The sequence below is a fragment of the Streptomyces macrosporus genome, from assembly GCF_039533145.1.
Lineage (GTDB): Bacteria > Actinomycetota > Actinomycetes > Streptomycetales > Streptomycetaceae > Streptomyces > Streptomyces macrosporus.
Map to the genome: position 1 here is coordinate 234,969 of NZ_BAAASZ010000026.1, position 45,058 is coordinate 280,026.

The window sequence follows — 45,058 nt, forward strand, 5'->3', positions numbered from 1 at the left end:
CACCGCGGACGCGGTGGCCGCCTCGCGCCGTCCGGGGCGGACACTCTCCGCGAATGATCGCTCTCCCAGCGTTCACCCCGCTCAAGGTCTTGACGGGAGATAACGCTTCGGGCTGTTCTTAGAGTTCACGTGTTGGAGACAAGCCGCACCCCGTTGGCGTGGTGCGGCCGACGGGCAGGTGGTCGAGCCTCCCGTCGAGGCGGGAGTGGATGGGTCGTGGAGACTCCGGGGTCGCAGTCCTCGCTGCACCGGGCCAATCTGGAACGGGTGGTACGGGCCGTGCGCATGGCGGGCTCGCTCACCCAGGCGGAGATTGCCCGGACCACCGGACTGTCGGCCGCGACGGTCTCCAACATCGTCCGGGAGCTGAAGGACAACGGCACGGTCGAGGTCACCCCGACCTCCGCCGGCGGCCGTCGGGCCCGCAGCGTCTCGCTCTCCGGCGACGCCGGGATCGTCGTCGGCGTCGACTTCGGCCACTCGCACCTGCGCGTGGCCATCGGCAACCTGGCCCACCAGGTGCTCGCCGAGGAGGCCGAGCCGTTCGACGTGGACGTCTCCGCCTCGCAGGGCTTCGACCGGGCCGAACAGCTCGTCGAGCGGCTGATCTCCTCGACCGGCTTCGGCCGCGAGAAGGTCATCGGGATGGGCCTGGGCGTCCCCGGCCCCATCGACGTCGAGACCGGGGCGCTGGGCTCGACGGCCATCCTGCCGGGCTGGGCCGGGGCCAACCCGCGCGAGGAGATGGCCGCCCGGCTCGGCGTGGAGGTCCACGTCGACAACGACGCCAACCTCGGCGCGCTCGGCGAGCTGGTGTGGGGCGGCGGGCGCGGCGCGCGGGACCTGGCGTACATCAAGGTCGCCAGCGGCGTCGGCGCGGGGCTGGTGATCAACGGGCAGATCTACCGCGGCCCCGGCGGCACGGCGGGGGAGATCGGCCACATCACCCTGGACGAGTCCGGCCCGGTGTGCCGCTGCGGCAACCGGGGCTGTCTGGAGACGTTCACCGCGGCCCCCTACGTCCTGCCCCTGCTGCGCCCGAGCCACGGCCCCGAGCTGACCATGGCCGAGATGGTCCGGCTCGCCCGCTCGGGCGACCTGGGCTGCCGCCGGGTGGTGGCCGACGTCGGGCGCCACATCGGCAGCGGCGTCGCCAACCTCTGCAACCTGCTCAACCCCAGCCGGGTGGTGCTCGGCGGCGACCTCGCCGAGGCCGGCGAACTGGTGCTCGACCCGATCCGCGACTCCGTCTCCCGGTACGCCATCCCCAGCGCGGCCCGGCGGCTGAAGGTCGTCCCCGGAGCCCTCGGCGGGCGCGCGGAGGTGCTGGGCGCGCTGGCGCTGGTGCTGAGCGAGATGGGCGACTCGACGCTGCTGGACGGCTCGCTGAACGCCGTGGGCGCCGTGCCGGCGGTCGCCGCGTCCGCCGGGGCCTGAGCCCCCGCGGTCCGGCCCCCTCCCCGCTCCGGGCCCCCGTTCCGGGCGGCCGACGCGCCCCGCGGGGCCCCACCGGCCTTGTCGGGTCCGTCGGAGGCGGCGGACGGGCGGACACCCCTCGAAGGACCGGACGGTCGGACTGGACCGGTTGATCGAGAGAGCGCTCTCATAGCCACTCTGCGTTCACTTTGTTCACGCAAGGCATCGTTGCGTTCTCGTTAAGGATTTACTTCTTGACGGCAGTTGTCCCTCCGAGTTGACTTCCTGCCACCTCGGCCGCAGTGACGCGGCCTCGTCAGGGAGGTTCCTGGATGAACACGCAACTGCGCCGTGCCGCTGTGGCCATGGCCGCGACCGCCATGGCCGTCTCGCTCGCCGCCTGTGGCAGCGCGAAGGAGGCCGGAGACAACGGCTCGGGCGGCGGCGAGAAGAAGAAGGACGGCCCGCTGACCATCGGTCTGCTGCTGCCGGAGGACCAGACGGCCCGTTACGAGAACTTCGACAAGCCCCTGATCGAAGAGAAGATCAAGGAGCTGTGCCCCGACTGCAAGGTCAGCTACGTCAACGCCAAGGAAGACGCGTCGACCCAGCAGCAGCAGATGAACTCGATGGTCACCAAGAAGGTCGACGCGATCATCCTGGACGCCGTGGACGCCAAGTCCATCGCGGGCTCGGTGAAGAAGGCGGCCGACGCCGGCATCCCCGTCGTCGCCTACGACCGCCTCGCCGAGGGCCCGATCGCGGCCTACACCTCCTTCGACAACGAGCAGGTCGGCAAGGTCCAGGGCGAGGCCCTGCTGAAGGAACTGGGCGACAAGGCCAAGGACGGCCAGATCGTCATGATGAACGGGTCGCCGACCGACCCCAACGCCGCCCAGTTCAAGAAGGGCGCCAAGTCGGTCCTCGACGGCAAGGTCAAGGTGGGCAAGTCCTACGACACCACCGGCTGGAAGCCCGAAGAGGCCAACAAGAACATGAGCGGCGCCATCGCCTCCCTGGGCAAGAAGAACATCGTCGGCGTCTACTCCGCCAACGACGGCATGGCGGGCGGCATCATCACCGCGCTCAAGAGCGCCGGCGTCGACCCGCTGCCCCCGGTCACCGGCCAGGACGCCGAGCTCGCGGGTGTCCAGCGCATCGTCGCCGGTGAGCAGTTCATGACGGTCTACAAGCCGTTCAAGCCCGAGGCGTACGCCGCCGCCGAGATGGCCGTGGCCGTCGCCCGCGGCGAGGACCCCAAGACGGAGACCACCGTCGACAGCGCCACCGCCAAGGACGTTCCCGCCACCCTGATCGAGCCGATCGCGGTGACCGTGGAGAACCTCAAGGACACCGTCATCAAGGACGGTCTCTACAAGATCGAGGACATCTGCACGCCGGAGTACGAGAAGGCGTGCGAGAAGGCCGGCCTGAAGTAAGCCGCCCGGACCGTCCCCCGACCCCGTCGGTGCCCGCGCCCCCTCCCACCCCGCCGGGGGCGCGGGCACCGGCCGGTCATCCCCTCGCGCTCTTCTAGGAGTTGGTTCACGTGTCCGCTACGCCTGTACTGGCGTTGCGCGGAATCTCCAAGCGCTTCGGTGCCGTTCAGGCGCTCACCGATGTCGAACTGGAGGTCCACGCCGGCGAGGTCGTCGCTCTTGTGGGCGACAACGGCGCCGGAAAGTCCACCCTCGTCAAGACGATCGCCGGCGTCAGCCCCGCCGACGAGGGTGTCTTCGAATGGCAGGGCAGGCCCGTCGAGGTCAATCGGCCGCACGACGCCCAGGAGTTGGGCATCGCGACCGTCTACCAGGACCTCGCCCTCTGCGACAACCTCGACGTCGTCGGCAACCTGTTCCTCGGCCGCGAGATCAAGCGCGGCGGCGTGCTCGACGAGATCGAGATGGAGCGCCGCAGCCGGGAACTGCTCGACACCCTGTCGATCCGCATCCCCAGCGTCCGCATCCCCATCGCCTCGCTCTCCGGCGGCCAGCGGCAGACCGTCGCGATCGCCCGCTCGATGCTGGGCGAGCCCAAGCTCGTCATCCTCGACGAGCCCACCGCCGCCCTCGGCGTCGAGCAGACCGCCCAGGTGCTGGACCTGGTGGAGAGGCTGCGCGAGCGCGGCCTCGCCGTCATCCTCATCAGCCACAACATGGCGGACGTCAAGGCGGTCGCCGACAAGGTGGCGGTGCTCCGACTCGGCCGCAACAACGGCGTCTTCGACGTCGCGAGCACATCGCAGGAAGAGATCATCTCCGCCATCACCGGCGCCACGGACAACGCCGTGACCCGCCGCAAGGCGCGTACCGCGGGGAGCCGACAGTGACCGAGACCAACCTTTCCAAGACCCCGTCCGAGAGCGCGGCGGACACCGCCCCGGCCACGAACGGCAACGATGTCGCCAAGGGCGCCACCGTCGCCGTCGACCCGCGGCTGCTGGTGCGCGAGCAGGGCTTCGCCGGCTACTGGACCGACTTCAAGCGGAAGATGCGCTCCGGCGAACTGGGCTCCGTCCCGGTCGTGGTCGGCCTGATCATCATCTGGGCCATCTTCCAGTCGATGGACCCGGCCTTCCTCTCCGCGGAGAACCTGTCCAACCTGTCGGTCTACATCGTCGGCACCGGACTGATATCCGTCGGCATCGTCTTCGTGCTGCTGCTCGGCGAGATCGACCTGTCGGTCGGCTCGGTCAGCGGTCTGGCCTCGGCCATCTTCGCCGTACTGGCCGTCAACAACGGCGTCACCGAGTGGGTGGCGGTCCTCGCGGCCCTGCTCACCGGCGCGGTGATCGGCGCGCTCCACGGCTTCTTCTTCGCGAAGATCGGCGTGCCCGCCTTCGTCGTCACCCTCGCCGGTCTGCTCGCCTGGAACGGCCTGATGCTGAAGGTGCTCGGCACCACCGGCACCATCAACCTGCGGGACGACAGCCTCGTCGGCACCCTCTCCAACCACTACTTCGCCGACATCGCCGTCGCCTACGGCACCGCGGCGGTCGCGGTGGGCGTCTTCTTCGTCACCCAGTTCCTCGGCGCCCGGCGCCGCGCGGCGGCCGGCATCCCCTCCCGCCCGGTGAGCGAGATCGCGGTCCGCACCGCGCTGCTGGCCGTGCTCGCCTTCGGCGCCGCCTACATGCTCAACCAGTACAAGGGCATGCCGCTGGCGCTGCTGATCTTCCTGGTCGTGCTGGTGGCGCTGGACTTCCTGCTGCGGCGCACCGCCTACGGCCGCAAGGTCTTCGCGCTGGGCGGCAACACCGAGGCGGCCCGCCGCGCGGGCATCAACGTCGAACTCGTCCGCATCTCGGTGTTCTCCATCGCGGGCACCATGGCCGCCTTCGGCGGACTGATGATCGCCTCCCGCATCCTGGCCGCCAACCAGGGCGCCGGCACCGGCAACCTGCTGATGGAGGCCATCGCCGCGGCGGTCATCGGCGGCACCAGCCTCTTCGGCGGACGCGGCAACGTGTGGTCCGCCCTGCTGGGCATGCTGGTCATCGGCTCGATCGCCAACGGCATGGCCCTGCTGGGCATCGCCGCCGCCGTCCAGTACATGATCACGGGTGCCGTGCTGCTGGCCGCGGTCGTCATCGACTCGGTCTCCCGGCGCACCCAGCGGTCCGCGGGTCGCGGCTGACCCGCCGGTTCCGCACCCACACCGTCCCGTCCGGTGCCGGGCTCCCCACGCGGGGCCCGGCACCGGCCGTGTGCGGGGCCCCGCGTGTGACGGGGATCGCGCCGGCCGCCGTACGCCGTCGCGAGGGGAACACTAGACTCGTCGAACCGGCACAGGCCCGTACGGCTCGACCAGCAAGGAGGCACGGGTGGCTCTGCTGACCCGCATCACGGGACCGCGAGATCTCGACCGGCTCGGCCCCGACCAGCTCGATCAGCTCGCTCGGGAGATCCGGACCTTCCTCGTCGACGCGGTCTCGAAGACCGGCGGCCACCTGGGACCCAACCTGGGCGTGGTGGAGCTGACCATCGCCCTGCACCGGGTCTTCGACTCGCCGCGGGACAAGGTCCTCTTCGACACCGGACACCAGAGCTACGTGCACAAGCTGCTCACCGGACGGCAGGACTTCTCCCGGCTCCGCGCCAAGGGCGGCCTCTCCGGCTACCCCTCACGGGCCGAGTCCGAGCACGACGTCATCGAGAACAGCCACGCCTCGACGGTGCTGGGCTGGGCCGACGGCCTGGCCAAGGCCAATCAGGTGACGGGCCGGAAGGACCACGTCGTCGCGGTCATCGGCGACGGCGCCCTGACCGGCGGCATGGCCTGGGAGGCGCTGAACAACATCGCCGCCGCCAAGGACCGCCCCTTGGTCATCGTGGTCAACGACAACGAGCGGTCCTACGCGCCGACCATCGGCGGTCTGGCCAACCACCTGGCCACGCTCCGCACCACCGACGGCTACGAGCGCTTCCTCGCCCGCAGCAAGGAACTCCTCAACCGCACCCCGGTCGTCGGCAAGCCGCTGTACGAGACGCTGCACGGCGCCAAGAAGGGCATCAAGGACGTCATCGCCCCGCAGGGCATGTTCGAGGACCTGGGCCTGAAGTACGTCGGCCCCATCGACGGCCACGACATAGCGGCCCTGGAATCCGCCCTGACCCGCGCCAAGCGCTTCAACGGCCCGGTCATCGTCCACTGCCTGACGGAGAAGGGCCGCGGCTACCAGCCCGCCGTCCAGGACGAGGCCGACCGCTTCCACGCCGTCGGCGTCATCCACCCCGACACGGGCCTGCCGGTGTCGGCCGCCGGTCTGGACTGGACCTCGGTCTTCGGCGAGGAGATGGTCAAGCTCGGCCACGAGCGCCCCGACATCGTCGCCATCACCGCCGCGATGCTCCAGCCGGTGGGCCTGCAGAAGTTCGCCGAGACCTTCCCCGACCGCGTCTACGACGTGGGCATCGCCGAACAGCACGGCGCCGTCTCGGCGGCCGGCCTCGCCACCGGCGGGCTGCACCCGGTCTTCGCCGTCTACGCCACCTTCCTCAACCGGGCCTTCGACCAGGTGCTGATGGACGTCGCCCTGCACAAGTGCGGGGTGACCTTCGTCCTGGACCGGGCCGGGGTCACCGGCACCGACGGGCCCTCCCACAACGGCATGTGGGACATGTCGATCCTCCAGGTCGTCCCCGGCCTGCGGATCGCCGCGCCGCGCGACGCCGACCAGCTCCGCGCCCAGCTCCGCGAGGCCGTGGACGTCGACGACGCCCCGACCGTCGTCCGCTTCTCCAAGGGCGCGGTCGGACCGGCGGTCGCGGCGGTCGGCACGGTCGGCGGCATGGACGTGCTGCGCGAGCCGGAGCTGGAGGAGGGCGAGCGGCCCGACGTCCTGCTGGTCTCCGTCGGCGCGCTGGCCCCGATGTGCCTGGAGGTCGCCGACCTCCTCGACAAGCAGGGCATCTCCACCACCGTGGTCGACCCGCGCTGGGTCAAGCCGGTCGACGAGGCGCTGCCGCCGCTGGCCGCCCGGCACCGCGTCGTCGTCACCGTGGAGGACAACATCCGGGTGGGCGGCGTCGGTTCGGCGATCGCCCAGACGCTGCGCGACGCGGGCGTGGACGTGCCGCTGCGCGACTTCGGCATCCCGCCGAGGTTCCTGGACCACGCCTCCCGCAACGAGGTGCTGGCCGAGATCGGCCTGACCGCCCCGGACATCGCCCGCCAGGTCACCGGGCTCGTCGCCAAGCTCGACGGTCGCTACGGCGGCGAGTCCGCCGCCGAGCACGCCGCCGAGATCACCCACGACTGACGACGCCCGGTCCCGTCCGGCGCGACGCCCCGGCGCCCCGCGACGCCGCGCCGGACGGGACCGTTCCCGGTCGGGCCGGCCGGACGGTCGGCCCGACCGGACAGGTGGTGCCCATGCCGACAGCCGCCGAGCCGCCGCGCTCCACCGCCGGCGCGCCGGAGCCGACGGACCCGAGGACGCCGGCCCGTCCCGCCGCGGACGCGCGACCGTTCTGGCCCGTCCTGCTGCCCGTGCTCCTGGCGCTGGCCGCGCTCACCCGCGTCCCGTCCTTCCTGCGCCCGGTGTGGAACCCCGACGAGGGCTTCCTCGCCACCCAGGCCCGGATGCTCGCGGACGGCGGTGTGCTCTACGACACCGTCGTCGACCGCAAGCCGCCGCTGCTGCCCTGGCTGTACCAGGGGACGTTCGCCCTCTTCGGCGACGAGTCGCTGTGGCCGCCGAAGGCCGCGGCCGTGTTGGCGGTGGCGACGACGGCCGCCCTGCTGGCCTCCCTCGCCCGCCGCCGTTGGGGCGAGCGGGCCGGATGGACGGCCGGGCTGCTCTACGCGCCGGTCTCGGTCTGCCTCGGCCCCGAGGACGCCCAGGCGGCCAACTTCGAGATCTTCGCGCTGCCGTTCACGGTCGCGGCCGTCTGGTGCGCCGACCGCCGGCGCTGGGGAGCGGCCGGGCTCGCGGTCGCCGGGGCCTTCCTGGTGAAACAGACGGGCGGCGCCGTGCTGCTGCCCGTGGCGTACCTGCTGTGGCGGTCGGTGCCGCGCGGCCGGGAGCGGTGGACGGCGCTCGCCCGGCTCGGCGCCGGCTCCGCGGTACCCGTCGTGGCCGTGGCGCTGGCCACCGGCTGGCGGGGCTTCCTGTTCTGGACGGTCACCGGCTCCGGCTCGTACGCCTCCTTCGCCGGGTCGGAACTGCACGTGCTCGGCCGGGGGCTGGGCAACACCGCCCTCGTGGCCGCCGGGTACGTCGGACTGCTGGTGCCGTTGGCGGCGGCGCTGCGCGGGCGGGTGCCGGGCCGGCGCCGCGTCCTGACGCCCGATCTGTGGGTCTGGCTCGCGGCGTCCGCGATCGCCGTGCTCTCCGGCTTCCACTTCTTCGGGCACTACTACCTCCAGCTCCTGCCGCCGCTGGTCCTGCTGGCCACCGGCGCCCTGCGCCTGCTGCCCGCCGACCGGCTGCGCACCACGGCGCTGTGCTGCGCGCTGTCGTGCTCGGTGTTCCTGGGCTGGACCGCGGTGGCGGACGACACCGAACTGGAGCACGCCCGACGGGTCGCCGCCGCCGTGCGCGAGCACGCCGCGCCGGACGAGAAGGTGCTGATCTGGGGCATGCACCCGGAGGGCTACTGGTTCGCCGACCGCGCCCCGGCCAGCCGCTACCTCACCGCCGGACTGCTCACCAACTTCAGCGGCGGCCGGGACGGGCACCGGGTGGGCGAGCGGTACGGCGTCGAGGGCGGTTGGCGGACCTTCCGCGCCGAACTGACGAAGGATCCGCCGAAGGTGGTCGTCGACGACTCGCGCGGCAAGCCGTACGCCCCCTCCCGGATGCCGACCCTGCGCTCCTTCCTCGCGGCCCACTACGAGCGCGTGGAACGGGTGGACGGCGCGGTGGTGTACGTCCTGCGCGCGGAACGCTGAGCCGCGCCCGGGCGTTCAGCGGACCGAGCGGGGGCCCGCCGGCTCGGCGCCCAACTCCTCCACCCGCGCGCGCAGCTCCCGGTCGGCGGTGACCACCACGCAGCGCCGCCCGGCGCCCTCGGTGGCCACCAGCTCCACGATCCGGTCGTCCCCGCTGCCGGGGGCGGCCACCACCCGTACGCCGGGCACGGAGGCCACCTCGCGCGCCGCGCCCTCCACGACGAGCACGATCTCCTCGTCCCCGCGCTCCGCGCGCTCCGCGAGCCGGTCCCGCAGCCGCTCGGCCGCCCCGTGCCGATCCCGCCACCAGCCGTCGGGCACCGAGCCGACGACGTTGGCGGCGTCCACGACCAGAAGAGTGCGCTCACACATGGCTTCAGGGTGTCACGCGCACACGACGCGAGGGCGCCCGCCCGCACGGGGCGTGCGGGCGGGCGCCCTCGGACGCGGTGCGTCGGCGGTGCGTCGGCGGTGTGCCGCTCAGCGCGGGACGCTCGCGACGCCCGGCTCCAGGAACCGCTTGCCGGTGACGCGCTCGGAGACGCCCTCGCGGTCCAGGTACGGCGTGATGCCGCCCAGGTGGAAGGGCCAGCCGGCGCCGGTGATCAGGCACAGGTCGATGTCCTGCGCCTCGGCGACGACGCCCTCGTCGAGCATCAGCCGGATCTCCTCGGCGATCGCGTCCAGGGCGCGCTCGCGGACCTGCTCCTCCGTCAGGACGGTGTCACCGGTGCGGAAGAGGGCGGCGACCTCCGGGTCCAGCTCCGGCTTGCCGGAGTCGTACACGTACAGGGTGCGCTTGCCCGCCTCGACGACGCGGCCGAGGTTCTCCGAGACGCCGAAGCGGTCGGGGAACGCGGCGTTGAGGGTGCCCGCCACGTGGTGGGCGACCGCCGGGCCGACCAGCTCCAGCAGGACGATCGGCGACATGGGCAGGCCCAGCGGCGCCAGCGCCCGGTCGGCGACCTCCACGGGGGTGCCCTCGTCGATGGAGCGCAGCACCTCGCCCAGGAAGCGGGTCAGGATGCGGTTGACGACGAACGCCGGGGCGTCCTTGACCAGGACGGCCGTCTTCTTCAGCGACTTGGCGACCGCGAAGGCCGTCGCCAGCGAGGCGTCGTCGGTCTGCTCGGCGCGGACGATCTCCAGCAGCGGCAGGACGGCGACCGGGTTGAAGAAGTGGAAGCCCACGACCCGCTCGGGGTGCCTGAGCTTGCTCGCCATCTCGGTGACCGACAGCGAGGAGGTGTTGGTGGCGAGGATGGCGTGCTCGGGCACGACCGCCTCGACCTCGGCGAACACCTGCTGCTTGACGCCCATCTCCTCGAAGACGGCCTCGATGACGAAGTCGGCGTCCGAGAAGGCCTCGGCCTTGTCCAGCGCGCCGGAGACCAGGGCCTTGAGGCGGTTGGCCTTGTCCTGGTTGACGCGGCCCTTCAGCAGGAGCTTGTCGATCTCCTCGTGGACGTAGGCGACGCCCTTGTCGATCCGCTCCTGGTCGATGTCGGTCAGGACGACCGGCACCTCCAGACGGCGGACGAACAGCAGCGCCAGCTGCGAGGCCATCAGACCCGCGCCGACGACGCCGACCTTGGTGACCGGGCGGGCCAGCGACTTGTCGGGGGCGCCGGCCGGCCGCTTGGCGCGCTTGTTCACCAGGTTGAAGGCGTACAGGCCGCTGCGCAGCTCGTCGCTCATGATCAGGTCGGCCAGCGCCTCGTCCTCGGCCGCGAAGCCCTGCCGCAGGTCGCCGTTCTTGGCCGCCGCGATGATGTCCAGCGCGCGGTACGCGGCCGGGGCCGCCCCGTGCACCTTGGCGTCGGCGATGCCGCGCCCGCGGGCGACGGCCTGGTCCCACGCCTCGCCGCGGTCGACGTCCGGACGGTCCACCTCGATCTCGCCGCGGAGCACCGAGGCGGTCCAGATCAGGGACTGCTCCAGGAAGTCGGCGCCGTCGAAGATGGCGTCGGCGATGCCCAGCTCGTAGACCTGCGCGCCCTTGAGCTGCTTGTTCTGGTTGAGCGAGTTCTCGATGATCACCGAGACCGCGCGGTCGGCGCCGATCAGGTTCGGCAGCAGGGTGCAGCCGCCCCAGCCGGGGACCAGACCGAGGAAGACCTCGGGCAGGGAGAAGGCGGGGATGGCCCGGGAGACCGTGCGGTAGCCGCAGTGCAGACCCACCTCGACGCCGCCGCCCATCGCCGCGCCGTTGTAGTACGCGAAGGTGGGCACGGCCAGGGAGGACAGCCGCTTGAAGACGTCGTGGCCGCCCTTGGCGATGGCCAGCGCGTTCTCGCGGCTCTTGACGACCTCGACGCCCTTGAGGTCGGCGCCGACGGCGAAGACGAACGGCTTGCCGGTGATGCCGACGCCGACGATCTCGCCCTTGGCGGCCTCCGCCTCGACCTGGTCGATCGCCTTGTCCAGGTTGGCCAGCGACTGCGGGCCGAGGGTGGTGGGCTTGGTGTGGTCGAACCCGTTGTCCAGGGTGATCAGCGCGAACCGCCCGGCTCCCTGGGGGAGGTCGAGGTGGCGTACCTGCGCGCTGGTGACGACCTCGTCGGGGAACAGGTCGGCCGCGCTCTTCAGCAGATCGGCGGTGGTGCTCACTTGCCCTCCCAGTGGGGGTTCTCCCAGATCACGGTGCCGCCCATGCCGAAACCGACGCACATGGTGGTCAGGCCGTAGCGGACGTGCGGCTGCTCCTCGAACTGCCGCGCGAGCTGCGTCATCAGGCGGACGCCCGACGAGGCCAGCGGGTGCCCGAACGCGATGGCGCCGCCGTACTGGTTGACGCGCGGGTCGTCGTCGGCGATGCCGTAGTGGTCCAGGAAGGCCAGCACCTGGACGGCGAACGCCTCGTTGATCTCGAACAGGCCGATGTCGTCGATCGACAGGCCGGCCTTGGCCAGCGCCTTCTCGGTGGAGGGGATCGGGCCGATGCCCATGACCTCCGGCTCCACACCCGCGAAGGCGTAGGAGACCAGGCGCATCTTGACCGGCAGGCCCAGCTCCCGCGCCACGTCCTCGGCGGCGATCAGGGAGGCGGTGGCACCGTCGTTGAGGCCCGCGGCGTTGCCCGCGGTGACCCGGCCGTGGGTGCGGAAGGGGGTCTTCAGCCCGGCGAGCTGCTCCAGGGTGGTGCCCGGGCGCATCGGCTCGTCGGCCGTGACCAGGCCCCAGCCGGCCTCTCCGCCCGAGTTCTCGGCGACCGCGGCGGTGCGGCGGACGGCGACCGGCACCAGGTCGGCCTGGATCTTGCCGTCGGCGTACGCCTTGGCGGCCTTCTCCTGGCTGCGCACCGCGTACTCGTCGGCGCGCCGCTTGGTGATGTGCGGGAAGCGGTCGTGGAGGTTCTCCGCCGTCATGCCCATGAACAGGGCGGACTGGTCGACCAGCTTCTCGGAGACGAAGCGCGGGTTGGGGTCCACGCCCTCGCCCATCGGGTGGCGACCCATGTGCTCGACACCGCCCGCGACGACGACGTCGTACGCGCCGAAGGCGATCGACCCGGAGGTCGTGGTCACGGCGGTCATGGCACCGGCGCACATGCGGTCGATGGAGTAGCCGGGCACGGTGTTCGGCAGTCCGGCCAGGATGCCGGCGGTGCGGCCGAGGGTGAGGCCCTGGTCGCCGATCTGGGTCGTCGCGGCGATGGCGACCTCGTCGATGCGCTCCGGGGGCAGACTCGGGTTGCGGCGCAGCAGCTCACGGATGCACTTGACGACCAGGTCGTCGGCGCGGGTCTCGTGGTAGATGCCCTTCGGGCCCGCCTTGCCGAACGGGGTGCGAACGCCGTCGACGAAGACGACGTCCCTAGCGGTACGAGGCACGTTGGCTCTCCTCCAGATGCGGCCAGGGGTCCGGGGGTGCGTCCCCCGGGGAAGCAGCGGTCGCCGGAGACGGCGTCCTTCCCGCCATAATGCTACCGGCCGGTAACTGATGGAGTGCAAGGGGCGCCCCGGGGGAGGGGCGCACGTCACACGCGGCCCCTCCCTCGGATGGGGGAGGACGTCCGAGGCGGGCGGACGGTCCGGAGCCCCCGGGAGGCGGGCGCGCCCCGGCGGAACGGTCCGGAGGGGGCGTGTGCCCCCGCCGGACGTCAGATGTCGTACATGCCCTGGAACAGGACGAAGCCGAGGAGCATCCCGCCGATCAGGCCCGCGACGGAGACCCCGATGGCGGTCCCGCCGAGCCGCTCGCCCTTGGAGTTCGCGACCACCCCGCAGATGATCCCCGCGATGCCGAAGAGCGGCGGGCAGAACAGGAAAGCGATGCAGCCGAGCACGATCCCGACCACGCTGAGCGTGTTGGAGGGCTTCGGCGGCTGGGGCTGGTACGGCTGGTGCGGATAGGACATCCTGCATCCCCCCTGAATCGTCGATGGGCGATCACTCTACGTGTCGCCGTCCCGCGGGGGGAAGGTCGGTCCGCGGGGCGCCACGGCGCGACGGGGGCGGGCCGCCGGGCCCCGGTCCTCCTTCCGCGGTGCCGGGAGGGAGCCGGGGCCGACGCGGCGGGGCGCTACGGCCGGTTCTTCGGCGGCTCGGCCGACAGGGCGGCCGTCAGCAGCGCCGCCGTCTGCTCGATCTGCCATTCCCGCGCGCCGTGTGCGCGCAGCGCGTCCGCGACCGCGGACTCGGAGATCTCGTCCGGCGGCTCCCAGCACAGCCGCCGCACGGTGTCGGGCGAGAGCAGGTTCTCCTGGGGGAGGTCCAACTCCTCCGCGCGACCGGTCACCGCGGCGCGCGCGGCCGAGAGCCGGGCGGCCGCGGCCGGGTCCTTGTCGGCCCAGGAGCGGGGCGGCGGAGGACCGCTCGGCGCCAGGGCGGGCGGCGGCAGCGCGCTCTCGGGCAGGGCGCGGGCGCGCTGGATCGCCGCGTACCACTGTTCGAGCTGCTTGCGCCCCATCCGGTGCCCGTACCCCGGCAGCGCGGCCAGCGCCTGCACGGAGGCGGGCATGGCCAGCGCCGCCTCCACGATGGCCGCGTCGGTGAGCACCTTGCCCGGCGAGACGTCGCGCCGCCGCGCCACCTGGTCGCGGGCCGTCCACAGCTCGCGCACGGCCGCCAGCTGCCGGCGCCTGCGGACCTTGTGCATGCCCGAGGTGCGGCGCCAGGGGTCCTTGCGGGGCGCGGGCGGCGGGGCGGCGGCGATGGCGGCGAACTCCTGGCGCGCCCACTCCAGCTTCCCCTGGCGGTCCAGCTCCTTCTCCAGGGCGTCGCGCAGGTCGATCAGCAGCTCCACGTCCAGCGCCGCGTACCGCAGCCAGGGCTCGGGCAGCGGGCGGGTGGACCAGTCCACCGCGGAGTGGCCCTTCTCCAGGGAGTAGCCCAGGACGTTCTCGACCATCGCCCCGAGGCCGACCCGGGCGAAGCCCGCGAGTCTGCCGGCCAGCTCGGTGTCGAACAGCCGCTTCGGTTGCATGCCTATCTCGCGCAGGCAGGGGAGGTCCTGGGTGGCGGCGTGGAGCACCCATTCGGCGTCCTCGATCGCCTCGCCGAGGGGGGTCAGGTTCGGGCAGCCGACCGGGTCGATCAGGGCGGTCCCCGCGCCCGCGCGGCGCAACTGGACGAGGTAGGCACGCTGCCCGTAGCGGTATCCGGACGCCCGCTCGGCGTCGACCGCGACGGGTCCGTGGCCCGCGGCGAAGGCGTCCACGACCTCGGCGAGGGCCTCGGGGGTGGCGGTCACGGACGGAATGCCCTCGCGTGGTTCCAGCAGGGGGACCGGCGCCGGACCCGTGTCCCCGGAGGGAGGCTGAGCCGCGTTGTCTATGGAGGTCTCTCGGGCGTCGGTCACGCGACAAGGGTATCCGTGTGCACGCAATGCGCAGTGCCCGCCGACGGAACGTCACGTCGACGGGCACCGGGCACGGCGGGGCCCGATGGGCCCGAGGGGGTGGGGGAGGGGGAGCGGGGGAATCCGGGCCGACGGGGCCCGGACCGCGGGAGCGGGGGTGCCGGGGAACCGGCCGGTGGAGTCGGTGGACGGTGGACGGTCAGTGGATGATGCCGGTGCGCAGGGCGACCGCGACCATGCCCGCGCGGTCGCCGGTGCCCAGCTTGCGGGCGATCCGGGCGAGGTGGCTCTTGACGGTCAGGGCGGACAGGCCCATGGAGACGCCGATCGCCTTGTTCGACTGGCCCTCCGCCACCAGCCGCAGCACCTCGATCTCCCGGCCGGACAGCTCGCGGTAGCCGCTGGGCTGACCGGGTGCGCCCGGCGGGCGACGGTGCATGCGGGCGGCGGCGGTGGCGCCGATGGGGGTGCCGCCGGGGCGGCCGGGGTGGCCGGGGGTGCCGCGGGTGCCGGTGACGACGTATCCCTTGACACCGCCCGCGAGGGCGTTGCGCACGGCGCCGATGTCGTCGGCGGCGGACAGGGCGAGGCCGTTGGGCCAGCCGGCCGCCCGGGTCTCGGAGAGCAGGGTCAGGCCGGAGCCATCGGGCAGGTGGACCTCGGCCACGCAGATGTCGCGTGGGTTGGCCACTCGGGGGCGGGCCTCCGCGATCGACGACGCCTCGATCACGTCCCTCACCCCGAGCGCCCACAGGTGGCGGGTGACGGTGGAACGGACGCGGGGGTCGGCGACGACGACCATGGCCGTCGGCTTGTTCGGGCGGTAGGCGACCAGGCTTGTGGGGTGCTCAAGAAGAACGGACACCGGGCCTCCTGGGGAGTGGAGAGCGGACGGAAGCCGACTTGGGGGGAGTCGGGATGAGCCCTGTGATGGGGTCACAGAATCCTTCGGCAACTCCGGGGTCCGGCTTTAGGGAATGATCACGAATGAGTGAGTGGCAATTCCGGCAAATCGGACATCAACTCGATCCGGGGAACCATCAGAGTGGCTGCGGGCCGCGGCGTTGCGGCAGTGGTACGACCGCCGCGCCCTCCCCGCTCTCCGGAGGCAGGCCCGCGCACTGGCACAGCAGGTCGCACCAGGCGTGCAGGTGCCCGGCCACCGCGCCCGCCGGCCCCTCCCGCGGGGTCCACGAGGCGCGGATCTCGATCTCCTCCCGCGGCGCGGGCCCGGCCAGCTCCCCGAAGGAGTACGAGCTCGTCCGCGTCACCGTGCCGCCCGGCTCGGCGTACGCCACCGCCCGCGCCTGGAGGGCGCCCGTCAGCCACGACCAGGTGACCTCGGGCAGCAGCGGGTCCGCCGCCATCTCCGGCTCCAGCTCGGCGCGGGCCAGGGTCACCACCCGGAACGTGCCCCGCCAGGCGTCCTGCCCGTCCGGGTCGTGCAGCAGCACGAACCGCCCGTCGGCCAGCTCCTCGCCGTCCACCTCGACCGACGCCTCCAGGGCGTACGCGAACGGCGCCAGCCGCCGGGGCGCCGGCAGCGGACCGAGCCGGACCTCCGGCCGCGGTCGCACCGCCTCCAGGGCCGCCACGGCCTGTCGGAAGGGGCGCGGGGCCTCCCCACCGCCGGGACCCTCCGCGCCGTCCGTCAGGTGTGCTCGCGCCGCTGCCATGGGCGGCAGCGTAGGCGGAACGGGTGTCTCGGGCGGGTAGGGACACGTGCGAGACTTCTGGTTGTGACCGCCGACGACCGTATCCCCGCCCCGACCTCCCCCTCCGCCCCGGAGGCCGCCCGACCCGGCGCCGCCGTCGCCGACTCCGCCTTCCTGCGGGCGTGTCGCCGCGAGCCGGTGCCGTACACCCCGGTGTGGTTCATGCGGCAGGCCGGCCGGTCCCTGCCGGAGTACCGCAGGGTGCGCGAGGGCATCGGGATGCTCGACTCCTGCATGCGCCCCGATCTCGTCGCCGAGATCACCCTCCAGCCCGTCCGCCGGCACAAGGTGGACGCGGCGATCTACTTCAGCGACATCGTCGTCCCCCTCAAGGCCATCGGCATCGACCTGGACATCAAGCCGGGCGTGGGCCCCGTCGTCGACCGGCCCTTCCGCACCCGCGAGGACCTGGAGCGGCTGCGCCCGCTGGACCCGGACGACGTGACGTACGTGACCGAGGCCGTGGGCGCGCTCACCGCCGAACTGGGCGCCACTCCGCTGATCGGCTTCGCCGGGGCCCCCTTCACCCTCGCCAGCTACCTCGTGGAGGGCGGGCCGTCCCGCAACCACGAGCACACCAAGGCGATGATGTACGGCGCCCCGGAGCTCTGGGCCGACCTGCTCGACCGCCTCGCGGACATCACCGCCGCCTTCCTGAAGGTGCAGATCGAGGCGGGCGCGAGCGCCGTCCAGCTCTTCGACTCCTGGGCCGGCGCCCTGGCCCCCGAGGACTACCGCCACTCGGTGCTGCCCGCCTCCGCCAAGGTCTTCGACGCCGTCGCCCCCTACGGCGTCCCCCGCATCCACTTCGGCGTCGGCACCGGCGAGCTGCTGGGAGCGATGGCCGAGGCGGGCGCGGACGTGGTCGGCGTCGACTGGCGGGTGCCGCTGGACGAGGCCGCCCGCCGCATCGGACCGGACAAGGCCGTCCAGGGCAACCTCGACCCGGCCGTGCTCTTCGCGCCGCGCCCGGCCGTCGAGGCCCAGGCGCGGCGCGTGCTGGACGCGGCCCGGGACCTGCCGGGCCACGTGTTCAACCTCGGCCACGGCGTCCTGCCCGACACCGACCCCGACGCGCTCACCCGGCTGGTGGAGTTCGTCCACGAGCAAACCGCCCGCTAGGACACGTCGGCCCGCGCCGCCCCTCCCGGCCCGTCGGTTCCGTCGGTCCCGCCGCCCACCGGCGGCGGAACCGTCACCGGCGCCGGTGGGACGGCGCGGGACGGGCGGCGGAGGCCCTCCGGCAGACGGCGGCGGACCAGCCGCCACACCAGCGCCACCACCAGGGCCGCCGCGGCGAAGGGCAGCACCGCGCCGATCACGACGACGATCCAGCGCAGCGCCGTGACAAAGGCGTCCCAACCGGCCGCCAGGGCCTCGCCGAAGCCGGGCGCGCCGTCCTCCTCCCGCACCGGCGTCCCGTCCGGCTCGTGCAGGGACAGGGTGACCGTGGCCATCCCGGTGCGCTCCTCCAGGGACTCCAGCCGCGCCTGGAGGGCCTCCAGGTCGGCCTGCCGGGCGCTCAGCTCGGACTCCAGGGTCACCACGTCGGACAGCTTCGTCGCCTCGTCCATCAGTTCCCGGACCCGCTCCACGCTGGCCTTCTGCGTCCTGATCCGGCTCTCCACGTCCACGACCCGGTCGGTGACGTCCTTCGCCGAGACCTTCCGCTCGACCAGCTTCCCGAGCCCGGCCAGCTCCTCCAGCACCTCCTCGTACTCCGCGGGCGGGACCCGCAGCGTCACCCGGGAGCGCTCGTGGCCCTCGGAATCCCGATCGGTGGACTCGCCGGCGACGTGGCCGCCCGCGGCCTCCACCGCGTCACGGGCCCGCGCCAGCGCGCCTGGCACGTCCCGCACCGTCACGATCAGCGAGGCGGTGCGGACGACGTGGGTCGCGGCGGGGTCGGGCGCCTCGTCGGCACGGCCCGGCTCCCGGTCGGCCGCCCCCTTCTCCCGTCCGCCGCCCTCCTCGACGGCGCCGGCCTCCTGCCGCGCCGCCTCGGGAGCCGCGAACCCCCGGTCGGCCGAAGCGGACTTCTCGCTGTCGCCGCCCGCCGCCCCGCACCCGGCGACCGCCAACGAGGCGGCCAGAAGGGTGGTGGCGAGGAGACCCGGGCGTGGCCGCCGGGGTCTGCGGGAGACGTCGGTCGGTGTGCCGTGTGCGAACATCGAACCCCCCAACACGTCTGCTGATGTCGGAAGTTGGACGGACGGCCCGACGGGCGGGTTGCCGGTTCCCGGTCGCGATGCGGTCACGGTCCGGACTCGGCCGGGCCACCGCTGCCGGGTGGGGGGAGGTCTGCGAGAGTGGAGACATGCACGTCATCGTCATCGGCGGCGGCATCTCCGGACTCGCCGCCGCCCACCACCTCCTCAAGGGCGGCGCGCGCGTGACCGTCCTGGAAGCCTCGGACCGGCTCGGCGGCAAGCTGTGCGCGGGCCGGATCGCGGACGTCGCCGTGGACCTGGGCGCGGAGTCGATGCTCGCCCGCCGCCCCGAGGCCGTCGAACTGGCCCGGGACGTCGGCCTCGGCGCCGCCCTCCAGCCGCCCGCGACGGCCACCGCGATGGTGTGGACCCGCGGGGAGCTGCGTCCGATGCCCACCGGGCACGTCATGGGCGTGCCCGCCGACCCCGCCGCCCTGGGCGGTGTGATCTCCCCGGAGGGCATCGCCCGCGCCGCCGAGGACGCCGAGCTGCCGCGCACCGGGGTCGGGGAGGACGTGGCCGTCGGCGAGTACGTCGCCGCGCGGCTCGGCCGCGAGGTCGTGGACCGGCTCGTGGAACCGCTGCTGGGCGGGGTGTACGCGGGGGACGCCTACCGGATCTCGATGCGTGCCGCCGTCCCCCGGCTCTACGACGCGGCCCGGCGGGAGCGCTCCCTGCTGGCCGCGGCGCGCGAGATCCAGCGGCGGACCGCCGCGCAGCGGCAGACGGGGCCCATGTTCATGGGCATCGAGGGCGGCGTCGGGCGGCTGCCCGGGGCCGTCGCCGACGCCTGCTGGGCGGCGGGGGCGGAGATCCTCACCGGCGTCGCCGCGACGGAGCTGCGCCGCACCAAGCGGGGCTGGACGGTGGCCACCGAGGGCCGGACGCGGGACGCGGACGCGGTGGTGCTGGCCGTCCCGGCGCCCGCCGCCGCGCGGCTGCTGGCGGACGAGGTCCCGGCCGCCGCGGCCGAGCTGGACGCCGTCGAGTACGCCTCCATGGCCCTGGTCACCCTGGCCTTCCGCCGCCGGAACCTGACGCGGGTCCCGGAGGGCAGCGGCTTCCTGGTGCCGCCCGTGGACGGGCACTCCATCAAGGCGTCCACCTTCTCGTCCAACAAGTGGTCGTGGGTCGCCGCCCAGGACCCCGACCTGTTCGTCCTGCGCACCTCCCTGGGCCGGTACGGGGAGGAGGAGGTCCTGCGGCTCGACGACGCCGAACTGGTGGAGCTCTCCCTGCGGGACCTGAAGTCCGCGATCGGACTCACCGCCCGCCCGGTGGCGCGCGTGGTCACCCGCTGGGAGAACGGGCTGCCGCAGTACCCGGTGGGCCACCTGGACCGCGTCGCCCGCGTCCGCCGGGACCTCGCCGCCCACCCGGGCCTGGCGGTCTGCGGGGCCGCCTACGACGGGGTGGGCATCCCGGCGTGCATCGCGAGCGGCCGCGCCGCCGCCGACACGGCGCTGCGGACCGCGGGGACCCGGTCACCGGCCCCCGGGACGGGCGCGTGAGAATGGCCGTATGACTGCTGAACCCCGCAAGGCGCCCAACGCGGGCAAGAGGGCCAAGGACCTCAACGAGGTCATCCGCTACACCATGTGGTCGGTCTTCCGGCTGCGCGAGGCGCTTCCCGAGGACCGCGCCGGCTACGCCGACGAGGTCCAGGAGCTGTTCGACCAGCTCGCCGCCAAGGACGTCACCGTGCGCGGCACCTACGACGTCTCCGGACTGCGCGCCGACGCCGACGTGATGATCTGGTGGCACGCGGAGACCTCCGAGGCGCTCCAGGAGGCGTACAACCTCTTCCGCCGCACGAGGCTGGGCCGCGCCCTGGAGCCGGTGTGGTCCAACATGGCGCTGCACCGTCCCGCCGAGTTCAACCGGTCGCACATCCCGGCCTTCCTCGCCGAGGAGGAGCCCCGCGCGTACGTGTGCGTCTACCCGTTCGTGCGCTCCTACGAGTGGTACGTGCTGCCCGACGAGGAGCGCCGCGGCATGCTCGCCGAGCACGGCAAGATGGCGCGCGGCTTCCCGGACGTGCGCGCCAACACCGTCGCCTCCTTCGCGCTGGGCGACTACGAGTGGCTGCTGGCCTTCGAGGCCGACGAGCTGCACCGCATCGTCGACCTCATGCGCCACCTGCGCGGCTCCAAGGCCCGCCTCCACGTCCGCGAGGAGGTCCCGTTCTACACCGGCCGCCGCAAGCCGGTGGCGGAGCTGGTGGCCGGCCTGGCCTGACCACCGGCCCGCCGCACCCCCGTACGCCCCGCCCCTTCGCGCCCCCACGCGCCTCCCGCGCCGTGGCGAGCCGGGGCGGGGGAGGGGCGGACGGGAGCGTGAGCGGCCCCGGTCCTCCGGCCCCGACCGATGCCGGCGGTTCCGGCCCGCGATGTGCGGTGGGGGGTCGAGCACGCACATTCCGAGGACCCGACCGTCGCACCTCGTGGTCGATGCGGGACGGACCGTGTGGCGAGCGCGGTCGGCGGATCTCCTAGGTGCCTCCGAACGGCAGCCGCCCTCGCCGGGACGCCGCTGCCGGCTCGTACGGCACGACGTCGGCCACGCGGACGCCCAGCCCGTTGTCGTACCGGTAGACGGAACCGACCAGCCGCACACCGCCGCTCAGACCACCCTCACCTCCGCTCACAAGCCACTCCACTGCTGCCGAGGGCCACACGGTGACCCGTCTGCGAAGTCCCACCCCGGCCGCCTCAAGCCCGACCCCGGCGCCCCCGGCACGTCAACTTCGGTGTGAGTCGAGCAAACGAGCCGAGGGTGCCAGAGGGTCTGTTCAAACCACCGCGCTGTGACGTGCCCCGGCCCTGTGGGGCACGTCGACGCGCCAGGTTCTGTCGGCCGGATCTCGCCGACTCGGTGACCGCACGCGCCCACTCTCCGGTGACGCCTTGGCGAGTATGTGCGTGGTTTGACAGAGTTCACAAACATACCCCAAGCTGTGCATGGCTTCGTCCGTCCGACCCCCGGCGTTCCCGGAGGAGAGTGCGCCCGCCATGCGTATGGAAGTGCTCGCCGGACGCGGGCGAGACCCGCGAGACATCGGGCGGGTTTACCCGCATGGCGACCATGGGATCGGCACGGAAAACCTGGAATGAGAGCAATGTCCTTCGAAGAGGAGCGCCACTCGTGCGCCTGTTAAACGACCTCAAGTTGACGCGGAGCAAGGAAGCGGGCAAGAGGAAGGAGGGCACGACCTGTTCGGGCGAGGCCTCCGCCGCCTACCCCGTGGAATGGAAGTTGGACGTTTCCGGGCAACCCGCGCTGACCATCCACGACAACCACTGGGAGAACGGCGAGCGGGACTTGACGCTCTACCAGCCCACCGTCGTCCCCGAGATGCCCGCGCCCCTCTCCAACCTGCACAACCGGCTGCGTTCCGGGATAGCGGCATCCCCGGGCCGTGCGGAACTGCGCATCATGCTGTATCCCACGTACGTCGATGAGAGGGGGAGGCCGCGGGTCAAGAAGTCCCTCACGACGGCGAGCCTCGCGCACCAGATGGGATTGCGCCACCTTCGGAAGTTGACCGCGCGCAAGGGGGTCACGCTGGGGCCCGCCTTCGACCGATCGGGCCCGCGCGGTGTCGACCTGGACGATCCGCAGGACGAGAGCCCCTTCCAACACGCCCTGTTCTTCCCCGCCGAGGACGACAAGACGCCGGTGGTCGCCTTCGTCCACTTCCGGATCGTGCCCGTCCTGCGCCACATCGGCTGGCTGCCCCGGACGGGAACCGACCCGGGCGGAAGGAGTGACCGTGGCAGGACGGCAGCGTGATGGAAGGGTCCGCAGCCTCAAGGGGCGAACGATCTGCTTCACGGGGCGTGTCCTCGTCGACGGTGTGTGGATGGTCAGGACACGCTGCGCCGAGGAGGCCGAACGGCGCGGCGCGATCTACAGAACCGATTTCTCCCGCGGCGTGACCCTCGTGGTGTACGGCGATCTCGCCGGCAAGGTCGTGACCGACCCCCGTCGGGCCTACAGCAGCACGCTCGTGGACGTCGAGGAGGAGCGTCGCCGGGGGCGGCACGTCTGCGTGGTGGACGGAGACGGGTTCTCGAACCTCCTCCGCCGCCGCTCCGCTCCCTGTCTGGAGCTGCGGCGGACCGGCCAGGGGGTGTTCGCCCTGTGCCGCCTCCCGAGGCCGGGGACGACATCCTCGGCGGATCCCTCCGGGTGCGGCGAGTCGGCCGGCACGCGCCCAAGGCCCTGACCGTGGACCTCGACAAGGCCACGGCGGCACACGAGTCGACGGTGGGCGCGCTCATCGCGCACCTGGGTGGCCGGGGGATCGACGTACGCACGTACGCACGTACGCCCGGAATGCTCCGAGATTTGACGCTGGTTGGTCACGCGGCGCAGAGGTCTTCATCGCCGAGGTCAAGAGCCTGAGCGACGCGAGCGAGGACCAGCAGATTCGTCTGGGTATCGGCCAAGTCCTCGACTACACCCACCAACTTCGGACCGCGCACCCCAACCGCCGCGTGCATCCGGTGCTGGTGCTGGAGAAGCGGCCCACCGATACCCGATGGGCCGCGCTTGCCGAGAATCTTGGCATCCGACTCTCCTGGGCACCCGAGTCCACCGGGATCTGATCCCTGCCGAGCCATGCGCGAACCGCAGAATCAGAAAAGACCCATCCGCGTACGGACGGGTGCCCCACCAGGCTTCGTACATACGTCACGCTGCGTACCTGGACGGCATGCACTCGAAAGGCAACCGGCCGACCTGCCCCGGCCGACCTGCCCCGGTCGGCCGGGCACCGGTGCAGGCACCGTGCACACCCGGAACCCGTAGATGTGCGCGAAGTCCGGCGGGTCCGCCGACTTCCTCAAGTCGAGGGTCACGCCGGTCCGGCGTTTCCCAGCCGTCGGATACCGCCATTCCAGGGCAGCTCGTCCTCGAAGTCGCATGCTGCCACAGCTTGCGCCTTCGCTTCCCACAGAGCCTCGAGGATGCGTGTGACCGTTTCCACCATCGAATCCTCCCCGTGAGGCGCGACCGGCTCGATCTCGACCTGCACGGGCCACAGGACGAAGTCATCCGGGAACTCCGTGCTCTCCTGGTGATCCGGGTTCCGGCGGACCTCCACATCGAGACCGCCCACTGTCATCGTGCGCATCTCGAAGGTGCCTTCGAACAGCCTGCTCAGAAGGGGCCGCACGTCTTCGACCCTCAACCCCTTGACCAGGATCCTGCAGTACGAGTACCTGCTCATGGCGCTCACGGGACCCGGATGAAGGGAGGATTGTCGAACGGGCCTCCCCTGCGAATGACGGACAAGTCGACCTCCATGCCCAGTTGGGCTTCCAGCGCCTTTCTCAGACTTCGCAAACCGGCCTCGCCTGCCTGGATCTTCCCTGTATCCATGGCGTGGAGCATCGTCCTCTCCTTCGCGCTGTCGGGATTGGGGGTGCCGAAGCGCTCTCTGATCAGCTCGTCGAACTTGTCGGAGTCGACACGGATCGCAAAGTCTATGTCGGAGTCCGGGCGTGCGGTTCCGCCGGCGCGGCTGCCCTGTACGACGATGTTGCCGCCCAGAGGTCCTGCCCTTCTCCCAGCAGCCTGCCGGCCGCGTCGAAATCCTCCTGGGAGACGCCCTGTGGTGGGCCGAGCCGGTGAGGGCTGAGGCCGAGGGGTCGGTCCAGGTGTGGGGGTTGTGGACGTAGGTGGCCGGGTTGGGGGCGGGTTCCAGGCCGAGGGGGTCGGGGGTGGTGTAGCGGGCGGTGGCCGGGTCGTAGTAACGGTGCAGGTTGTAGTGGAGGCCGGTTTCGGGGTCGTGGTACTGGCCGGGGAAGCGCAGCGGGGTGTGGGCGGTGGCGTCCCGGTTCCAGGTGGTGGTGCCCCACAGGGTGGTGCGGGTGCGCCAGGCGATGGTGCCGTCCTCGTCGACGAGTTCGGTGGGGGTGCCGACCAGGTCGGTGACGATGGCGAAGAACCGGGCGTCGATCTCGGCCTGGGTGGCGGTGTCGAGGAGGCGTTCGGTCTGGGCGATGGGCTGTAGGCCGTCGTGGTCCCAGGTGAGGGTGACCGGGTGGGGCAGGTCGGGGGCGGTGGTGGTTTGCTCGATCAACACCGGGCCGTCCCAGGTGAAGTCCACCTGTTCCACCACGGTCTCGCCGTCCGGGGCCAGGCGTTGTTTGGCGATGCGGCGGCCCAGCGGGTCGTACCGACAGCGCCACCAAGTGTCGGTTGGCGATGTACAGACCTTGCGGTACATATATGTCGCAAAGCGATCGAGGAATACGCAGAATACCGTTGAGGTGAACTTGCCGGAAAGGCGGTGAACCACAGCGCTATCTGCGAGGCGGCAGCGAACATGGTGTTGACTTCGAAGCGCTGGCCGTTCACCCGGACCGGGGACGCCCGTTAGGTGCTTAGGAGCGGCCGGGCGATGCGGTGACGCGCCAGCAAGTCGGGAAACCAACGCCCAGATAGGGCAAGTCCATCAGCGCGCTGCCCAGCGCCACAGGGGCCACCCGGCCACTGTTCGGGGATCCCTCGACTCCCGGACCCTCGGTCCGTTCAACGGCCGATCGTCCGTGCTCCGGCATCAGGAGACCGTAGACCGACTCGTCGCCACGAATGGCTACGCCGTACTTGCTCAGTCGGGTCCAAGTCGGTGACGGAGGGCCCAACCTGCGAGCCGCCTCAGTCGCCGTCCCGTGTGGGTCCAGGTCATTCCAATCCTGAAAAACCAAACCGCATCTCGCGCTCTGTGCTCGCCGATGAGCCAGGTCTGTCGCGCTCCGTCTGTGGTGCCAGCGCCTCTGCGTAGCCCCTGATCCAGCAGCAACTCGCGGGGAGGGAGCAGCAGTCGGCCCAACCTCCCGGTCCGTCCAGGTATCAAAGCTTCACCCTGCTGCGCATGGATCATTTCGCTGAGAAAACCTCAATAGTGCAGACTTTCCGGGTTGCTTGCCCGGTGGCGGTAGAGGGGGCCGGTGGAGATGGTCGACATGCTGGTCTACAAATCACTGCGGCGGATGACCGATTGTTGAGAGAATCGCGACATGAAACAGTCAAGCATCATTAGCCGCTTTAAGCGTCTCAGTTGCGAGTTTGCGCAAAGTTTCCCATTCTTCTGAGTTCTTCACCTTTTCTCGCTCCCAAACCTCGGCACCTTCACGAGTCATCGCCGACAGTTGTGAGTCGATGCTTTTCAGGCGAGCAAAGAAATCAGCTGAGATCAGTCCTTGAGTGGCCATGGATTCAGCGATCCGGAAGAGGTCGTCGAACTCCAACGCAATTTCGTCCACGTCGACGCCTAGATTGTCTACATAAGCGAACTGCTGCTCAGCGTTCCAGGATAGTTGCCTCAGGGACCTCCTAAGGTCACGCAGAAGTACATCTCGCTTGATTTGTCCACTCACCGAATGATTCCCCCTAGATCTCCCTCGTACCCCTTCACTCGCCAGTAGGCTCCTTCCCCATGATGCCCGCCTCCCGGGTGCCAGCGCAGCATACGACCCGTAGGTTCCCCTCTTTCGTTGTACTCCCGCAAAACCCAACCTTGACCAGCGTGGCTTCCCTTCCCGAGAGTCTCCTCTCTCCAGCCGGTCTCATTTATGAGCGCACCGCGAACATCCTCTGGTTTTACGCCCCCCGCAAGAACCTGCGGATTGTTCATGATGTCATCTATCCCTTGGAGCGACCCGACAGGGCCAGCCTCTTCGCGTAGTTGTTCTCGCAGTCTTTCCCCGTTCGCCGCGTTTGCCGGGCCGTCTGCTCCACGTCGCCAAGTCTTATCGCCACAGCCCTCCTCAGGGGCGAGCCCAAGGGGGTCGGTCCAGGTGTGGGGGTTGTGGACGTAGGTGGCCGGGTTGGGGGCGGGTTCCAGGCCGAGGGGGTCGGGGGTGGTGTAGCGGGCGGTGGCCGGGTCGTAGTAGCGGTGCAGGTTGTAGTGGAGGCCGGTCTCGGGGTCGTGGTATTGGCCGGGGAAGCGCAGGGGCGTATAGGCGGTGGCACCGGTGTTCCAGGTGCGTGGTGCGGGTGCACCAGGCGATGGTGCCGGTCTCGTCGACCAGTTCGGTGGGGGTGCCGACTGGGTCGGCGACGATGGCGAAGAACCGGGCGTCGAGCTCGGCCTGGGTGGCCTTGTCGGCCAAGCGCTCGGTCTGGGTGATGGGCTTCAGGCCGTCGTGGTTCCATCAGAAATGGAACCGTTCCACATGACCGGCGGATAACCTGCAATAATTTTTCCGATCAGCTCAACGCTTTCCGAGCTACCCAAGTCGGGAAATCAAAATATCTCTCATGGAGATGTATCGACTGTCAATTAAATGTAATCATGTCCGTCTCGCGTGAAGGCGAGCAGGAAGCGCGCATCAGCTTCGGCTGAAATCAATCGGACGCCCCGGATCGGAACCGGGTAAATGCAGTTAAACTCTACTTCGAGATCCTAAAGTTATTCAATGCTTTCCGGGAAGGGTTTTTCATGTTTCTAGGAAGGTCCCATCAGGTGGGTGGAATGATTGAGCTTCAAGTGTCTCGTCTCGCGTTTTCCGAGGAATTCAAGCAGCCCGCCTCACGGGTTTATTTGTAGATTGATCGACGATCTATGCGTCTATCCGGCGAAAAGTCACTCTCCTTTCTCCCTTGCCGCCTTTTCAAGTCCTTGGAGAATCAACTCCATGTCCGTGTTTGCCTGAATGCAGAAGTCTTGGTCTTCTTGTGCCACGGAAACTGCGGAATCCACAAAATTGCCACCCTCTCGATCCATTACTTCGATCAATCGACAGGGGACAATGAACCAATTCCTGAAAGATGCCTCAAAGCACCAATCTACAGATTCTGGGCAATCCTCGACGATTCCCCGGAAGAATTTCTTCAGCTTGCTTTCCGGGTTTTCGTAGCGCCATCCAAGGATTGGAGCCTGCCAGCGTTCGAAAACTGCATTAAAGGCTACAGGCGCCCTGATCCACTTCAGCTCTCCAAACGCAGCCAGAGCAGCGCCGAAGCGCCTCCCGTCAAACTCGATTTTCCTCCGAGGGAACTCAGTCACCACAGCGGCCCCTTGTAGGATCCGTCTTTTACTATCAGCTTCTCGCCCTGGTTGGTCAGCCTCAGCGCTCTTTCGTAGTCTCCAGCGGGTATTGGATCTTGACTCAATTCCGGGTCGTAGACATACTTGCCATCAGTGTAGACTTCGTGATACCTGAATTCTGCGATATCGGCACCACCGTTTTGCGGTGTGTTGAGGAATCTGCCCGAGTGGGTTGTAAAGTTTATAACCTTCCCCTCGCCGGCCTGGTTCAGAATGTAATCGGCAATTTCAGAACAGTCAACGCCATTGTCTCTAGGGGCGCTCCTCATTGCATCAACGGCTGCACTGTTCGGCGGATGAGCTGGGTTGGGTGCCCGGAAATCGTACGGACCACGCTTATTACCGCAGCCCTCCTCGGGTGCGAGCCCGAGGGGGTCGGTCCAGGTGTGGGGGTTGTGGACGTAGGTGGCCGGGTTGGGGGCGGGTTCCAGGCCGAGGGGGTCGGGGGTGGCGTAGCGGGCGGTGGCCGGGTCGTAGTAGCGATACAGGTTGTAGTGGAGGCCGGTTTCGGGGTCGTGGTATTGGCCGGGGAAGCGCAGGGGCGTATAGGCGGTGGCACCGGTGTTCCAGGTGGTGGTGCCCCACAGGGTGGTGCGGGTGTGCCAGGCGATCTCGCCCGTCTCGTCGACGAGTTCGGTGGGGGTGCCGACCAGGTCGGTGACGATGGCGAAGAACCGGCGGTCGATCTCGGCTTGGTCGTCGGGGTCAAGGAGGCGTTCGGTCTGGGCGACCGGAGTCAGGCCGTTGTGGTCCCAGGTGAGGGTGACCGGGTGGGGCAGGTCGGGGGCGGTGGTGGTCTGCTCGATGAGGACCGGGCCGTCCCAGGTGAAGTCGATTTGTTCGGCGACCTCACCGGTGTCGGTGAGGCGTTGCTTGGCGATGCGGCGGCCCAGCGGGTCGTACCGGTAGCGCCAGACCGTGCCGTCCGGAGTGGTCACCGAGACCAGGCGGTCCTCGGCGTCCCACTCATAGCGCCAGGTGTCCGGCTTGCGGGAGAGGCGGGTCTTCTGACGCAGGACGGTACGGCCGGCCGCGTCGTACTCGTAGCGGATCGACCCGGCTCGAGTGAGGCGGGTGCCCGTGTAGGCACGCTCGCCGGTGGCCTCGGCGGCGGCATGGGTGGTGGGCCAGGCCGCTTGGGTCTGGTTACCGGCTGCGTCGTAGGCGTAGGACTCGGTCCAGTTCGCGGCGGTGACGGTGGTGACCCGGCCGATGGCATCCAGGGTGAAGGTGCGGGTGCCGTTCAGCAGGTCGTCGATGCCGGTGAGGTAGCCGTCCGGGCGGTAGTGGTAGGTGCGCTGCTGGACCACCGTGGTGTCCGGGCCGGTGAGGGTCTGCCCGGTCAGCCGTCCGGCCGGGTCCCACAGCTGGGACAGGGAAACCTCGCCGACGCGGCGGGTGGTCTCACGTCCGGCGGCGTCATGGGTGAAGTCCAGCGTGCGACCGCAGGTGGTGAGGGTGGTGCGGTTGCCGGCCGCGTCGTAGGTGAAGGACGACACCGCGCCGGTGGGTGTGACACGTCGGGTGCGCCGTCCCAGGGCGTCATAGGAGAACGACAGCGCGCGGCCGTTGACCAACTCGGTCTTGACCCGGCCCAGCCGGTCGCGGTGGTAGATCAGCTCCGCATCGGGGCCGGCTATGCGGACCGGACGGCCGACGAGGTCGCGCTCGTACACGGTGACGGTGCCGTCGGCGTCCTTGCGGACCAAGTGGCCCAGCTCGTCGTAGGTGTAGGAGATGGTCTGACCGAGTGGGGTGGTGCGGGCGGTCAACTGCCCGACCGGGTCGTGGGTGTAGGCGACGGTGCGGTCGTCGAAGTCGATTTCGGATATCAGGCGTCCGGCCGGGTCGTACTCATACGACCAGGTCAGGCCCTGCGGGTTGGTGACCTTCGTCAGGCGCAGTTCGGTGTCGTGCTCGAAGGTGTAGCGCACTCCGTCCGGGCCGGTTTTCGCGGCGAGCAGGTCGAAGTGGGTGTACTCGTAGGTGGTGACGCCGCCGGCCGCGTCGGTGTGGCGGACGCAGTTGCCCTCTCCGTCGTACTCCCAGCGCTCCTCGGCACCGTCGGGGTTCACGCGACGGGCCAATTTGCCCTCCACCGTCCACTCCAGGCGGGTGACCGCGCCCAGCGGATCGGTGATGGCGGTTGGGCGGCCGAAGGCGTCGCGGGTGTAGCGGGTGACCGCCCCGAGGGGATCGGTGATCTCGACGGGCAGTCCGGCGGCGTCGCAGCGGACGGAGGTGGTCTCGCCCAGGGGGTTGGTGACCGCGGCCAGGTGGCCGCGGTTGTCGTAGGCGTAGTGGGTGGTGGCGCCCGTGGGGTCGGTGGTGGCGGTGCGGTTGCCGTGCTCGTCGTAGGTGTGCCGCCACACCGATCCGTCCACCTCGCGGATCTCGGTGGGTAGGCCGAGGTCGTTGCGGGTGACGGTGATCTCCCGGCCGTCCGGGCGGGTGAGGCCGATCAGGCGGCCGTGTTCGTCGTAGGCGAAGCGGGTGGTGCGGCCCAGTGGGTCGGTGACCTCCAGCGGGCGCCCGTGATCGTCGCGGAGGGTGCGGGTGGTGTGGCCCAGCGGGTCGATGGTGGCGACGACCCGGTAGTGGTCGTCGATCAGGTGGCGGGTGGCGTGCCCGGCGGCGGTGGTCAGCGTGGTGACCTTGTATCCGGTGGCCGGGTCGATGTCGTCGTAGGTGATGCGGACCTGCATGTGGCCCTCGGTGCCGCCCTCGGCGATGCACCGGTGCAGGTTGTCGTAGACGTAGTCGTAGCGCCGGTCGTTGGAGTCGACCCAGGCGACCACCCGGGCCTCGTCGTCGTACTCGAAGCGCAGCGGCCGACCGCAGGAATCGGCCACCTCGGTGAGGTGGCCGTCGGTGTAGCCGTAGCGCTTGACCACCTGATCGCCCAGGTGCAGGGCGGTGACCCGGCCGTCGGCGACGGTGAGACGCAGGGTGTAGCCGCCGCTGTGCTCGATGCGGACCGGGGCGCCGGTGGTCTCGTCGTAGACGAAGTCGATCTGGTGCCCGTTGCGGTCGGTGATCTGCTCGATCAGGGCGATCCCGTTCACCCCGTCGGCGGGCGGGGAGAAGTGCCGCACCCGGCCGGTCTCCGGGTCGGTGAGGGTGTAGCCGCCGTCCGGGGTCCTCTCCAGCGGCATCCGCGCCGATCCGGCCGAGGGCAGGGTCGGCACCCCCGGGGCGGGGTGGGGGTAGGCCAGCAGCCGCCCGTCCTCGGCGACGAAGACCACGCCTTCGGCGTCCACCTCCAGCCTTTGGTCCACCGTCGAGGCCCATGAGGGCCCGAACCAGCGGCCGGCGGTGTAACCGGACTCCACATACCGGGTGAAGACCAGCGGCAGGGCGCCCGGCAGGGAGAGGTCCGTCTGCGGCAGGAACATCTTTCCCGTGGCCAGGTCCACCGGGTCGGTGCCGCCGTCTTCCTTGTTCTTCGGCTCGTTGCCGTGCTGGTCCGCGCCGTCCTTGTTGACGGTGTTGCGGCCGGGCCCGTCGGACAGGTTCTCGGCCCGGTTGGCGTTCTTGGCCAGGTCCGCGGCCTCCGCGGCGAGCCGGACGCCCTTGACGCCCGCCCCGGCGCCGCCGGTCGCGGCGGTCAGCAGCGCGTCCGGGGCCAGCCGGCCCAGCCCCTCGGAGGGGTCCTTCATGAACTGGTCGAGCATCTGCTTGCCCGCGCCCCACGGGTCGTTGGCGACTTGGACCAGCCCGGCGACCGTGCTGTTGAGGTTGGTCAGATACTCGGCCGGGTGGGTGAGGTTGTACGGGTCGGTGGGGTTGATGCTGCGGGCGAAGGAGACGATCCCGGCCGTGCCCTTGATCACCCCGCTGTAGAAGTGCGAGGCGTGCAGCCCCACTCCGATCACGCCCTGTTGGACCTGCTCCCCGTAGGACGGCTTGTCCGGCGCCGCGTCCCGCGCCGCCTGCACCGCCGAACGCGCCTTGTCCGCGGCGGTGTTGCGCTGCTTGCGGGCCTCGGCCAGGATCTCCTCGGCCTTCTCGGCCAGCGCCGGGCCCGGGTCCTTGAACTCGCCGGGCGGCTGCGGCTTCGCCCCCGGATCCTGGCCGGCCTTCACCTTGGCGTTGTAGGCGTCGGCCGCCTTGTTGTACGTGTCGACCTTCTCGTTGTGCGCCGCCCGCGCGTCCTCCGAGGCCTTGACCGCCGCCTTGTACTTCTCGATCGCTTCCTTGGCCCGGCCCTGGGCCCACTCCACCGTGCCGGCGAAATCCTCCAGCGCGCCGGCCGCCTTCTCACACGCGTCCGCGGCCTTGAACCACTTCGGGGGCTCCTTGGCCGCCTTGGTCCGGAACGCGTCGGCCGCCTCGCCCTTCAACCGACCCGAGTCCAGGCCCTTGATGCCCTTGCCGACGTTGTCGAAGGCCTTGGCGAAGTCCTTCAGATGACTCGCGGTCGACCGCAGTTTCTCCGCGCTGCCGTAGATCAGCTTCTTGGGGTCCTCGGTCTGCCCCAGTTGCAGTTCGTCGACATCGGCGCCCAGGGCGTTGGCCGCGGAGCGGGACTTGTCCCGCACCCAGTCGGCCCCGCCCTCCCAACCGACGTCCTCCAACAGGTCGGCACCGACGTTGCCGAGCTCCTCGATGCCCTCGCCGATCAGCTCGACGCCGTCTTCGATCTTGTCCTCGATGACGTCGGGTACGAAGTCCCCCAGACCCATCAGTTCTCTCCCCCGTCACCCTGCTGCCGGCTCTGCCGCGCCCTCTCCTCCGGCGAGGGGCCGAACGTCTGGTCCAGCGCCTGGTCGAACGTCCGGTCGTCGATGCCCAGGGCCTGGTTCATCAGGTCGGTGCGCATACCGCCGGCGCCCTCGGTCAACAGGCTCCGGCCGGTGTCCTTCCAGGTCTGCGCCATCTCGTCCCCCGCATTGCGGAACGACTCGGCGCTGTAATCGGGCTTGTAGGTGTCCCAGGAGAACAGCTCGCCCCACTCCTTACCGGTGACCTCGTCCTCGGACAGGTGGGGGTTGCCCGCCAGCGAGTTGGCGGCGACCTTGAACGTGCCCTCCCAGTACTGCTCCTCGGAGTAGAGCATTCCGGCCGCCAGGCCGAGCCGCGCCGCGAGCCCGTTGGCGTCCATGATCAGGGCGCGCACGCCCCACTCCCACCGTTCGCAGAAGTCCTCGAAGTCCTTGGCCAGCCCGGAGTGCCCGGCCTCCATGTTCGTCAGCGCCATCTCGCCGAAACCCGCGCCCTGCAGGGACCCCGTCGCCGAACCGCCCGCCGACTTCAACTCGCCGATCGCGTCGTTGAGCCCCTTGGTGATGAGGTCCAGGGCCTCCTTGGAAAACTGCAGATCGCCGTCGCCGCTCACCGCGCACCCTCCCCCTGATCCGCATGGTCGACGTCCACCGCCACCGCGTCCGGGACGATGCCCTTCACCGGCGGGAACAGCATCGAGGCGTCCTCGTCCGCCGCGTTCACCGCCACGCCCCCGGGACCGTCCATGGACGGGATGACGGCATCGGTCAGCCGCGCCCCGAGCAGCGACACGTACTCCCACTCCTGGTCGGGCGGGACGTTGCGCGCTTGGGCGAAGCGGGCCAACGCCGCCTCGTCGGTGAACGCGTGGATCCACCGCACCCCACCGAACACGGCCGTCAGCAACCCGCCGTCCACCAGCGGCACCAGCAGCGGCGTGCGGCGGAACTCGCCCACCAACGCCCCGGGGTTCCCCCGCCCCTGTCGCATCGCGGCTATCTCGTCGACGAGTTCCATCCCGTTCCCCCGGTGCTGTCCGACGGCTCGTCTGCGTGACTTTCATTCAACACTACGGTCGAGCACTGACAGATCGCACGGTGTTGTAACGGCACTGTGACGAGCGTCGCCGTGTGCTGACAGGCCGGTCCGGCGATACCATTTGTGTCGTCGGGGCTTCCGGCCGGCCGCCCACACTACGGTGGAGTCGCTTCCTCTTCCGGGCGCGGAGGCACGTACTCGGTACCACAAGGTGCACGACCTCGCCGCCTACGCCGCGGCCGTCACCGGGCACAGCGCCTTCACCGAGCGCTTCGCCGACGAAATCCCTCACCTCTGGAGTCCGGTTACTGAGGTTGGACTCGTGCTGTCGTGTTCTTGTTCAGGTGGGTCTGATGGTCAGGCCGGTCTCGGCGAGGCAGCCGTCGATGAGGTCGCTGCGGTACCGGATGTGCCGTAGGCCGCGTCGGATGCGCTGGACGAGGTGTTCGGGAGTGTTGAAGGCGACGTAGGGGAACCGGCCGCGTCGGAGGCTGCACCGTGGGCTCAGCGGCCATCACTTACGTGGCGTCGGCCCGGGAGGCGTCGTCCTGGTCGGTCGTCAGTGCGGCCGGCCGCGGCAGCCCGTACTTGTCGCACAGGAATCGGGTCTGGCAGTACCGCTGGGCCTCAGCGGCCACCCTGCCGAGGACCGCGGAATTCATGCCGGCACCGATGAGGACACCCACGAGCGGCACGACCTTGGCGACGTTTTTGACCGGCACCCTGGAGCCGGCCGGGCCCAGCTGCTGCATCAACTTCTCAAGGGCGGCCAGGAGACGGTGGTCCTGGCGGAGCTTGTTCGACCACCTCACGCGTCCCTTGACCGCCTCCGCCGCCCGTGCGGCATCACGCAACGGCTTGGCTTTGGCCGCCTGTGCCTTGAAGGACCGCTGTACCAGGCGTTGGATGAAGTCCTGCTCATCGGGATCTTTGGCGTCGTAGCCGTAGGAGTACGCGATGCGCGCTGCGATCGACGTGCTCAGGACCTGGATGACGAGGATGTCCGCTGTCATCGCGACGGGGATACCGGCGACGGGGACCATGGCCAGCAGGCCCATGGCGCCGCCTTCGACCGCGCCGGTGGCCCGCCACTTGAGGGTGTTGCGGGTCAGCAGCCGGTCGCAGACCTTGAGGTCCTGCTGCCGTAGTTCGGTGAAACTGTCGAGTTCGAGGCCTCGCTTGCGGGCGAGCTTCTCGACGCTCTTCGGGTCGTTGAGCTCCAGGGCCGAGTCGTTGACCAGTTCGAGCAACGCTACCGCGCCTGCGAGTGCCGGTCGCATGGCCTTGTCGGCGACCGCATCGCCTGCGCGACGGATCGGTTCCGTGACCGCCTCCGGCACGGCGTCCGTAACCCGCCTCACGGCGTTTCCCGCGACCTCGCCGGTGCGACCGAGGGCGGTGCTCGCCCAGTTCGGCAGAGCATGGCGGTTGTCACGGCTCTGCCAGTGCTCGTTGAGCGTGTCCCATACCTGCCTCTCGTAGGCGCTCATCGGGGTTGCACCATCGACGAGTGGGTCGACGTAAGCGCTCATTGAGGTTCTCCATTTCAACTGTGATCGCTGGGTCCACGATGCCCTGCCAGCCGACACGTGGGTGAAGCCGCAGTGCGGGGGGCGATGTCCGAAGTAGGCTTCGCCGGCCACCTGCGGGCCACTGAGGTTGAACTCGTGGAGTCGTAGGGGCTGGAGGTCGTGGTCCGCTGCGGTATTGCCGGAGCATGCGGTATCCGCAGGCTGGCGAACCGGCCGTTGAACGGCAGCAGTTTCACGAGGGATTACGACTTCAGGCGGCCGAGCGGTTCGCCCGGGGCGAGGCGAGCTCGGTGATCGCCAAAGACCTGCGGGTGAGTGTCCGGTCGGTATAGAGGCGGCGGGAAGCGTGGGAGGAGGGCGGTCCACGTGCTCCGCGGTCGCAGGGACCGGCGTCGCTGCCGAGGCTGAGCGAGAAGCGGTCCGCACAGCCGGAGGCGGAGCCGGCCGAGGGACCGACCGCACACGGTTGGGAGGACCAGCGGTGGACGCCGGCACGGATCAAGACGGTGATCGGCCGGCGCGTCCATCTGACCTAAGCGATCCAGGGCGTGCGGAAGCCTGCTGAACTGGAAACGCACGTGTTGTCCGGTCTCCCCGACGCGGAAGTCGACGGCGTCGCCGGGGCCGGTCCCGAGGTTGTACGAGGTGGTGCGCCCCTTCAGCCTGTGCCATCCGGCCCAGGCGGCGAGGTCTTCCTTGATGAAGAGGTGGTCCGCGCTGTTCACGCCCGTGGCTGTGCGGTGGCAGGAGGTGTGGGGGTGGTGGGCGAAGTGACAAATCCTGTCGCGGCACAGGCGGTCCGAGAGTTCGTCGCCGCAGCCGCCGAGCCGGACGCCGCACCAGTACGTGTAGCGGGGGTGGTGCCGACGCCACCGGGCGAGTTCGTCCGCGTCCGTCGGCAGGATGATCGCGCGCTCGGAGTCCCGGCCCCCGATCACCGCGGTCTGTACAAGCCTGCTGTCCGTTCCGGCCATGTCTCCCCCCAGGACCTCACCGGCCCTGCCGGGCACATCGACGGTGAGCGCCCCCAGTATGCGGTTCATGCACTGAGTTCACAATGTTTTGATGGTCATTCAGCGAAGAACGATGTGCCCGGAGCGCCGACGGCGTAGCCTCGGGCCTCACACTGAACGAGGGGCCGGGGGCACATGCGGAAGGGCACCCTTGAGTACGAACAGGCGCTGGACGCCATGGTCGAGATCCCGCGCGCCAAGGCGCGGAACCGCTGTCGTACGGCGACCTGAGCGCCGAGTCGGCACGGCTCGGCCACCATGTTCCGCCCCACGAGGGCCCGATGCCGTACCTCCTGGAGGACGCCTCGCTCCGGGAGAGCCCTGACGGACAACTCCCCATGCTGTCGGCCCTCGTGGTGCTGAGGGAGACCGGCCGGCCGTCGGGCGGCTTCTTCAAGCTGGCCCGGAGCGCGCCGTACCTGCGGAAGGGCGATGACGTGACGCTGTGGACCGAGGAGATCAGGGCACTGGCGAAGCACTACGCCGAGCGCTGACGCCCGCCGGTCGCGCTCCCCTTTCCCGACGTCCATGTCCTGATCGACGTCTCCCGCCGGGCGCCGCGAGCCGTTCACCGGGAGCGCCTACCCTTGCCGGACGGCCGGCGAGAGCGGCCGCGGTGCCCCGCACGGCCGGAGGTGGGTGGTGATTGCCGAAACCCGGAAGCAGGGAGAAGGGTTTGACTGCTTGCCGCTTCCGTTGTCTGCCTGCTTTCGACCGGGAGAAGGTGCGGCGAGAGGGCTGGAGTGCCGCTTCGGCGGCGCGGCCTTTTGGGTGCACAGGGGAGGCGATTGATGGCAGTGAGAGACATGGGGTACGGGACGGACAAGTCGTTGCTGCCTCCGCCGGCTGGTGACCGGCCTGTTCGGCGGCCCTCGGGCTGGACACGGCTCGTGGGAGCGCTGCTGACCGTGTTGTCCCTGGTCCCGGCGGTGGCCTGCTATTTCGTGTTCGCCGACTGGCTGCCGTCCGACATCAAGCGGTACCAGGACTATGTGGCGGCCGATCCGTGCCCCGCTCACGCTCCGGCGGAGGAGTGGGAGGACTGCCTGCGTACGGTCTCCTTCACCGTCAAGGACACGGAGGTCAAGTCGGGGAGAAGCTCCAGCTTCGTGGCGACCTTGTACGGCGCGCCCTCCTGGAACGGGGACGTGGACTTCGGAGATCCGGGGCCGCTGCTCGAACAACTCCGGCCTGGAGACCGGGTGACCGGTACCGTCTGGCGGGGCGACGTCGTGGTGATCAGCAAGGGCGGTGTTCGGCAGAACTCTTCCGACGCGCCTCGCGACGAGCCCCAGATGACAGCCGCCATCGGCACGCTCACGGGTCTCCTGGCGGCCCTGGGGCTGGGGTTCGGTGTGGTGCGGCTGGCCGGGTCCCGCGGCCACGGGCTCTTCACCTGGCGCTCGTTCGGTAAACCGCTGTTCTTCACCATGCTGATCACCTGCTTCGCCGTGGGATTCCCTGCCCTGTGGCTCGGCCTCCCGTGGCAGGCCGTACCCGCGGTCGCCGTACTGGCCGTGGCGTGCGCGGCCTGGCTGCTCCACCGGTACCGGCGGTCGGCGGCGCGCTCGTAGCGGCCGACTCTCCACGTCCCGTGGGCCCGACGGGCGGCCTCCGCCGAGATGTGCCCCCGTACGGGAAGGTACCGGTCAGGACGGCCGCGTGACCTCCGCCCAGACGGTCTTGGTGAACGCGTCGCGCACCTCGCACCCCCAGCGCCGGGCGTACACCGCGACGAGGAGCAGCCCCCGCCCCGACAGCGCGTCGGGCGGCATCGGCTCGGCGGCGGGATGGCGGGGGAGACGTTCCGGACGGGTGTCCGTCACCTCGATCCGCACGACGCCGGGCTCGGGCGGGAGGAACAGCGTCAGCCGGAAGTCCCGACCGGGGACGCTGCCGTGCGTGACGGCGTTGGTCGCCAACTCGTTCGTGACGAGAGCGACGGCGTGCGCGGCGTCGCAGTCGTACGGGAGACCGGTCCACTCGGTGAACTGCTGGACGGCGAGCCGGCGCGCCAACCGCGCGCCCCGCCGGGTGCCGCTGAGCCGGGCGGTGAAGTGCGGGACGTCGGTGGGTCGCCCGGTGGCGGAATTCTGCGAGCGCATGACGCAACCGTTCCGTCACGCGGAGGGAAGCGGCCAGGTCGGACGGCCGTACACGACGGATTACGCGATCTCTGTACGGGAGGTGTACGGGCCGCGCCCGTGACCCGGCCGGTGCCGTCGCGGTTCGCCGTAAGGGTGCACCGAAACGGACCAGGGGGAGCGAATGGGCCGGAACAACGACCGCGCGAAGTCCGCCGCCGGAGACGGCAGCCGGAACCGTCCCGGGGCGTGGAGCGCCTACGGGAAACTCGTCCGCCTCTTCCGCGAACGCGCGGGCCTCACCCAGCAGTCGCTGGCGGACGCGATCGGCTACTCCATCGAGCAGGTCGCCTCGGTGGAGCAGGGACGGCGGCCCGCGAAGGCGGCGTTCACCGCCGCGGCGGAACGGGTGTTGAAGGCCGGCGGGGCCCTGAGTGCCTTGCAGGAAGATGTGGACCGCGCCCAACTGCCCGCCTTCTTCCAGGACGTGGCGGCGCTGGAACAGGATGTCGTGAGTCGCTTCGCCTACGACCAGCTTGTGATTCCGGGGCTCCTCCAGACGGAGGCTTATGCCCGCGCCCTGATCCGGACCCACTTCCCACCGCTCGACGAAGAGATCGTCGAGCAACGCGTCGCGGCACGTCTCGCACGACAGTCCCTCCTGACGTGCAAGTCGCCTTGTCCCGTCTTCGTGTTCATCATCGAAGAAGTGGCACTGCACCGGATGGTGGGCGGGACACAGGTGATGCGAGCCCAACTGTTCCACCTGCTGGAGTGCCGTCGCATGCGGCACGTGGACATCCAGGTGATGCCGAACAGCAGGGCCGCCCACAGTGGGCTCAACGGTCCCATGGTTCTGCTGGAGACGGCCGAGCGTCGGAGGTTCGTGGTGATCGAATCGCAGGGCGTGGTGAATGTCCGGTCCGACTGTCACGAGGTCAGCGAGTTCTGGCTTCAGTATGGGATGCTGCGCTCACAGGCCCTCAACGCCGAGGATTCGGCTGATCTCATCGAGCGGGTGGCAGGGGAGACATGAGCATCGAACGGCAGGGCAACGCGGCCGATGGACTGTCCTGGTTCAAGAGCAGCCACAGCGGCCCGAACGGCGGGGACTGTGTGGAGGTGGCCATGGACGCGCATCGGGTGCACGTCCGGGATTCCAAGGCCGCAGGTGACGGGCCGGTGTTGCGGGTCGGTCGGAACGAGTGGGCGGCGTTCTTGGCGCTGGTGGGGTAGGTGGCCGAGAAGGTGGACGAACTCGTCTGGTTCAAGAGCAGCCACAGCGGAACGAGCGGCGGGGACTGCGTGGAGGTGGCCGCCGGCTCGGACGCCGTGCACGTCCGGGATTCCAAGGCCGCAGGTGACGGGCCGGTGTTGCGGGTCGGCCGGGACGAGTGGGCGGCGTTCCTGACGCTCGCGGCGGAGTAGCGCCGACCGGGCTTCCGAACGGAACAGCGGGCTTGTTCGCGCCACTTGACGTGACGTGGACGAGCCCTCTCTCGCGCTGACGGCTCAGCCCGTCCGGTGCCCGCCGTCAGTCGCCTCCGCCCCCGCAGCCACCCCCGCCCCCGCACCCGGAGCCGCCGCCCGAGGAGTCGTCCCAGCCGCATCCGCAGCCGGAGGCGTTCCACGGGGTGCCGGAGCCGCCGTCCGGCGATCCGGCCGGGGTGGCGGCGGTTCCCGCCGCCCAGCGGAGTTCGTTCCGCAGCGCGAACTCGTCCGCGCCCGTCATCGCCCTCGTGCCCTCGACGGCCACCGCGCCGACCCGGCCGCTCTCCCGCCACCGCGCGGAGTGCTCGCGCAGGCAGGCGCGGCCCGCCGGGCCGGCCCGCCCCCTGCCGGGGCGGAGGAAGCGGACGGCGACCGCCGTCACGAGCGCCGCCACCAGTGCGTACCCGGCCTGGGCCCGGCCTCCGCCGCCATCGGCCGGCAGGAGCAGCAGGACGACGGCGGCCACGAGGACGGCGGCGCAGACGGCGAGGTGGATCCGGCCCGCGCGGCGCCACCGCCGATGGTCCTCCCACCGGTACAGCAGGCCGCGCCGCACGAGCGCGTCGCCGTGCGCCCGCACGGACGCGGAGCGCGTCAGCTTCGGACGCAGCCACCGCACCCGCAGTCCCTCGCCGGAACCGCACAGGGCGAGCACCTCCCGCTCCACCGGGTCGTGCGCCTCGGCCCGTCTCACGTACAGCCGACCGTGCTCGTCCAGCCCGACGCGGCCGTCGTGGTGCAGCGCGTGGATCGCGGTGTCGGCCACCCGACCCGGACCGCCCGCGAGGAAAGCCGTCTCGTAGAGGTCCGGCGGCGGCTGTCCGTCGGGCGGGCGGGGCAGTCGGTGGTGGGCCAGGAAGCGCCGGGCGAGCAGGTGGGCGAAGGAGGCGGCGAGGGCCGCGTACAGCGGGAGCACGGACGGCTCGAACAGGGACATGGCTCCTCCTCTCCGTCGGGACTGCTACGGCGTCGCCCACCGTGGGCGAGGAGCGCCGTCTCGCAGTGAAGCCGTCTCGCAGTGAAGTGGTTCCGACGCGGTGTCCGGTACGGCGGTTGACGGCACGGGCGGCCCGTGTGTCACCCGCCCCCGCTGCTTCCACCGCTGCTGCTCCCACCCCCGCCGCCTCCGCAGCCTCCTCCTGCTCCTCCGCAGCCGCCGCCCGCCGACCCGGAATCGGACCCGCTCCCGCCGGACATGCCACAGCCGCTCCCCGCCGTTCCGCACCACGTGGCGGTGCCCGAGTCGGAGCTGCCCGTCGCGGCGGCGGGGGAGGCGGAGCGCGAGGCCGGGGCGGCCGCCCACTGCAGTTGGTACCGCAGGGCGGCGTCGCGCACCGCCTCCGTGCCGTCGACCGCCACCTCCTCGAGCGGGCTGCCCTCCCGGGACCGCCCGGTGTGCCCGCGCAGCCACAGGTGCCCCGCGGGGGAGACCCGGCTCCCTCCGGGGGCGAGGAAGGCGCAGGCGAGCGCCGACGCCGCGACCGGCAGCGCGGCCAGGACCTCCCCGGACGTGAGCGCTCGCGCGCCCTCGGCGAAGACGTCGAAGTGGACGAGGAGGACCACGGCGCAGACGACGTAGTGGGCCAGGGCCGCGGCCCGGCGCCGCCGGTGGTCCTCCGGGCGCAGCAGCAGGCCGCGTCGTGTGAGCGCGTCGCCGCACTCCTGCACCGCGGGGGAACGCATCAGGGCCGAGCGCAGTTCCGACAGCCGCAGCCGGGACTCCGGCGCGGAACCGCACAGGGCGAGCAGTTCCCGCTCCACCGGATCGCGGGCCTCGGCCCGCATGACGTACACACGACCCTCCGCGGCCACTCCGAGGCGGCCGTCGTGGTGCAGCGCGCAGATCGCGGTGTCGGCCACCCGACCCGGGCCGCCCGCGAGGAAGGCGATCTCGTACAGCCCCGACGGGGCCTCATCGACACCGTCCACCTCCTTGCGGGCGCGGCGGACGAGACAGCCGAACACGACGATGGAGGAGACCGCGACGGCCGCGTACGAGAGCACGAGCGGCAACACGGTGCCTCACCCCCGCTTCCGCAGGGACCGGCGCGGGAGGGTCGTCGGACGGCCCAGCCACCGCCGCAGGCGCAGGGTGAGCGGCGGCACCGGGCCGGAGCGCTCCCGGTGCCAGCGGCGCAGCCGCCGCCGCACGTCCTTGGGCAGGGGTTCGGGCAGGGCGGAATCCGAGTCCAGCAGATGCCCGACGAAGCACAGGGCGTCCAGCCGGTAGCCGCCGGTCATCGGACGTCCCCGGGCGTAGGAGAGGAACGCGGGCCGGTAGCGCTCACCCAGGATCTCCGGCAGCTCGGGAGCCACCTTGGCGACGACGGAGGCGCGCTTGGCGACCAGCGCACGGGCCTGGACGCGCAGCCGCTCGCGGTCGAAGCCCTCGGGCGCGGGGGCGCCGGCGACCAGCGCGCCCAGCAAGGCGGCCTGGGCACGGGCGAGTCGCCGGCGCGCCGCGTCGGTGCCGGTGTCGGTGCCGGTGTCGGTGTCGGTGTCAGACATGTGCCGCTCCCGACGCCCGCTCGAAGACCGTCCGGATCGAGGCCAGTTCCGCCGCCAGTTCGTCGGCGGGCGGGAAGGCGTCGTCCCGCTCCAGCAGCACGCCGGGCGGCGCCGTGCGCGCGCACAGCTCCGCCAGGATGGCGAGCACCGGCTCGGACACCGGGTGGGCGTGGCTGTCGTGCCACACCCCGTCCCGCTCGACGCCGCCCGCCACGTGCACGTACGCCAGCGCCTCCAGCGGCAGACCGGCCAGGACGGCCGAGGGGTCCTCGCCGCGGTTGACGTGGTTGGTGTGGAGGTTGGCGACGTCGATCAGCAGGCCGACGCCGGTGCGCTCCACCAGTTCGGTGAGGAACTCGGCCTCCGTCATCTCCTCGTCCGGCCAGCGGACGATGGCCGCGACGTTCTCCAGCGCCAGCGGCACCGGCAGCGCGTCCTGGGCGATCCGCACGTTCTCGCAGAGCACGTCCAGCGCGTCGCGGGTGCGCGGCACCGGCAGCAGGTGCCCGGCCTCCAGCACCGGCGTGCCGGTCGACGGCCCCCCGGCCCGTACGAAGGCGATGTGCTCGGTGACCAGCGGCGACCCCAGCGCCTCGGCCCGCCGTGCCAGTGCCGCCAGCCGCTCGGGGGCGGGCCGGTCCGCGCCCCCCAGGCCCAGCCCCACCCCGTGCGGCACCACGGTGGCGCCGCGCTCGCGCAACCGCGTCAGCTCCGGCGGCAGGTGGCCCGGGCAGACGTTCTCCGCGACCACCTCGACCCAGTCGACCCCCGGCAGCGCGTCGATCTCGGCGGCGATCTCCGGCCGCCAGCCGATCCCCGTACCCAGCCGCGCCATGCCCGTCCCCCTTCCGGCTCGCTCCCCCTGTGCGAGTGTCATCTCCGAACGGGAGTGCGGCCAACCACGGTGCGGCGGGTTCAGAGCTTCATCTGAGCTTCCGGGCCGTCAACTCCGCTCCGCCGCCGCGCGGCGCAGCGCCGGATGGTCGGACACGACCGTGGCCGAACCCGGCGCGATCTCGGTGAAGCCGGCGTCGCGCACCACCGGAAGGCCGGCGTCCGTCAGGGTCTCCCAGCGGCCGGGCGGTGCGGTGCGGACCGCGAGCGGGAAACCGGCTGCCTGCCAGGCCGCGCGGGCCTCGTCGTCCAGCCCCCACCAGGCGAGCTGGGCACCGTGCCCGGCCTGGGCCATCGCCTTGCCCGCCGACATCTCCAGCCCGGGGTTGAGCCACAGCACCGGCGTCCCCGGCGCGGGCTCGGCGGGCGGCTCCGGCTCCGTCAGCTCGGTGCCGGACACCTGGAGGCGGGCCAGGTCCTTCGGCCAGCCGTCCAGCGGGACGGGCGGGAAGACCCGCACCTCGGCCGGGTGCGCGCCGTCGCCGGTCACGGTGATGCCCGGCAGGGCCTCCGCCCGCCGCCACTCCGCGCCTCGGGCCCGGCGCACCACCTTGCGGATGCGCCCGTCCTCCCAGTCGCGCACCGCCCGGTGCCAGGGGCCGTCGGGCTCCGTCACCCGCTCGTCCGAGAGCAGGACGAGCACCGCCCGCGCCGCCGCTTGGAGGGCGTCGGTGCGGGCCGGGGGAGTGGAGCGCTCGATGCGCACGACGAGCGGCAGGACGTGCTGCGGGGCGGTGTCGCGGTTGGCCGCCGCGGCTGCGAAAGGGCTGGTGGGAGCGGTGCTGTCGGACGTGTTCACACGGCCAGTCTGCCGGCCGCCGCCACGGCCCCGGCGGGCCCCGGGACCCCGCGCGACGGGGACCCGGGGCCCGCGCAGGGGAACGCCGGCGGCGGGCGGGACGGACGCCGGAGCCGGGGCCGGGCCCGGGGGAGCGGGAGTACCCTCGGCCGTATGAGGACCGTGACAGCCCCGAACGAGCAGGACGTCCGGCCCGGCCCCGACGTGGACCGGTCCGCCTCCGGGGAGCGCGAGCAGGAGGAACGCGCCTTCTGCGTGCGGTGCGGCGAGCCGACGGAGCACCCGGCGAGCACGCCCGGCGCGACGCTGTGCCCCGTGTGCGAGTGGCAGGAGGCCGAGCGCGTCGCCTGCTCGTGCACCTGACCGCGCGCCGACCGTGAGGCCGTGAGGCCGTAGGGCCGTGCGGGCGGCCCGGTCGGGCGGTCAGCCGCGGCCCATGGCCGACCCGATCATCTCCGAGACGCGGACGAAGCGGTAGCCGCGCTCGCGCAGCTCGGGAACGATGTGGCGGACCGCCTTCTCGGTGGCCCGCGCCCTGTCGCGGTCGCAGCGCAGGATCACCACCGACCCCGGCCTCACCGCCTTCAGCACCCGCTCGGCGATCTCGTCCGGGTCGGAGACGCCGGTGTCGCGGGCGTTCACGTCCCCTGCCACCGCGGTCACCTTCGCCGAGGCGATGGCCTTCCTGGCCTTGTCGTCGAAGCAGCCGCCGGGGAAGCGGAAGTACGGCGTGGGGTTCTCCACCCCCGCCGCGCTGATCGCCGCCAGACCCTTGCGGACGTCCGCGAGCCGCTCGTCGGGGTCGAGCGGCTTCAGGCCCTCGCAGTCGGGGGTGAAGGCGCGGTGGGAGTGGGAGAGGTTGCCGACCTCGAACAGCCGGTCGCGGCCGATGGTGCGGGCCTGGTGCGGATAGGTCTTCGCCCACACGCCGGTCATGAAGAAGGTGGCGGGGATCTTCTCGCGGCGCAGGGTGGCGATCAGCGCGGGGTTGTCGTGGCGCTTGCCGCCCTTGGCGCGCTTCTCGTCCTCCGGGGACATGGCGGCGTCGAAGGTCAGGGCCACCACCTTCTCCTCGTCGCCGTCCTCCCGGTCCCGCTTCTCCTCCCGCTCCCGCTTCTCCTCCCGGTCCCGCTCGTCCTCCTTGCGCTCGTCGCGCTCGTCGCGTTCCCGGCCCTCCCTCTCCCCCTTCCTCCGGCGGTCGTCGTCCTCCGCGGCGCGCGGCCCGTGCCGGAAGACGGGGGTGCGACCGCTGGCGGAGGCGGGCAGGGCGGCCCACTCGGTGGGCGAGGGCGACGCGGAGGCGCTGCCGTCGGGGCTCGGGGAACGGGGGGCGACGGAGGCGGGGGAGGAGGAGGCCGCCACCGGAGAGGACGCG

At 71.1% G+C, this 45,058-nt stretch carries 38 protein-coding genes and 5 pseudogenes; 18 read left to right on the forward strand and 25 right to left on the reverse strand.

Annotated elements, in window-relative coordinates; all coding sequences use genetic code 11:
* Nucleotides 1–216: 216 nt before the first annotated feature.
* The 6 genes from ABD335_RS18050 (at nt 217) to ABD335_RS18075 (ending at nt 8,811) form a co-directional block, all read left to right on the forward strand.
* Entirely contained in the window at nt 217–1,437 is a 1,221-nt protein-coding gene (locus ABD335_RS18050) for an ROK family transcriptional regulator (RefSeq protein WP_344324158.1), read from the forward strand.
* A gap of 311 nt (nt 1,438–1,748) precedes the next feature.
* On the forward strand, nt 1,749–2,855 hold the full coding sequence (locus tag ABD335_RS18055; RefSeq protein WP_344324161.1) for an ABC transporter substrate-binding protein: 1,107 nt from the start codon (nt 1,749–1,751) through the stop codon (nt 2,853–2,855).
* 101 nt (nt 2,856–2,956) lie between these two features.
* Nucleotides 2,957–3,745 carry an ATP-binding cassette domain-containing protein gene (locus ABD335_RS18060; RefSeq protein WP_344324164.1) on the forward strand — a complete coding sequence of 263 codons (789 nt, stop codon included), beginning with the start codon at nt 2,957–2,959 and terminating at the stop codon, nt 3,743–3,745.
* Nucleotides 3,742–5,052, forward strand: a complete 1,311-nt coding sequence (locus ABD335_RS18065) for a sugar ABC transporter permease (RefSeq protein WP_344324167.1) — start codon at nt 3,742–3,744, stop codon at nt 5,050–5,052. The genes ABD335_RS18060 and ABD335_RS18065 overlap by 4 nt, the downstream gene beginning before the upstream one ends.
* Before the next feature lie 187 nt (nt 5,053–5,239).
* Complete coding sequence (gene dxs / locus ABD335_RS18070) at nt 5,240–7,177, forward strand: 1-deoxy-D-xylulose-5-phosphate synthase (RefSeq protein ID WP_344324170.1); 1,938 nt, start codon at nt 5,240–5,242, stop codon at nt 7,175–7,177.
* 113 nt (nt 7,178–7,290) lie between these two features.
* Nucleotides 7,291–8,811: a glycosyltransferase family 39 protein gene (locus ABD335_RS18075; protein ID WP_344324173.1), complete on the forward strand. Its 1,521-nt coding sequence runs from the start codon at nt 7,291–7,293 to the stop codon at nt 8,809–8,811.
* 15 nt (nt 8,812–8,826) lie between these two features.
* On the opposite strand, the gene ABD335_RS18080 is transcribed toward ABD335_RS18075, so the two are convergent.
* The 7 genes from ABD335_RS18080 to ABD335_RS18110 form a co-directional block, all read right to left on the reverse strand.
* Nucleotides 8,827–9,183: an NYN domain-containing protein gene (locus tag ABD335_RS18080; protein ID WP_344324176.1), complete on the reverse strand. Its 357-nt coding sequence runs from the start codon at nt 9,181–9,183 to the stop codon at nt 8,827–8,829.
* A 108-nt stretch (nt 9,184–9,291) separates the two neighbouring features.
* Nucleotides 9,292–11,421 carry a 3-hydroxyacyl-CoA dehydrogenase NAD-binding domain-containing protein gene (locus tag ABD335_RS18085; protein WP_344324179.1) on the reverse strand — a complete coding sequence of 710 codons (2,130 nt, stop codon included), beginning with the start codon at nt 11,419–11,421 and terminating at the stop codon, nt 9,292–9,294.
* The gene (locus ABD335_RS18090) at nt 11,418–12,644 is read right to left on the reverse strand and encodes a thiolase family protein (protein ID WP_344324182.1); all 1,227 of its coding nucleotides are present in this window, start codon (nt 12,642–12,644) and stop codon (nt 11,418–11,420) included. The genes ABD335_RS18085 and ABD335_RS18090 overlap by 4 nt, the downstream gene beginning before the upstream one ends.
* Nucleotides 12,645–12,913: 269 nt before the next feature.
* Entirely contained in the window at nt 12,914–13,171 is a 258-nt protein-coding gene (locus ABD335_RS18095; protein ID WP_344324184.1) for a hypothetical protein, read from the reverse strand.
* 164 nt (nt 13,172–13,335) lie between these two features.
* Nucleotides 13,336–14,613, reverse strand: coding sequence for a ribonuclease D (locus ABD335_RS18100; protein WP_344324187.1), 1,278 nt, complete (start codon nt 14,611–14,613; stop codon nt 13,336–13,338).
* 199 nt (nt 14,614–14,812) lie between these two features.
* A complete protein-coding gene (locus tag ABD335_RS18105; protein WP_344324190.1) occupies nt 14,813–15,478 on the reverse strand; it encodes a helix-turn-helix transcriptional regulator in 666 nt (221 codons plus the stop codon).
* A gap of 175 nt (nt 15,479–15,653) precedes the next feature.
* Entirely contained in the window at nt 15,654–16,289 is a 636-nt protein-coding gene (locus tag ABD335_RS18110; protein WP_344324193.1) for a DUF3000 domain-containing protein, read from the reverse strand.
* An 81-nt stretch (nt 16,290–16,370) separates the two neighbouring features.
* Here ABD335_RS18110 and hemE point away from each other — a divergent pair, with 81 nt between their 5' ends.
* Complete coding sequence (gene hemE / locus ABD335_RS18115; RefSeq protein ID WP_344324719.1) at nt 16,371–17,450, forward strand: uroporphyrinogen decarboxylase; 1,080 nt, start codon at nt 16,371–16,373, stop codon at nt 17,448–17,450.
* On the opposite strand, the gene ABD335_RS18120 is transcribed toward hemE, so the two are convergent.
* On the reverse strand, nt 17,447–18,499 hold the full coding sequence (locus ABD335_RS18120) for a DUF4349 domain-containing protein (RefSeq protein ID WP_344324195.1): 1,053 nt from the start codon (nt 18,497–18,499) through the stop codon (nt 17,447–17,449). The genes hemE and ABD335_RS18120 overlap by 4 nt on opposite strands.
* A 146-nt stretch (nt 18,500–18,645) precedes the next feature.
* Between ABD335_RS18120 and hemG the strand changes: the two genes are divergently transcribed.
* Both hemG and hemQ read left to right on the forward strand, forming a co-directional pair.
* Nucleotides 18,646–20,049 (forward strand): protoporphyrinogen oxidase, encoded by a 1,404-nt coding sequence (hemG, locus tag ABD335_RS18125; RefSeq protein ID WP_344324198.1) that lies wholly within the window; start codon nt 18,646–18,648, stop codon nt 20,047–20,049.
* A gap of 10 nt (nt 20,050–20,059) precedes the next feature.
* Nucleotides 20,060–20,776, forward strand: a complete 717-nt coding sequence (gene hemQ / locus ABD335_RS18130) for a hydrogen peroxide-dependent heme synthase (RefSeq protein WP_344324200.1) — start codon at nt 20,060–20,062, stop codon at nt 20,774–20,776.
* A 253-nt stretch (nt 20,777–21,029) separates the two neighbouring features.
* Here hemQ and ABD335_RS18135 read toward each other — a convergent pair whose 3' ends face one another.
* Nucleotides 21,030–21,185, reverse strand: coding sequence for a hypothetical protein (locus ABD335_RS18135; protein ID WP_344324203.1), 156 nt, complete (start codon nt 21,183–21,185; stop codon nt 21,030–21,032).
* Between the two features lie 497 nt (nt 21,186–21,682).
* Here ABD335_RS18135 and ABD335_RS18140 point away from each other — a divergent pair, with 497 nt between their 5' ends.
* Together ABD335_RS18140 and ABD335_RS18145 are read left to right on the forward strand one after the other, a co-directional pair.
* Nucleotides 21,683–22,330, forward strand: a complete 648-nt coding sequence (locus ABD335_RS18140; RefSeq protein WP_344324206.1) for a hypothetical protein — start codon at nt 21,683–21,685, stop codon at nt 22,328–22,330.
* A 70-nt stretch (nt 22,331–22,400) separates the two neighbouring features.
* A complete protein-coding gene (locus ABD335_RS18145) occupies nt 22,401–22,766 on the forward strand; it encodes a BRCT domain-containing protein (RefSeq protein WP_344324209.1) in 366 nt (121 codons plus the stop codon).
* 1,010 nt (nt 22,767–23,776) lie between these two features.
* On the opposite strand, the gene ABD335_RS30845 is transcribed toward ABD335_RS18145, so the two are convergent.
* The 10 genes and pseudogenes from ABD335_RS30845 to ABD335_RS18190 all read right to left on the reverse strand — a co-directional run bounded on the left by ABD335_RS30845 (nt 23,777) and on the right by ABD335_RS18190 (nt 34,852).
* On the reverse strand, nt 23,777–24,094 hold the full coding sequence (locus ABD335_RS30845) for a nucleotidyltransferase domain-containing protein (RefSeq protein WP_425583676.1): 318 nt from the start codon (nt 24,092–24,094) through the stop codon (nt 23,777–23,779).
* Nucleotides 24,095–24,188: 94 nt separating this feature from the next.
* A pseudogene (locus ABD335_RS18150) lies at nt 24,189–24,755 on the reverse strand (RHS repeat-associated core domain-containing protein); the annotation flags it as partial.
* Between the two features lie 820 nt (nt 24,756–25,575).
* On the reverse strand, nt 25,576–25,812 hold the full coding sequence (locus ABD335_RS18155; protein WP_344324212.1) for a hypothetical protein: 237 nt from the start codon (nt 25,810–25,812) through the stop codon (nt 25,576–25,578).
* Between the two features lie 503 nt (nt 25,813–26,315).
* Nucleotides 26,316–26,703, reverse strand: a pseudogene (locus ABD335_RS18160) (RHS repeat-associated core domain-containing protein); the annotation flags it as partial.
* A 431-nt stretch (nt 26,704–27,134) separates the two neighbouring features.
* A complete protein-coding gene (locus ABD335_RS18165; protein WP_344324215.1) occupies nt 27,135–27,557 on the reverse strand; it encodes a hypothetical protein in 423 nt (140 codons plus the stop codon).
* Nucleotides 27,554–32,284: a putative T7SS-secreted protein gene (locus ABD335_RS18170; protein WP_344324218.1), complete on the reverse strand. Its 4,731-nt coding sequence runs from the start codon at nt 32,282–32,284 to the stop codon at nt 27,554–27,556. The genes ABD335_RS18165 and ABD335_RS18170 overlap by 4 nt, the downstream gene beginning before the upstream one ends.
* Nucleotides 32,284–32,937, reverse strand: a complete 654-nt coding sequence (locus tag ABD335_RS18175; protein WP_344324221.1) for a hypothetical protein — start codon at nt 32,935–32,937, stop codon at nt 32,284–32,286. Before ABD335_RS18175 ends, ABD335_RS18170 begins: the two co-directional genes overlap by 1 nt.
* Nucleotides 32,934–33,341, reverse strand: a complete 408-nt coding sequence (locus tag ABD335_RS18180) for a hypothetical protein (protein WP_344324224.1) — start codon at nt 33,339–33,341, stop codon at nt 32,934–32,936. The genes ABD335_RS18175 and ABD335_RS18180 overlap by 4 nt, the downstream gene beginning before the upstream one ends.
* Nucleotides 33,342–33,702: 361 nt before the next feature.
* Nucleotides 33,703–33,852 (reverse strand): annotated as a pseudogene (locus ABD335_RS18185) (transposase); the annotation flags it as partial.
* A gap of 28 nt (nt 33,853–33,880) precedes the next feature.
* On the reverse strand, nt 33,881–34,852 hold the full coding sequence (locus tag ABD335_RS18190; RefSeq protein ID WP_344324227.1) for an EcsC family protein: 972 nt from the start codon (nt 34,850–34,852) through the stop codon (nt 33,881–33,883).
* Nucleotides 34,853–35,079: 227 nt separating this feature from the next.
* Between ABD335_RS18190 and ABD335_RS30850 the strand changes: the two are divergent.
* The 3 genes and pseudogenes from ABD335_RS30850 to ABD335_RS18200 all read left to right on the forward strand — a co-directional run.
* A pseudogene (locus tag ABD335_RS30850) lies at nt 35,080–35,427 on the forward strand (helix-turn-helix domain-containing protein); the annotation flags it as partial.
* A 761-nt stretch (nt 35,428–36,188) separates the two neighbouring features.
* Nucleotides 36,189–36,401, forward strand: coding sequence for a hypothetical protein (locus ABD335_RS18195; protein WP_344324230.1), 213 nt, complete (start codon nt 36,189–36,191; stop codon nt 36,399–36,401).
* A gap of 396 nt (nt 36,402–36,797) precedes the next feature.
* Nucleotides 36,798–37,481: a hypothetical protein gene (locus ABD335_RS18200; RefSeq protein WP_344324233.1), complete on the forward strand. Its 684-nt coding sequence runs from the start codon at nt 36,798–36,800 to the stop codon at nt 37,479–37,481.
* A gap of 75 nt (nt 37,482–37,556) precedes the next feature.
* Here ABD335_RS18200 and ABD335_RS18205 read toward each other — a convergent pair whose 3' ends face one another.
* Nucleotides 37,557–38,012 (reverse strand): ATP-binding protein, encoded by a 456-nt coding sequence (locus tag ABD335_RS18205; RefSeq protein ID WP_344324236.1) that lies wholly within the window; start codon nt 38,010–38,012, stop codon nt 37,557–37,559.
* Nucleotides 38,013–38,175: 163 nt separating this feature from the next.
* Between ABD335_RS18205 and ABD335_RS18210 the strand changes: the two genes are divergently transcribed.
* From ABD335_RS18210 to ABD335_RS18220, 3 genes are read left to right on the forward strand one after another with little or no spacing between them, the layout of a single operon-like run.
* Complete coding sequence (locus ABD335_RS18210) at nt 38,176–39,027, forward strand: helix-turn-helix domain-containing protein (RefSeq protein ID WP_344324238.1); 852 nt, start codon at nt 38,176–38,178, stop codon at nt 39,025–39,027.
* On the forward strand, nt 39,024–39,227 hold the full coding sequence (locus ABD335_RS18215; RefSeq protein WP_344324241.1) for a DUF397 domain-containing protein: 204 nt from the start codon (nt 39,024–39,026) through the stop codon (nt 39,225–39,227). Before ABD335_RS18210 ends, ABD335_RS18215 begins: the two co-directional genes overlap by 4 nt.
* A complete protein-coding gene (locus ABD335_RS18220; RefSeq protein WP_344324244.1) occupies nt 39,228–39,419 on the forward strand; it encodes a DUF397 domain-containing protein in 192 nt (63 codons plus the stop codon).
* A gap of 106 nt (nt 39,420–39,525) precedes the next feature.
* Here ABD335_RS18220 and ABD335_RS18225 read toward each other — a convergent pair whose 3' ends face one another.
* The 4 genes and pseudogenes from ABD335_RS18225 to ABD335_RS18240 all read right to left on the reverse strand — a co-directional run bounded on the left by ABD335_RS18225 (nt 39,526) and on the right by ABD335_RS18240 (nt 43,683).
* Nucleotides 39,526–40,419, reverse strand: a complete 894-nt coding sequence (locus ABD335_RS18225) for a TIGR04222 domain-containing membrane protein (RefSeq protein ID WP_344324247.1) — start codon at nt 40,417–40,419, stop codon at nt 39,526–39,528.
* Between the two features lie 140 nt (nt 40,420–40,559).
* The gene (locus tag ABD335_RS18230; RefSeq protein WP_344324250.1) at nt 40,560–41,498 is read right to left on the reverse strand and encodes a TIGR04222 domain-containing membrane protein; all 939 of its coding nucleotides are present in this window, start codon (nt 41,496–41,498) and stop codon (nt 40,560–40,562) included.
* Nucleotides 41,499–41,504: 6 nt separating this feature from the next.
* A pseudogene (locus tag ABD335_RS18235) lies at nt 41,505–42,825 on the reverse strand (MbnB/TglH/ChrH family RiPP precursor modification enzyme).
* A gap of 108 nt (nt 42,826–42,933) precedes the next feature.
* Entirely contained in the window at nt 42,934–43,683 is a 750-nt protein-coding gene (locus ABD335_RS18240) for a peptidyl-tRNA hydrolase (RefSeq protein ID WP_344324253.1), read from the reverse strand.
* 153 nt (nt 43,684–43,836) lie between these two features.
* Here ABD335_RS18240 and ABD335_RS18245 point away from each other — a divergent pair, with 153 nt between their 5' ends.
* The gene (locus tag ABD335_RS18245; RefSeq protein WP_344324256.1) at nt 43,837–44,046 is read left to right on the forward strand and encodes a hypothetical protein; all 210 of its coding nucleotides are present in this window, start codon (nt 43,837–43,839) and stop codon (nt 44,044–44,046) included.
* A 60-nt stretch (nt 44,047–44,106) separates the two neighbouring features.
* On the opposite strand, the gene ABD335_RS18250 is transcribed toward ABD335_RS18245, so the two are convergent.
* Nucleotides 44,107–45,058 (reverse strand): polysaccharide deacetylase family protein (locus ABD335_RS18250; protein ID WP_344324259.1); only part of this gene is annotated, 952 nt, incomplete at its 5' end.

What these genes read in the sequence shown, in the direction of transcription:
- ABD335_RS18180 (WP_344324224.1), bottom strand. Translation starts at nt 33,341, where the DNA reads ATGGAACTCGTCGACGAGATAGCCGCGATGCGACAGGGGCGGGGGAAC.
- ABD335_RS18225 (WP_344324247.1), bottom strand. Translation starts at nt 40,419, where the DNA reads ATGTCCCTGTTCGAGCCGTCCGTGCTCCCGCTGTACGCGGCCCTCGCC.
- ABD335_RS18210 (WP_344324238.1), top strand. Translation starts at nt 38,176, where the DNA reads ATGGGCCGGAACAACGACCGCGCGAAGTCCGCCGCCGGAGACGGCAGC.
- ABD335_RS18075 (WP_344324173.1), top strand. Translation starts at nt 7,291, where the DNA reads ATGCCGACAGCCGCCGAGCCGCCGCGCTCCACCGCCGGCGCGCCGGAG.
- ABD335_RS18195 (WP_344324230.1), top strand. Translation starts at nt 36,189, where the DNA reads ATGCCGTACCTCCTGGAGGACGCCTCGCTCCGGGAGAGCCCTGACGGA.
- ABD335_RS18170 (WP_344324218.1), bottom strand. Translation starts at nt 32,284, where the DNA reads ATGGGTCTGGGGGACTTCGTACCCGACGTCATCGAGGACAAGATCGAA.
- ABD335_RS18055 (WP_344324161.1), top strand. Translation starts at nt 1,749, where the DNA reads ATGAACACGCAACTGCGCCGTGCCGCTGTGGCCATGGCCGCGACCGCC.
- hemG (WP_344324198.1), top strand. Translation starts at nt 18,646, where the DNA reads ATGCACGTCATCGTCATCGGCGGCGGCATCTCCGGACTCGCCGCCGCC.
- ABD335_RS18110 (WP_344324193.1), bottom strand. Translation starts at nt 16,289, where the DNA reads ATGGCAGCGGCGCGAGCACACCTGACGGACGGCGCGGAGGGTCCCGGC.
- ABD335_RS18145 (WP_344324209.1), top strand. Translation starts at nt 22,401, where the DNA reads ATGGTCAGGACACGCTGCGCCGAGGAGGCCGAACGGCGCGGCGCGATC.
- hemQ (WP_344324200.1), top strand. Translation starts at nt 20,060, where the DNA reads ATGACTGCTGAACCCCGCAAGGCGCCCAACGCGGGCAAGAGGGCCAAG.
- ABD335_RS18205 (WP_344324236.1), bottom strand. Translation starts at nt 38,012, where the DNA reads ATGCGCTCGCAGAATTCCGCCACCGGGCGACCCACCGACGTCCCGCAC.
- ABD335_RS18190 (WP_344324227.1), bottom strand. Translation starts at nt 34,852, where the DNA reads ATGAGCGCCTACGAGAGGCAGGTATGGGACACGCTCAACGAGCACTGG.
- ABD335_RS18245 (WP_344324256.1), top strand. Translation starts at nt 43,837, where the DNA reads ATGAGGACCGTGACAGCCCCGAACGAGCAGGACGTCCGGCCCGGCCCC.
- ABD335_RS18120 (WP_344324195.1), bottom strand. Translation starts at nt 18,499, where the DNA reads ATGTTCGCACACGGCACACCGACCGACGTCTCCCGCAGACCCCGGCGG.
- ABD335_RS18080 (WP_344324176.1), bottom strand. Translation starts at nt 9,183, where the DNA reads ATGTGTGAGCGCACTCTTCTGGTCGTGGACGCCGCCAACGTCGTCGGC.
- ABD335_RS18215 (WP_344324241.1), top strand. Translation starts at nt 39,024, where the DNA reads ATGAGCATCGAACGGCAGGGCAACGCGGCCGATGGACTGTCCTGGTTC.
- ABD335_RS18095 (WP_344324184.1), bottom strand. Translation starts at nt 13,171, where the DNA reads ATGTCCTATCCGCACCAGCCGTACCAGCCCCAGCCGCCGAAGCCCTCC.